Below are 57,671 nucleotides of genomic sequence, written 5' to 3'. Positions count from 1 at the left end.
GATTATTTTAAACAAACCTAAATAACCTGAACTTCGGATAAGGGAATTTGCCCAATAACGCTATTTAAGCGCCTATCAGCGTCATTTTTACTCCCAATAACCAGTTATTGGTTTGTAAAAATATCTTAATAGACACTTAAATTTCGTCACTGGAACTTTAAGTTAATTTGTTCACCTAACTTCAATAAGTTACAAAACTCTTGTCCAAACCTCAGATTAAATATCTAATAATGTGATTTTCAATAACAATAGCCTAACGGCCTTCTCTCTATCGTTTATTTGTCTTCTTTATAATACAAGCTAATCGGTATTGCTAAACAGCTTGCCAGAAATGCCTCTGCATATTGTTTGCCTTTGCCTTTGTACTTCCAGCCTAGTGTGAGTGCTATTTGCGTTGGTCTAAAGTTGGCACTATTGGTTTGCTCTTTAGTAAAGGGGTACTCAACGCCATTGCCTTTCATCAGTGCATCTTCAGACAGCGGGTTTTGTTCTACGGTGGATAAAGTCTGTGCTCTTTCAGAAAAATCAACAAAAAAACTGACTGATGCTTGGCAATAATCAAAGCGTGTCTTTTTAGCCGTTAACATGCTTTCTTCTTCTGTCATTAAACGTCGTCTTTGACCTGCAGGTGCTTCTTCTTTTAATTTTTTTCTAATGACTTTGTGAAATTTTGAGTAAGGGTTATCCATTAGGGCTAACTTAGTGTGCATCGCTGGCCAGTCCTGAAGAGCTAACTGTTTTTTATATTCAGTGGCAACTTCAGGGCTCATCTCTGCTGTTATTGATGTAGCGTTTACCGCGGCACAATACATAGTTATTATGCTCAGCCCTGTGAATGCTATAGTGCGAACAAGCGGAAAGGTTACTTTGTAACGTGCCGTTTTGGCATTGTGTCCAATTATAGCCTTCTCTTTAGTTAACAATCGACTGAGGACATGTTGGCAGGTCAATTTTTTATACGTTTGCATACTATTTTCTTCTTATTATTATTATTTAGTTTGCCACCAATAGCGCACTATTGGATTGATAAAAGCTTCTTTGCACTATCAGAATCGAAAGGAAGATAGAGAGATTCTGCTACTTTTCTAAATTTTATGTCAATGTATCAAGTAGATTTACCTAAATAGCTAACAATTACAAGGCTATCAAGCTAGCATTGTGAGGTATTTTTATCTAAAAGTACAAAATCTTAATTTATTTTGATTGAATATCCTACTTGTTCTGGACGATGAGTCACCCTTTTTTTCATTTTTCTGCCCATATCGTGATTTATAATCAGGTGTAGCAGAAATTAAGTGTTGTAAATATTAGTTAAATTAATCGAAACGGTTTTATATAGTATCTCTTATTATAATGATTGATTCTAAATATTTTCATTCTACCGTTTTATGGGAATAGGCCTGGTCGCTGCTCAACAGATCTATACTGAGATTTATTTGAACTATGTTCCTTGTTATATAAATGTTATTCTTTTGTAAAAAAAACAAAGGACTGACGAATGCAACTTCTACCTATCATCATAATGCTAATTACATCGCTATTTTATATGGACGCACTACATGCGCAAGAAAATAGCGCAGATACCGAGAATATTTCTAAATACCTGTCTACTATTATTGCGCCAGAGCCAATCAAACGCGTTAACCCTAAATATCCCATGAGCGCTGCAAGACAGAGCAGAGAGGGCTGGGCAATTTTAAGTTTTGTTATCAATAAGGAGGGTGGGGTTGAGGATATACTGGTAAAAAGTTCATCTGGTAGTAAAGATTTAACCCGAGCAGCGGAAATAGCAGCTAAAAAGTGGCGTTACAAACCAGCGATGGAAGATGGTAAAGCAATCCCTCAATGCGTTAATACTGTACGAATGGATTTTAGAATGGGAAAGCATACCACGGGCGCCACTAAGAAATTTATTAGCAAATATAACAAGGCTAGAGCGGCCTTAACAGCAAAAGACTTTGTTACTTTAGATGATATTCTCGACCAAATGAATAAAAATAAATACATGCACTTATCTGAGAATAACTATCTACATTGGCTGTCTGCTGACTATGCAAAAGAGCAGGGCGACAAGCGTAAACAGCTGTATCATTTAAATCGTGTAGCAGTTGGATTAAGTAGTTTGAGTAATGACAAGCAAAAACTCTCTGTGCTTTATCAGGCTTTTAATCTGCAAGTAGAGCTGAATGAATTTAAAGCGGCGCACAGCACCTATGAAAGATTGATAAAATTACCTTCAGCAGAACCTTATCTTACCCAACTTGCTGATGTAATGGCTAACGTTGAAAGCGTTATTTCGGGTGATAAAGACCTTGTTATTACCGCGGATATTAAAAATGATTTTTGGTCGACTGACTTAGTAAGGAACGAATTTTCGTTGATAGATATTGAAGGGTCTTTACACACACTCGATGTTCGCTGCGCGAATAAACGTCACGTTTATACTATAGAAAAAGATAATACATGGAAGCTACCGGCTAGCTGGGAAAATTGTAGTATTTATGTTTATGGTGAGCAAAAATCAACATTTAAACTTATAGAGCATCCGTTCACTACTTAATTCCGTTAGGATAATCGCTTAGCGTAATTGTGATAGTACTGTTCTCTTTGCTAAACTGATAATACAGAAGTTATAAGGATAATAGCTATGACAATTAAATCAGTATTTAAATATGCGCTATCTGCGCTGTGTTTTTTCTCGTTGGTAGCTTGTGCGGGACCTAGTCAAGTGGTTCTAGGTCAAGCGCAAACTGAGTGGGACTTTGATCACCAACTACAATTTAAAAAAACTCAATTCGATGACAAACACTATCAATTAGAGGTTATTCCTAATAATAAGGTTAGTTTTGAACGTTTGTCTGCCTTCTTACTACGCCGAGGATATTTAATTTGTGGCCAGTATGGCTATAAATTAGCCCTAATTAACGGTGTAGAAAGTTTTGATTATCCGCGTGCATCACCCAATTTAATTATGCCAAATTTAACCGCTAAACTTGAGTGCCCATTAAAAAAATAATTCGTGAAAGAACCTTTTAGTGGAAGGTTAATCTATGCGAGTTGTATTAATACCATTTTAAGGTGGGCAATTAATTAGTGTCATTGCAATAAGATAAAAAAAGGGTTACTTAATTAAGTAACCCTTTTTTGGTTTTGCTTTAAGCTATTTAGCGATTAAAGTAGAAGTACTACCCACTAACTAGGGTTTATACCACTGTAATCGGTACTGCTTGAGCAGTATACTTAGTAGTCATCTCATGTGTAGGAGGAGCAAATCGAGTTAAATCGATACCTTCTACTGCAGACTTGTACTCTTCGATTGTTGGGAAACGACCCAGCATAGTTGAAAGTACAACTAACGGTGTAGAGCCAAGAAGTGATTCACCTTTCTTCTCTGCCGTATCTGCAACAACACGACCTTGGAATAAGCGTGTAGATGTTGCAATAACCGTGTCGCCTGGTTCAGCTTTTTCTTGGTTACCCATACATAAGTTACAGCCTGGGCGTTCTAAGTACATGATGTTTTCATACTTAGTACGTGCAGCGTTTTTAGGCACAGCATCATCAAATTCAAAACCTGAATATTTTTGTAAAATATCCCAATCACCTTCTGCTTTAAGCTCATCAACAATGTTATACGTTGGTGGCGCAACAACTAATGGTGCTTTAAATTCTATTTTATTACCTTGTGCTTCCATATTACGGAACATTTGCGCGATGATTTGCATATCACCTTTATGAACCATACAAGAGCCAACAAAGCCTAAATCTACAGATTTGCCATCGTAGTATGAAACAGGACGAATAACATCATGCGTGTAACGTTTAGAAGCGTCTGCGTTGTTAACATCGGGATCAGCAATCATTGGCTGGTCGATAACATCTAAATCAATCACGACTTCTGCGTAGTATGTAGCGTTATCATCTGGTGCTAATGCAGGCGTTTCACCTGATTTAATGCCTTCGATGCGTTTGTCAGCTAAGGCGATTAAACCGTTAAGTGTTTTTGCTTGGTTTTCCATACCCTTGTTGATCATTATTTGGATACGGCTCTTAGCAAGCTCAAGTGATTTAATTAACGTTTCATCTTCAGAAATACAGATTGAGGCTTTTGCCTTCATTTCTGCAGACCAATCGGTAAATGTAAATGCTTGGTCAGCTAATAAAGTACCAATATGTACTTCAATGATACGACCTTGGAATACGTTTTCACCACCAAATTGCTTAAGCATTTGCGCTTGAGTCGCGTGTACTACGTCACGGAAATCCATGTGGCCTTGCATATGACCTTTAAAAGTAACTTTTACAGACTCAGGGATTGGCATAGCCGATTCACCTGTGGCTAGTGCGATTGCTACTGTACCTGAGTCAGCACCAAAGGCTACACCTTTAGACATACGAGTATGCGAGTCACCACCAATGATGATAGCGCGGTCATCAACCGTAATATCATTCAATACTTTATGAATAACGTCAGTCATTGCATGATATTCGCCTTTAGGATCACGTGCAGTGATAAGACCGAATTTATTCATGAATGCCATAAGCTTAGGAATGTTCGCTTTAGCTTTGCTATCCCAAACTGACGCTGTGTGACAACCAGACTGGTAAGCACCATCAACGAGTGGAGAAATGGTAGAAGCTGCCATTGCTTCAAGCTCTTGACATGTCATAGGACCTGTTGTGTCCTGAGAGCCAACAATGTTTACTTTAACGCGAACATCAGAACCAGCATGTAATGGCGTGTTAGATGTTACACCAACAGCGTTGTTATTAAAGATTTTTTCAACGGCCGTTAAACCTTGACCTTCATGTGAAATTTCTTTTGACGTTGCATAGACAGGTGGTGTTGCTATGCCAAGTGTTTGAGCAGCGAACGTTTGTAATTTCTTACCAAATGTTACCGCGTAAGAGCCACCAGCCTTCATGAACTCTACTTTCTGTGGTGTAAAGGCGGAAGATATATCTGCAAGCTCTTTGTCACCGTTGTATAATTTCTTCGCTTTGGTATCAATAGTTAACACAGTACCAGTCGCTACTGAGTAAGCTTCTTCTAAAACAGCATCACCATTTTCGTCAACAACTGCGTTGCCACTTGCATCTACTTTCTTAACCCAGTTTTTAAGGTCAAGACCAATACCGCCAGTTACATCAACCGTTGTTAAAAAAATTGGAGAAATACCATTAGTACCTGCTACTACCGGTGCAATGTTAATAAAGGGTACGTAAGGGCTTGCTTTTTTACCTGCCAATAGTGCAACGTTGTTAACACCTGACATACGAGATGAACCAACACCCATAGTGCCTTTTTCAGCAATTAACATCACTTTCGCATTAGGATGCTTAACTTGTAATGCGAGTATTTCTGCTTGTGCTTCTGGTGTGCTCATGCATTGGCCATGCAATTCACGATCGGCACGAGAATGCGCTTGATGACCTGGAGAAAGTAAATCAGTTGATATATCACCTTCACCGGCAATATAAGTCACTACTTCAACTTTTTCTTCAACATCTGGTAATTTTGTGAAAAATTCAGCTTGTGCGTAGCTTTCTAAAATTTCTTTAGCAAGCGTGTTGCCTGCTTTAAACGCAACTTCAAGACGAGTTGTATCAGCGTCGTATAGAAATACTTGAGTTTTTAATACTTCTGCCGCTGCTTTTGCTACTGCTGCGTCATCAGATAATGCTAGATCAAGAAGCACCTCAATTGAAGGGCCGCCTTTCATATGTGATAACAATTCAAATGCAAACGTTGGTGTAATTTCAGCTACTACTGATTCAGCTAGAATGATTTCTTTTAAAAATGCAGCTTTAACACCCGCAGCACTGGTTGTGCCAGGTAAAGTATTATAAATGAAAAAGTTAAGAGAATCTTCGCGATGCTCATTTCCAGAGTCTTTAATCTGAGCAATAATTTCAGATAATAACTCAGCGCCATCAATTGGCAAAGGAGCCAATCCTAGATCATTTTTACGACTTTCAATTTCTTTAATGTACTCTAAATATAGACTCATTTAAAACTCTCTCTAGCTATAAAAGGCTAATAATTTTTTCATCATTAGCAAGGAAAAATTTTGCCTCTAGTTTACCTGATTTTTGGGATACTACGAATCATTAGATTAAATAAGCATTATTCACACTACTTATAGTTGATAGAAGATATGGTTATAGTGGTTATATACCCATGTTACCCCAAATTCAGGATTCCGTTGGTATTAGAAACGCCTTGAATTAAGGCGTGGGTTGAAGGAATAGTTATACCAATTGTACTAATTAATTTCCCCTCTTCAAATAGTCTTAATCTACAATTTCAGCGTTGCACTCAACTCCCATACTCCCTATTGCTCAATCACGCGCCTTGAACTTGAAAATTGATCCTTATTGATTTTGATCACTAAATTAATACAAATGGTATTAGTCTATTATTCTAAATAAATAACCTAGCATAAATCGTTTATAAACCAGCACTGTTGGACTACCTGATAAAAATCATGCTCAACGTTACCTCTATTTTATCTATCACGGTGCTATTGTTTTGCTCGTAACCCTTTCTTCACACTAAATGATAAATATCAATTTTATTGATACCTATGTCTAATAATTATCGTCTATATTTGGTGATATAGTCATGAATAGTAATATTCCTTGCCGCTCTTCAACGTAAAAGTAAGTAGCAGTAAGGTATATACCCATGTTACTTCAAGATGCAGGATTCAGCTGGAATTAGAAACGTTTTTAGGCAAGGCATTGATTGAAGATAATGGTTGTTCCCTTATCGATATCTATAACGTAGCTTAAAACGTTTCTAAACCAGCCCTACGGGGATGTCTGAGCAAATCATGTTTTTCGTTGCCTCTATTTTTAAGGGAATAACCCTTAATAAAAAGAGGCGCCTCGATCATGAATCGCACAGGCATCCTGAAACGAGCATCTTGAAGTATCATGGGTATAGATAATTTTTAATCCCAGATACTTAACCGCTTTGTCCTAGTCTTGATATACAGAATCGAGTCTAATTATAAGAAGTATTAAGTCTCTCTTATCTTAAAAGGTGAATATCGTGCTTCAAGAATATCGCAACCACGTAGCAGAACGTGCAGCTGTAGGTATAGTACCTAAAGCTTTAGACGCGGAACAAACAGCAGCATTAGTTGAATTAGTTAAAAATCCACCAACCGGTGAAGAAGCCTTTTTAATTGATTTATTAACCAATCGTGTGCCGGCGGGTGTTGATGATGCGGCATACATTAAAGCTGGTTTTTTAGCCGCAGTGACTAAAGGTGAGGCGACGTCTTCAATTTTAAGTGCTGAGAAAGCGACTGAATTATTAGGTACCATGTTAGGCGGATATAACATTCAGCCTATGATTGACCTGTTAGAATGTGACAAGTTATCGCTTGTTGCAGCGAAAGGCTTATCAAAAACGTTATTAATGTTTGATGCCTTTCATGATGTACAAGAAAAAGCTGAAGCAGGTAATGTTGCCGCTAAACAAGTTATGCAATCTTGGGCAGATGCTGAGTGGTTTACTGCTCGCGATAAAGTTGCAGAAAAAATTACCGTTAAAGTATTTAAAGTTACCGGTGAAACTAACACGGATGATTTATCACCAGCACCCGATGCTTGGTCTCGTCCTGATATTCCATTACATGCCAAAGCAATGCTTAAAATTGCTCGTGAAGGTATTAACCCAGATAAAGATGGTGTTATTGGTCCCATCGCTCAACTTGAAAAAATGCAAAAAGACGCTATTCCATTAGCCTATGTTGGTGATGTTGTTGGCACGGGTTCATCACGTAAGTCGGCAACTAACTCAGTATTATGGTTCATGGGTGATGATATCCCTTGTATCCCGAATAAACGTGGCGGCGGTGTTTGTTTAGGCGGTAAAATCGCGCCTATTTTCTATAACACTATGGAAGATTCAGGTGCATTACCCATTGAATTAGATGTTCAGTCAATGAACATGGGTGATATTATTGATATTTACCCATACGAAGGTGTTGTTAAAAATGCTGCTGGTGATGTAATTTCAACATTTAAACTGAGCCCGGTATTATTTGATGAAGTACGTGCTGGTGGTCGTATTCCATTAATCATTGGCCGTGGTTTAACTGCTCGCGCGCGTGATGCATTAGGTTTAGCAACGACAGCTTTGTTTGCTACACCTATTGATCCCGCAGCTTCTACTAAAGGTTTTACCTTAGCCCAGAAGATGGTTGGTAAAGCTTGCGATGTTGCTGGTGTTCGCCCCGGTCAATATTGTGAACCTAAAATGACTACTGTAGGCTCGCAAGATACAACCGGTCCCATGACGCGTGATGAATTGAAAGATTTAGCCTGTTTAGGTTTCTCGGCTGATTTAACCATGCAATCTTTTTGTCACACCTCAGCTTATCCAAAACCTGTTGATGTTATTACCCATCACACCTTGCCTGATTTTATGATGAATCGTGGCGGTATTTCACTTCGCCCTGGCGATGGTGTTATTCACTCATGGTTAAACCGTATGTTATTGCCAGATACTGTTGGTACGGGTGGTGATTCTCATACACGTTTCCCATTAGGTATTTCCTTTCCTGCGGGTTCTGGTTTAGTTGCCTTTGCTGCAGCAACGGGTGTTATGCCACTTGATATGCCTGAGTCCGTATTGGTGCGCTTTAAAGGTGAAATGCAACCGGGTATTACCTTACGTGACTTAGTTCATGCTATCCCTTATTACGGTATTAAAAAGGGTTTATTAACGGTTGCTAAAGCCGGTAAAGTGAATGAATTCTCTGGTCGTGTACTAGAAATTGAAGGTCTTAAAGGTTTATCAGTAGAACAAGCATTTGAATTATCTGATGCATCAGCTGAACGTTCTGCTGCAGGTTGTTCAATCAAACTTGAAGAAGAGTCAGTTAGCGAATACCTAACGTCTAACATTGTTATGCTTAAGTGGATGATTAGCGAGGGTTACGGTGATGTGCGTACTATCACCCGACGCATCAAAGGTATGGAAGCATGGTTAGCTAACCCTTCATTAATGGAAGCTGATGTCGATGCTGAATACGCTCACATTATTGACATTGATTTAGCCGATATTAAAGAGCCAATCGTGTGTTGTCCTAACGACCCTGATGATGCGAAATTATTATCAGAAGTCGCTGGGGTTAAAATTGATGAAGTATTCATCGGTTCATGTATGACTAACATTGGTCACTTTCGTGCAGCAGGTAAACTAATCGACACTTTCCTTGAAAAGAGTGGCGGTACATTGCCAACACGTATGTGGGTTACACCACCAACTAAAATGGACAGCGCACAACTTAAAGATGAAGGTTATTTTAATATCTACGGTAAAGCTGGCGCTCGTGTAGAAACTCCTGGGTGCTCACTGTGTATGGGTAACCAAGCACGAGTAGGTGATAATACGACGGTATTGTCTACTTCAACACGTAACTTCCCTAACCGTTTAGGTAATGGCGCAAATGTTTATTTAACCTCAGCAGAGCTTGCTGGTGTTGGTGCTATCTTAGGAAAATTACCTACGCCGGCAGAGTATATGGAGTATGCGTCTCAAATTGATGCAACGGCTGCGGATACCTACCGTTACTTGAACTTTGATAAAATGGAAGAGTACACCAGTAAAGCTGATACGGTTATCCTACAAGTAGAAGCTTGATTTTGAATCTTGTTGTCTCTAAATGGAGCGATAACAACGTTGCAAGTATTCAGCTACTTGTGAGCATAAGTAACTAGACTAGGCGTTTCTTCTTTGTTCTTGAACTTAATAGTGTAGAGCGAACAAATAAACTTATCTTAAAATGCCACCTTGTTTCATACAAGGTGGCATTTTTTATCTCTAGCACGTTCCTGTGTAAATATTAGTTATGTACTAGACTAATGTTTAACTAGTTGTACTTGTTCGATAAGGGTCAAAATGACAGAAGCAGTAAAGGTTAAATTTGTGGCCCGGCAAGCGATTTTAGACCGTAATGAAAATGTATTTGCTTATGAGTTACTTTATAGAAATTCAAATGACAATTTTTTCCCTATTAATGTTAGCGATGACGAAGCAACAGCTAGGATATTTTTCGATAGTTTATTGTTTTTCGGCATAGAAAACTTAGCTGATAACAAAAAATTATTTATTAACTTATCTACCAGTTCTATTCTATCGAGCTTACCCAAATTAATTGAACCCCACAATGTTGTATTGGAAATAGTAGAAAGAACGAATAGGCTTGACGAGGTGCTCCACCACGTTGAAAATTTGATGAAAAATCAGTATGTATTTGCTTTAGATGATTATGGTGGTGATCCTAAGTGGGATAACCTGTTAAAAAAAGTTAAGTACATTAAACTTGAAGTGGAAGAAAACCTTCAACATACGCTAAAGAGAATTTCATCTTTAAAAGCAGCGTTTCCAAATAAAATAATCATAGTCGAAAGAATTGAAGATTATGAATCGTTTGCATTAATAAAAAAGGCTGGGGCTGATTTATTCCAAGGATATTATTTTACTAAACCCAAGTTACTTAACTTTAAAAATGTGAACCCTTCTCAGTTGACGACTTTAGATTTACTCAAAATCACGTTAAAAACACCCTTGGACTTTGATGCATTAATCAATAAAGTTGAAAAAGATGCTGCGTTAGTTGTTCGTCTGTTGAGGCTTTCTAATTTAAGGTGTAAGTCAGCTAATAAGAAAATAAGTTCCATTTCACAAGCTGTTATTTATCTTGGTGAAGATACTATTAAGCAATTTGTGACTGTTTTAGCCTTAGGAGATTTAGGAGAGAACAAACCATCTGAACTTTTAAAGCTTGGATTGATTCGAGCAAGATTTATAGAGTTGTTATTAAATAGTGACAAAAAGCTCAGATGTAAAGGATATTTATTAGGAATAGTGTCCATATGTAATGCGTTAATTGATGTTGACTTAGCATTAATATACAAAGAGTTATCTCTAAGTATAGAGCTACAGGAGGCATTAAATAACCAAACGGGAAAATTAGGTTTTTGTTTTGATTTATGTTTGAAGATAGAGAATAGTGATTTTATTGGTATAGAAGAGAGTCAAAAAAAACTGGGCTTAGATGAAACCTTTATTATGAACTGTTATGCACAAGCACTTACTTTTGCAGATAAATCTTTAATTTAAGTGTCTGAATCGTTTTACCTAATCTCAATAGCTCGCTATTGCTCAATCAAGTACCTACCCTTGAATTATTTTCCCTACCTACAACAAGGTCACAAACTCAACGGGACTGGTATAAGCACTTTATGGAGAGTGTGTCGACAGTGAAAGTAACCTATTTTCGGTTCCTCTACATCGTAATCTTCTTTACAAAAATACGGCAGTAACACTCAAATCCAATAACTTTCTAATATGTTGAATTTATGAGATATTCAATTACATAAAAAATCGGCTGTAGAGTGATATATTTGATAAATATCTATATTATCAGCCACAAAGTTAGTTATTAGATCACAATGGGACGTTTATGATAAAAAAAACTATTTACTTATTTTTACTCATCATTTTATTTACCGGTCAATATAGTTTGGCCGCTTCTTTATCTATGGGTGAAAGAGTAAAACTCAATTCAATTCACTTAAATGAAGAACGTGAAATTCAAATTCTATTGCCAGAAAACTATCAAAGCAATATGGGCGCTACTTATCCCGTTATTTACCTTTTAGATGGCGATTATACCTTGCATGGGGTATCAGGCATGTTGGATTTTTTAGCAAACAAAGCACAATTAATTCCAGATGTTATTCTTGTCGGTATTGCCGATAAAGGCACGGATGTATATCGCCAATATATGACACCTGCAGGATTAACGGCCCCTTTTAAGAAAGAGCATGGTGGTAAAGCTGAGCTATTTTTAACTTTTTTAGAGAAAGAACTTAAACCTTATATCAACAGTCATTACCGGGCCGCTAATAACTCAATACTTGTTGGGCATTCTATGGGGGGATTATTTGTATTAAATGCACTGCTTGAATCGCCTAATGCTTTTGAACACTTTGTCTCCATTAGCCCGTCAGTTTGGTTAAATGATCATGAGATTATGGTCAAAGCAAAAGACTTTATTGGTAAAAGCAAACATGATCTAACCTCATTATATTTATCCTTAGGCGATGAAGAGAGGCAAGGGGTATATGGCGTTTTACAATTATTGGATGAGAGCCAGCCTAAAAATATTAATTGGCAGTTTTCACATTACCCTAATGAGAACCACAACTCTGTTGGCTTAGTAGCACTTCGAGCTGATTTAAAGAAAATATTCAAGGCATGGTTTATTTCGGATAAAAAATTAGAGCGTTCAATGACTGCTGAGCAACTGCTTGCACATTACCAAAGCCTTTCATCGTCGTTAGCTATTAACCAACCCATACCTACATCAAGTGTTAAGTCTGCAATTCGATATTTTTATCGACAGGAGAAGGTCGCTGATATTCCGGTGTTTATGGCTAAAGTGAAAAAAGAACTGCCTGCATCAGAGCAAGCTTTTATAATGATGTTGGCGAGTTATACCGGGCATTACGATTCGCCAGAAGCGGCATTGAAGATATTACAAGGTGCTGAAAGCCGTTTTGAACATTCAATTGAGTATATAAAAAGTATGGCTGTTACCTATATGCAGTTAAATAATACTGAAATGGCAATAAGTTATTATGCCAAAGCATTAACCTTGGTAAAAGAGTATAAGGCTAACCAATGGCAAATCAATATTATCGACGCTAAGTTATTGGAGCTAAAAGCTCAACCGTAAGGTTATTTTATTCGGTCACCAAACCTTTGCCTGTACCTGAGCAAAGGTTTGGTTAGCCACATAGTATTATCAGTTTTCAGTCTATATTTAAAAACTACAGTCATAAATTGCTCGATTAGTGAGCTATGTTCATTATCAAATAATTCTGCTAAAATACGCCTCCCTAAAAACGCGAGCAATATCGCGTTTTGATTATTAATCTACAGCACTGGATTTACGGTCCAGCTAGTTCAATGGAGAGCTCATGAGTTCATCAGAAAAAAAGTTATCACCATCGTTTACATCACCAATTACATCGAAAAAATCGGCAACTAACACTGTTACTATTTGTGCGTTATATAAGTTCGTTCGTTTAGATGCATTTGAAGCATTACGTGAGCCATTATCAAATAAAATGGTCAGTGTTGATGTTAAAGGTACTTTATTGTTAGCGGCTGAGGGCATCAACGGTACTATTGCCGGCCCACAAGCAGGTATTGATAAGGTAATGGCCTTCCTTGGTGAGCAGCCAGGTTTAGATAACATTTCTCATAAAGAATCTTACAGTAACGAAAACCCATTTCATCGCACTAAAGTGAAATTGAAAAAAGAAATTGTCACTATGGGCATTGAAGGTATTGATCCTAACCAAGTGGTTGGTACTTATGTGAAGCCAAAAGATTGGAATGCTTTAATTTCTGATCCTGAAGTGCTGCTGGTTGATACACGTAACGATTACGAAATTGAAATTGGTACCTTTAAAAATGCCATTAATCCGAATACAGAAACGTTTCGTGAATTTCCAGCCTACGTAGAAAAGAACCTAGATAAAAATAAGCATAAGAAAGTTGCCATGTATTGTACCGGCGGTATTCGTTGTGAAAAATCTACTGCATACCTTAAAGAACAAGGTTTTGAAGAGGTTTATCATCTTGAAGGCGGTATTTTAAAATACCTTGAAGAAGTACCCAGTACAGAAACACTGTGGGAAGGTGAGTGTTTTGTTTTTGATGGTCGTGTTGCGGTTAATCATGAGTTAGAGCAAGGGCAATACGATCAATGTTTTGCTTGTCGTTTCCCGCTAACAGAAGCTGAAAAAGAAAGTGAGCATTACGTTAAAGGCGTAAGCTGTCATCGTTGTCATGACAAAGTTACCGACGAACAACGTAATCGCTATGCCGAACGTCAACGCCAAATTACGTTAGCTGAAGAGCGTGGTGAGAGCCACATAGGTGGTGATATTCAAAATATCATTGAAGAACGTCGTCAAGAAAAAAATGATAAAAAAGCGAAGCAATCTGCTAAATAATCAACGGTTCTAAACAAGAAACGGCTTTCATACTAATTCTAATAAAGCAAAAAATGCCAGTTTGAAGTTCAAGCTGGCATTTTTATTGGTATCAATTATGTTACTTATCGGTACGCTATTGTTCTTAAGCTCTTCTTTTATATTCGTCATAAAAAACATCATAAATTTCTTTTGACACTTCATTACCAAAACAGCGTGTATGTATAAATTCCCCTTCTGATTCATAGACACTTGAGTTGTAAATAATATACTTTATTTGATTTTTGCCATTTACTTTGGCTGGATAATTTAAAAGTGTTTCAAACTTTTCCAGTTTTGTCATCATCGCACTCAGGCAATCTTTATCTATCTGAAACTCGGATACATGGTGACCAATATACTCATCTTTGCTATATCCTAGAATGTCCAATTCAAATTGATTGGCATATTTAATAACTCCATCAGGGGATACTGCATGAATGCCAATAGAAGACTTTTCGATGAAATCAACAGGATTTTCTGTGAACATTATAACTCCAAGTATGAAAATAGTTGGCTTCGTAAGGGGGAACGTTTTAAGTATAGCTGCCTTTGTCTATTGCAGTATTAAGTTTTTTATATGACAAAGTTCACTATGTCACAACATGATCGCTAATATTGTTGATTAAGTCTCAGCTGATATTGTTTTTATAAAAAACGGGTGCTTTAGTTTACAAGGTTAGCCATATCAACAATCCCAGCCATATTGCTTATAACGTGCAGATTGTATATTCTTGCTGCACTCACAATATAGCTGTTTTACATAAGAATGATGATGAAAAAACTATTAACCTTTGCCGCAATATCTCTTGTCGCATCAGTAGCCGCTAATGCGCAAACCGCTAGCGAAATGTTTACCGTTGAAAAGCTAAACCAATTGAACCAACTGCATGATGTCACCTTGTCTCCAGAAGGTGATGTACTTGTGTATGGTTTGAAAAAAGGCAGTAGCTCAGCAGACAATCACTTATATAAACAAAATATTAAAACGGGTGAAATCACTCAACTGACGAGTCATGACAAATCTGAAAGTAATGTTGTTTGGGCTGATGATGGTCAATCTGTGTATTTCTTATCTTCACGTAGTGGTACTAGTCAGATTTGGCAACAAGCTTTACGTGAAAAAACAGCGAAGCAAATATCTGATTTTCCTTTAGCAATTAACGGCTTTAAATTATCTAAAAATGGTCAAGTATTCGCGTTATCTTTTACGGTTAAACCCGATTGTGCAACGTTAGCTTGTACTGTTGAAGCAAAGAAAGTCGATAAAGAGAAGAAATACAATATCCGTACCTATGACCAATTAATGGTGCGTCACTGGGATACCTGGGCTACAGAATATAAAGAACATTTATTTGTTGGTCATGTAAATAAAGACGGTCAGCTTAAGCATGCTCAAGATATTATGCCAAACTGGCAAAGTGATTTTGCCGGTATTGGCCAAGTAAGTATTCATCCTGAAGCCACATCTTTAGCCTTTTCAGCGAAAGACTCATCAAGTAAAGATGCAGCTAAAAATCATGCGTGGACAACTAACTTTGATATATTTGAAGTGGCTTTACCTAAAGTTACAGCCGATGAAGTCATTGCTTATACACTAACTAATATTACTGAAAAGAATACCGCATGGGATGCGAGTCCTGTTTATTCATCTAACGGTCGTTTTCTTGCGTATAGAGCAATGAAAACTCCTGGCTATGAAGCGGATAAGTTTACCTTACAGTTACGTGATAACAGAACAGGAAAAACCCGTGCAGTGGCTAGTGATTGGGACCGTTCAATCAGTAGCTTGGCTTTTTCACCGGACAACAAGTCTGTCTATGTTGTAGCCCAAGATGTTGGCCAAAAAAGTATTTTCTCTATTACTCATGAGTTTGATGAAGTACGTAGAATTTATAATATCGGTAGTAATGGTGATATCTCAAGTCATGGAAATAAAGTTTACTTTACTCGCCATACGTTAAATTCACCGCAAGATATTTTTTCGATTGATAACCATGGTGATGACTTAGTCCAATTAACTCATATCAACAAAGATAAGCTTGGCAAAGTAAAATTTGCTGATTACCAACAGTTTAACTTTAAAGGTTGGAATGATGAAACAGTACACGGTTATTGGTTAAAACCAGCTAACTTTGAAGAGGGCAATAAATACCCAATCGCCTTTTTAGTGCATGGTGGGCCACAAGGTAGTTTTGGCAACATGTTCCATTACCGCTGGAATGCTCAATTATGGGCAGCACAGGGCTATGGTGTTGTCATGGTCGACTTCCACGGCTCTACCGGTTACGGACAAGAATTCACCCATTCAATCAGTCGTGATTGGGGTGGCAAGCCATTAGAAGATTTACAAAAAGGTTTAGAATTTATCGTAAAAGACCAACCTTGGTTAGATGGTGATAATGCGTGTGCTTTAGGTGCTTCTTACGGTGGTTACATGATGAACTGGATTGCCGGAAACTGGCCTACTGGTTTTAAATGTTTGATCAATCACGCTGGTTTATACGACATGCCAAGCTTTTATCAATCTACTGAAGAACTATGGTTCCCTGAATATGATATGGGTGGTCCTTCATGGGGTAAAGAAAGTGCTGACTCTAAAGATAATGCTAAAGGCAAGGTAAGCCCTGATTACTCTAAGTTTAACCCGTCAGCTTATGTAAATAACTGGCAGACACCTATGTTAGTTATTCAAGGTGAATTAGATTACCGTGTACCGTACGCGCAAAGTTTAGGTGCATTTACCACCTTACAACGCAAAGGCATTGATAGCCGTTTAGTGATGTTCCCAGATGAAGATCACCATATTCGTAAACCTGACAATTTAGTGGTTTGGTACGACGAAGTATTTAAATGGTTAGAAAAATACACTCAAAAATAATCACTGAAAAGTGAAACAAATAAGGCACATTAACTTAGGTTAAGGTGCCTTTTTTTATAATTGACTAGTTAACCTGAACTCTGGATAAGCAGCACTTGCTCAACATTCCCTTTTATCCCATTCTCAGCGTTAAAACGTCGATAAATAGCCAGCTATTCATAAACGTTTTGCCTTGAGAATAGAATAGAATAGAATGAAACATTGATAGTGGATATAGCAACCTTGACCTTGTTATACCTTTGTTATCGTTTTACTTTCATCAAATAGTGGGAAATAAGCGGCGCCCCGTAGTGTGCCAACCAGTAATAAATTAAGATCGCTAAAGTGTTGTATAGTTAGATTTTTTTCTTTCAGTGTGAAAAATCGTAATGGCTTTTGCTGTATTGAATGAGGAGGGTTAAGGAAAATAAGATCTTTTTCTCGATCTATTGATTTACTTAAACCTAATAGCATATCTACCTGGCCACTTTTGATCATGGCTAAACAACGTACGAATGGACACTGAATAAAAACGGGTTTGAGACCAATGGAGTCAACTAACAGATGAATTATATCGATGTTTTCACCGACTAATTTGTTTTCTACTAAATCAATATAGGGCGGTTCAAGAAATACCGCGACATTCAACTTGCCGGTTTCGGCCAAGGCAGAGTTAAATAAAAGAGTAATAGTATAAAAAGAGCAGCAAATGTATTTCATAATCACTTTACGGTTACATCAGTGAAATAAAAGGGTGACCTATTTAACAGTGTAGCGCATCTCATTAAGGCACACGTTTTACTTTTGGTAGATAGTTAATTATTCAATGGGAGATATAGAAATTACTTTGATGAAATTAAGTTTTTGAACATTGTTTGATCAGTTCTATGTTGCAGTTATATGTCAAAGTAAGGTGATAGCCTAAGAGATAAAGCTATCACAATTATCAGTGCGGTTAATCTTGCTCTGCGGCTTCTTTAAGGTAAGCAAGGCGGTCTTGCTCTTGTTCAAAAGCGGCTTGGATTTCGGCTAATATCGTTTCAACATCAGCACTTTGTGTATCTTCGGCAAATTGACCGGTTAATTTAGTGGTATTGCTTAACTCACCCGTTTCATACAATGCCCACATTTCCTCACCAAATTTTGTTAAGGCTAAATTTGGAGCGAATTGTGCGTAATAGGTAGTGATATTGTTGACATCACGCAGTAACATCGCTTTGGCATTGTTATTTGCCGAGGCATCAACCGCTTGGGGTAAATCAATAACAACTGGACCATAAGCATCAACTAAAACATTAAATTCAGATAGGTCACCGTGTACTATGCCTGCACAAAGCATACGCATGATATAAATCATCATTAAGGCATGATCTTCTAGTGCTTGATCGGCGGGCATTACAACATCATTAAGACGTGGCGCGACATCACCTTGTTCATCGGTAATGAGCTCCATTAGTAATACACCATCGAAGCAACCATAAGGCTGTGGCACACGTACATCGTTTTCAGCAAGGGTATACAAGGCATCAACTTCGGCATTCTGCCAAGCCGTCTCTTGTTGACTCTTACCGTACTTAGAGCCTTTCTCCATTGCTCTAGCACGTCGACTACTACGGCCTTTTCGACCTTCGGTGTATTGTGATGCTTTTTTAAAGCTACGTTTAGTCGCTTCTTTGTACACTTTCGCGCAGCGAATTTCATCACCACAACGAACACGATACACAGTAGCTTCTTTTCCGCTCATCAATTGGTTGAGCACTTCATCAATTAAGCCTTCTTCTACGAGAGGCAATATACGCTTTGGAATTTTCATGGGGCTGTTATACATTAGATAGGGTAAGGAAGATAGTAAAACTTGCTTCGAACACCCTAGATAAAAGGGAATTTGCTTTGGTGTAGTGGGGATAAACTCAAGTTATTATTAGTAATATATCTATGGTTAACTCACTTTAAATAATATAAATTTTTCAAACAAAAATTGTCACAAAGAACTAATGGTTATTCTGGAAAGCATGCTCCGGAACAACCTCGGTCGATGTGCTATCTAACCTCTTTATCAAACGCTTCTAATTTTTCTTCTAACGCGATTAGCTTTTGATAAATTTTGTCATTTTGCTGTAAAATTTCTATATTTTGCTTTCTTAGTTCTCGATTTTTGATATTAGTATCAGCAAAACCAAAAATTTTATTGGCAAAGATAGCACCAACGCCACCTAATATTCCGACACCAAGAATAAACATAACAAAAACGGCTATACGGCCAGCTAGCGTAATTGGATAAACATCACCAAAGCCAATTGTGGTTGAAGACATTAGCATGAGCCAAAAAGCGTCAGCATAATTTTTCACTGGAGAGCCTACTACGGCTGATTCTGCGACAAAGGTGATATAACCTAAGCTGATATTGAGGAGGGCAAATAAAGCAAAAGATACTATGGCCAATATGCCATAGTTATAGTTTTTCACGCCAAATTCATCAACTTTGAATAAGTTACTTTTCTCCATGGCGCTTTGTAGAATAATCATAGGTAGTCTCGTACTGAATTTTTTAGTTATCTTTGTGATGTTTACTATACCAGTTGGCAAGCGGTTGAGCACTGATACCGTGAGCAAAAATACTCATTAACACAGTTACCATCACGGTGGCGTAAACGGTTTCTAAACCTTTATCTGATCCCATGTCATGAGCAACAATAAGTACATATAGAATTGAAGCGATGCCACGAGGACCAAACCAAGCAATAAATGTTATGGTGGAAAAATCCAACTTGCCTGTGGTAAGTTTCGCGCCAATAAGACAAATTATTACCGGTATCATACGTAACACTGTTAAGCTCAAAAATGCGTAGATACAGACCTCAACAGTAACATATTGAATAATATTAGGGACAAAAGCTAAACCAAAGAGGAAGAAGCTGATAAGTACTAATAGTTCACCTTCACTTTCGGCAAAATTTTCAATATGCTCACGGGTTTTTTCGCACGTATTACCGGCGAGTAGGCCTGCAAAAAATGCGGAAATAAAGCCGTTACCATGAAAAGTCTCGGCTAAATAATAGGCTAAGAGTGCTAAAGCAATGGGCACAAGATTTTGATAACTAGCAACCATCCAGTTTTTACTGACACTGAACTGCGATATTTTTGTGCCTAAATAACCACTCATAATGCCGACTAAAGCACCAAAGCTAACTTGGATAAATACACTCGATAACCAGTGAGAGTCTCCACCACTTGCTTTGGTCAATCCACTTAAAATCATGGCAACCACAGCAATAACGAGTGGAAAAACAATGCCATCGTTTAGGCCACTTTCTATGTTGATAGTGGAACGAATATCTTTGGGGACTTTTATATCAGAGACGACAGCTTTACCTAATGCCGCATCAGTCGGTGTAAGTAATAGCGCAAGTAACAGCATATAAATTGCAGGTTCATTCGGAAATATCATTTGTGCCGTGAAGGTACCGACAATAATAGTCAACGGTAAACCAATTAATAATAAACGGGTGGGTAATTGCCATGAATGACGCAGTGACTTTAAAGAAAGTAAAGCAGCATCACTAAACAGTACTAAGATCAGCGCAACTTCAACAATAATGGTGACAAAATCAGCATTAATATCTACTTGTCTAACATCTAAACCTAAGGGTGAAATTAATAAGCCTAAACTAGCAAAGACCATGGGGCCAGAGATATTCAATCGACTTAGCCCCTGAGATATATAGCCATATAGCAGCACTACTACCGCAATAACTAAAATAATCATATGTTCATGCATATTGGAGTTTCATTTTTATAAAGGCAGGTAAGTTGCCTAGGCTATTTTGGTAAAGCAATTATTATCGAAACAGTCTGGCTATGAATCTAATAACAATAAATCATCTAGATATAAAAGTGTAATATTTTCACAAGAGAAAACACAATATTTTTAAATATCAAAACTCATTTTTTAATTTATTAATAGCTAAACATTACAATACCTTAACTTAAAGGTTGTTCAGTCGGGATAAGGCAGCATTATACAGATCTCCTGTGGCTGTTTATTGGTTAGGAAAGCATATGTCTTAGTCTGCGAATAGGTCAATAGCCGTCTTAATAGGCAAGCGTTAGCTTGCCCTTTTAGCTGGCTGTTTCTGAAATGTTTTTTTGCCGCGTTTCGGCTTAAAAGCCACTTTAGGTAATCCTGAAAATGATTGTTGGCTGGCACCGTGTACCATCTCTGTGACGATATTAGTTAACGGCTGCATAAAGTTTAGGTAGCTAGCATTTTTCTCACTGATTGCGGTGAGGGTAGCTTCCCATTGCGCTGTCATATCTGGCAGGGTGGCCATTTCTGGCAAGGCGTTGATTAACGCGACACCTACCTCGGTTGCGATTATTGCTTTGCCTTGGCGCTGTAAAAAATCACGTTTAAAGAGTAAATCTATGATGCCAGCGCGAGTCGCATCGGTACCTAAACCATCGGTTTCTTTCAGTACTTTTTTGATGGCTGCATCACTGACGTAACGAGAAATTCCTGTCATGGCTCCAAGCAAGGTTGCATCGGTAAATGACTGTGGCGGTGAGGTGTGTTTTTCTAGTAGCTCACCTTGTTGGCAATGTACTATTTGTCCTTTTGTTAAAGCAGGTAATGTTTGCTCTTGATCATATCCTTGCTTTAAATTATCTGAGGTTTGTGCTTTTTTGCTTTTAGGGAAAAGTACTTGCCAGCCTAGCTGTTTCTCCATTTTTGCTTGAGTGAGAAAATGGCCGCCTGCTATAAGTAAATGTACTTTGGTTTGCTGATAAATATAGACAGGATAAAATTGTACTAAATACTGACGTACAATCAGCAAATAAATATTTTTTTCAAAGGTATTTAAGCTGATATTCTCGGGTGATTTCTCGGTAGGGATAATGGCATGATGTGCAGTAATCTTTTTATCGTTCCAAGCTTTACTCACCAAAGTTGTGTTTGCACCTTGTGCTGCTTTATTACAAGGTAGCGATGATTGCGCGAGTGTATTAACAATGCCTTTTGCTTGTTTTAGTTGTTCTTTAGGTAAATAGCGACAATCTGAGCGTGGGTAAGTAATCAGCTTATGCCTTTCATATAAAGCCTGACAAACATCAAGCACGAGTTTGGCATTCATGGAAAATTGCTTAGCAGCACTAATTTGGAGTTGTGACAAATTAAAGGGTAGAGGGGCTGCTTGCTGTTTTTCATTACTGTCAATATTAGTGATAGTGGCAGGTTGGTTATCTATACGGTTAACGACATTCTCCGCTAATGCCTTGAGCAAAACTCGACCTTCTTCATCACAATAAGGCTGACAGCTTTCACTTGGCTGCCACTTTGCCGTAAAAGCGATAGCTTCATTTGAGCTTAGTGCGATATGGGCCTGCACTTGAAAAAAAGGTTTACTGACAAATTTAGCAATTTCCTGCTCGCGCCTAACGACTAAACCCAATAAAGGTGTTTGTACACGACCGACTGATAACACCGAATGATAACCCGTTTTTTGCCCTTGTAGGGTATAAGCGCGGGTAAGGTTAATACCATAAAGCCAATCAGCGCGAGATCGGGCTAAGGCTGAAATTGATAGCGGCATAAAATCACTATTAGGTTTTAGTGAGTTAAGTGCTCGTTTAACGGCAGGTAAGTTTAAATCACTGATTAGTAAACGTTGAATCTTGGCTTTTTTGGTTTTCGATAATTTAAAGTAATCAATCACTTCATCAACCAGTAATTGTCCTTCTCGGTCAGGATCGCCAGCGTGAATAATTTCATCAGCTTGTTTTACTAACTTACGTAATACGGTGAGTTGTGCGCGCGTGCGGGCAATGGGTTTTAATTGCCATTGCTGCGGAATGATAGGCAAACTTTCCATGCGCCATTTTTTTAATTCACTATCATAATCTTCAGGGTTTGCTTGCGCCAAAATATGCCCGATACACCAACTGACCACATCACCGTTAGCAAGCTCGATATGTGTTTTATGGTTTTTTTGTGGTTTAGGTAGTGCGGCAGCAATAGCGCGACCTAAACTCGGTTTCTCGGCAATATAGAGTTTCAATTGTATTGGAACTAAGTGATAAGTTGTGATGTCTTTGATTATAGTGTGTGCACTGTCTTTATGTACAGCTTTTGTTTTGATGTTTATATAATGTTAAAAATCATGCAAATAAAAACCGCTCAAATGAGCGGTTTTTATTATTAAATATCAATTAATGAAATTTAATTTTTAGCTAACTATTAAAATTCGTAACGAGCAGTAAGTGATACATAACGTGCACTAACGCGACCAGTTGTCATACCCCAGTTATCATCGAGAACAGTATCGTTGCCGACAGTCTTAGTTCTGTCTTGAACAACTGTTGTTTGAGTAGACGAATCAAATAAATTATATATCGTTGCTTTAAACATTAAATCATTTTCAAATACGTCTAATCTATATGTTGCTGACAAGTCAAATACATATGTCCAATCCGTTGTACCGTAAGTACCTCTTGGTGCATTGTTGCCATTTTCATCATAAAATGATGCACCGTGTCCACGCTCATTACGACTAGGACAAGAAGCCCATGCAGCTGTAGCACATGCGCCAACTTCTTCAGGGTGAATACCCATAGCACTGATTGGTTTACCACTACCAATATTAGCATTTAAGCCAACAGTAAAGTCTTCTGTCACTTCATAAGAACCAAAAACTTTCATTGTATGACGACGATCACTAGGTAAGTTACCTGAAGCATTATCTTGTAAACCAGCATAATCGTAAGAAACAGTCCAACCTGGATCGGCTTGGTTATCATCATCATTAACTAAACCAGCAGTATTACCCCATAAGTGTGACCAAGTATAACTAGCACTAACAAATAATTTCTCTGTAGCCATACCATCTAAGGTAAATTCCATAGCACCATACTGACGAGAGGCGTCTGGCATTGCTAAGTCTTCAGCAGAAATTTGAATATGTTCTGTTGTGCCATCACCATCGTAATCACCCTTTACATCTAAGCCATTACCAGGATTAAACAGTATCCAAGCTCCACCGCTATTTGGATTCGCATATCCATTTTCTACATACCAATTGTTGATTGGTGCATAGAAATCAGCATCTTCAATAGAGTTGCCTAAGTCTTTATAAATAGCTTTTACGCCAAAGCTCATGTCACCATCAAATACTTCAGTTTGGTAACCTATGGTAATTTCATCGGTATACATAGGGTCTAAATCAGCAGTAACAATCTCAGCAGGAGTACTCTCACCTGATTGAGGTAAATTATAACCAGTTTGAGCGCCACGGCTAGGTGAACCGTCTGCTAAAATAATTGGCTGACCATCAGCATCAACTTGATCTAGTTCATAATACCAATGTTCATCACGACGTGATCCACCTTGTGTGATGTTCATATTTGGTGAAACAGGTTGAAAATAACGACCGTAAGTCATAAATACTTTAGAGCTACCATCACCAGCTAAATCGTATATAGCTTGTAGGCGAGGAGCAATTTGACCAGATACAGAAACGTATTCTTTACCATCAGACATTTCGTTAGAAAAGTCATTGTATCGAAGGCCCATATTTAGCACTAAATTATCAGTTGCCTGCCATGAGTCCTGAATATAGAAAGATGTTGAAATTACATGTGACTTAGCAAAATCACTACGAATTCGTTGATCAACATATCCCGTACCTGAAGGTAAGTTTGAAAAGTCACCTGCACCTATTGATGTATCTACATACCACCAACCTTGTGCACCGGCTTGACCGCCAGCGCCATTTTGAGTGGACTCATAATCGACATAAGTATCGTAGTGGTCAAAACCAAATTTAAGTGAATGATCTTCTAATTCCCATACAATATCAGCACGAAGTTGATCACGAGTCACTTCATCTGTTGAAGTAATTGTGCTGTTTGTATGGTTACTTAGTTGTTGATATCCACCAAATAAATATGAACCTACCCAAGGTAATTCATCACTGACAAAATGGCTTTCTTCTTCCCGTACACGACCTGCAACTACTTCAATAGAGAGGTTATCAGTAAGAATACCAGAGTATTTAATACCAAATACATCACCACCTGAACCAGTTTTTTGGTTTTGCGCTGAAGCAAGATCTACCATATTATTTTCATAATCATAGTCATATGATTTATAGCTACCTTCAGACTCAAAATTGATAGCCGTTAATTCAATTGAATGATCATCAGTAATATACCAATCAAGTTTTGCAAACCAGCGATCAGATGTTGTTTCACCCTCATTAAAAAAATTGGTACCATAGTTTTCATAGTCATTCTTTTGAGGCTCTAATAATACATAAGCAAATAGAGTATCTTCAATAAGAGCGCCACTGCCCCAAACAGAATATCGGGTAAATGTAGATTCATCATTTGCACTAACCGAGCGAACGCTGCCATCAGCTTGATATAAATCATTATGATGAGAGCGCATAGCTTCTGGATCTACACGAACTTGAGCACCAAAATTAAATTCATTTTCACCCGATTTAGAAACAGCATTAACAATGCCACCAAGTGCATTACCAAATTCAGGGTTAACACCACCAGTCATAACTTCTGTTTGTGAAATCGCTTCCCATGGAAGAGAGATAGAGCCTAAGCCCGTTTTAACAGAGGTTACATTTAAACCATTTAGGTAGTAACCATTTTCAGCAGAAGAGCTTCCGCCAATTGAAGGTGAACCGTTAAAATTATCACCGTTAGCTGCTGTCGCACCTGGTGCTAACATTGCAATACTATCAAAACCAGATTCAATCGGCATATTCTCAATATCTTTCGCGGTAATAACCACACCACCAGTTGAAGAGGCTAGATCTACACGAGAGATATTACTACCTGTTACTTGAATACGTTCTACATCAGAGCCTTTAGCAAATAATTGACCATTGTAAGAAATGGCTGAACCAATGTTTATCTGAATAGTCTCTTGTTCTATCTCATAACCATCTTTGCTGATAGTAACGGTATATTCACCGACGGGTAGCTTAGGTAATGAAAAGCTACCGTCAGCTGAAGTAGTAGTAGTACGAGTAACACCTTTACCTTTATGCTTAATGGTAACTGTTGCATTAGGTGCGGCTTGGTTATTAGCCGTTGAAATTGTACCTTTTAAAACACCGTTAAATGCGTCTGCTGCCATAACACTTGGTGCCGAAAGCATTAATGCGGTACCAACAGCAATAGCTGCGAGAGATTTGCGTGCCTTAAATCGTGATGTAATCATTTTGTTATACCTGTATGTTTTTATTTTATAGTTTTTGTAGTGTTTTTTTTGGCTTATCCCTGAACCTGAAATAACTCCCCTAGTACTTTTTACTTGTCAGTCGTAGGTGCTTTTTAAGCGAACAGCACGAAAGTACGATTACACTTATATATGTTATATTGTATATTATCCACAATTATATTTTATATTAGTAATATAAATAAGATGAAAGCTAAGGAAGAAAATCATTTGGTATTAACAGGAATTCAGTTGTAGTAGTCTCTGCAGGGAAATGATTAATAAACGTTCAGAGCTGTAAGGTATTTAGAATATAATACTATTAGCTTATAATTTTTTAGAATATAGTGCGGTTGAGGTTGTATTTTCGAAATTAAGTACAGAGCTAAAGGGGGGGATTTATGTGTTTTTTACTGATGTTTTATTTAATCGAGTAGAAATACAATCATTGCTCAGTAATTATTAGCAATCGTTAGTAATAAGCTGCTTAATAATGAGGGGGATTAACCGTGTTCTTATTGATTAGAGCAAGTTGCTTATAGTAAAGGTGCTACTTATTTGTTAGGTTTTTGCTGGGTTTTTTGAACGTTAGCACCAAAATTGTGCCGAGTAGTATAGCCGTAGAAGCGAGTATTATACGCATTGTGATGGCTTCATTAAGAATTATTGCACCTGCTAAAGTGACTAATAATGGCACACTTAGTTGCACAATAGCAGCTTGAGTAGCTTTGAGTTCAGGTAAAACACTATACCAAATAATGTAGCCAATACCTGAGGTGATAATACCTGACAGCAGTGCATAAATAACGCCGTCGGTTGCTAAATTGATGGTGTTGTTTGTTGATAGGTAAACTATAAACCACAGCAGTATTGCCATGGGGGCCGCTTTTATAAAATTCCCGGCAGTAGTCGCTGCTGGGTCACTTGCCCCTCTTCCTTGTAAAGTATAAATACTCCAAGCTACTCCTGAGATACACATCAAGAATGCGCCCATAAAGGAAGGTGAACTTATGCCTGGTAGCATTAATATTACCAGTCCAATCAGTGCAAGAACGAACCCCGCCATCTGTATAATATTAAGTCGTTCACCTTCGCGGTAACCGACAATGGTCATGGTGATTTGTACTGCCCCAAAGAGCAATAGCGCTCCAGTGCCAGCAGCAATTAATCCGTACCCATAGGTAAAACTAACCGCATAAATAAACAAGGCAAAAGCGGCAAGCCATGTTCCAGCTTTGTATGCCTTATTATTATTTTTAAAGGTTAAATATAACCACAAGAAAAGTGCACCAGAAACGACCCTAATCATAATGAAACTTGCTTCATCTATGGACGTTTTTTCCAAAGCAAAGCGGGTTATCAGTGAATTAGCAGCGAAGGCTACTAGCGATAGTAAGGTAATTAGGATTATGCATAGCCGAGTCATATATTTGCCTATCTTTGCTGGAAGAAGCTAAAGCCAGAGGTAAATGACTCGGTTTTGTATTAAAAGGTAATGCCTATACCCGCTCTACTTCAAGATGCCCGTAGGGAGCTAAGCTAGAAAACCAGTCCTGCGTTGCACTACTCGATAAGGGAATAACCATTATCAGCGTATCGCGCCTTGATCTTATTTGCTAGCTTCGCTCTGAAACTGCATCTTCAAGTGGAACGGGTATATAATAAGCTGAAAGCATACCAATTTGGCACGCTTTCACTTTAGTGGCTAAGACTAGACCATATCATCAAACGGATTTTTACTCGGTAGTGCGATACTATTCTTGAATTCAGCGAATGTTAAGCTATCGCTAGTTAATTCAATGTCAGCCTCATTAATCAAACCTTCACCAAACTTATAAATTAAATCGAATTGGCCGTTATTAGCATTATCACGATAAACTTGCTGCGCTTGCTCTACAGCAACCAGTTTTTGTTGATATGCTTCCATTGCCTCTGCGCCATAACGTTTTGCCATCATGCTTAAACTTACTTTTGGAGAAAAAATTGTTGCTGTTGCATTATTGCCACCAAAGCCTTTTGAGTTGATAAAAGCGATGTCCATATCAGGGCAGTGCCAATGCTCAGTGGCAATGTTAAGGTGCTCGTTATGAACATCTTCAGCGACTTCATCAATAGTGGTAATACCCGGCATAATGTTATCGCTGAAAACACCTAAAGCCATCGCCATTTGATCGCCACTGGCTGGGCCAAGTGTATGACCAACATAAGCTTTAGGTGCCGCTACAGGCCAATTTTCGATGTTAAAGCATTCTGCTATTTTATGGTAAATTAATGACTCAGTGACGCGATTTTGTGGAGTACTTGAACCATGCGCCAAAATAAAGCTACGCTCTTGTAATGCTTCTTTACCAAGCACTTGTTCTGCTAAAGCCACTGATTTTGCCATGGTAATATAGTTGCCAGGGCCTGGCGCCGTAATTGATTTTTTATAACCGTCGGCATTAATGAATACGTCGGCAACTGAGCCAAGTATTTTTGCACCCATTTCTAACGCAAGGGCATCATCCATTAAGACAACAAATTGTGCGCCTTCACCTATAGTGAAACCACAATTTTTACCAAACGGACGACTAGTACGGCGATGATCTGCAGTATCGGTTCCATCAAGTCTCTTTAGCCCTTCTTCATTGGCTAGTGCACTCATGTTGCCAAAGCCTTCAATCATCTCTGGTGTGATAGCCGCTTCACTACTACCTACAATGGCTACACGGGTACGACCCGCCTCCATGTCATGCACTGCTGCGCGTAAGTTATATAAGAATGTTGCACAAGCACCAGAGCTAGTAAAAGTTGTACCAACATTACCGGTTACATAAGCATTGATAAAATCAGTAGACATAGTGTTCAAGCCAAGGGCTAACTGCTTAGTGCTGACACGAGAGCCCGTTAAACGGCTTTTAATTAAGCCACCAAAGCCTTCGTCATGCATTTGACCTGCGATTGACGCTGAATAAGTACCTACTTCATCAGGACTAATTTTGTCTAAGATGGCATCCCACTCTAATCCAGTAGAACGAATAGCATCAGTCGCAGCAAAAATTGTTGCTTGTAAACCACGCGGTTGGTAACGGCTGTTATACAGTTTGGCGGGTTCGAATCCTGTTGGAAACTGCCCCGCAGCTTTAATTGGATTGTCACGATAGGAGTCATGGGTAATCGTTAATTCGTCAGGAATTTCAACGGATACACGACCTTCACCCAAATCAGTGACTACCCATGAACTGGGGACAGGCTTAGGTAGCTCTTTAGTACGTAATTCAAAGGTAATATGTTTATCTGTTGGGGTAATGTTCATTTTTTGATGCCAGTGAGTTGCATCAGGATCAAAATGATTCTTTTCAATTTTACGAATTAATGTACCCGCAAGAATTTGCTTACCAAGTTTCGCTTCTATCTCAGTAGGTAAAATAGTATTACCTTCTACATCAACTAAAGACCCCTCTTGATTGCTGACGAGTTTCATTAAACTGGCTAGACCAACAAAAGTCTCTTGGCGTGCTTGTGCATTTAATTTGTCGATGACTATACGGCGAAAACCTTGATGAAATGAGGTACGACCTGAAGCATTAATACCGCCCATGCCAATAATTAAAGGTAAACGTGTCATGTAATAGCCAACTTAAAGAATTTGAATAAAAGCAACATAGTGATATTGCGTTAGATGGTAACTATTCTAATGTTTCTTAAAAATAATAATAAGCCAAAATAGCCTTATAATATGTAATAATGGCCATAAATGACTGGTTGAGGAGGTGTGATGCCTAATAAGCTAATAAAAAAAGATAATTTAGTAGATAAGCTAACGGTGAATTTACTGATTTACCCTCACGTTTTGGCAACGGGTATTACCTTACCGGTAGAGATGTTACTCGCCGGTGAAGCTTTTGCTCGACGTTATGATAAATCGGTATTAAAACTCACTACGCAGTTCTTGAGTGAATCTTCTGTCAGTATAAAATCCCGAGCAGGCATTACTATGGTTGCTGATATTACCCTTGATGGTGAATCATCTGTTACCTCTACACTACCCGATATTATTATTGTACCGAGTTTATGGCGTAATCCACGGCCGGTACTTAAAAGTCATCAAAAGCTTGTGGCTTGGTTAAAACAGTGTTGGCAGCAAGGTAGTACGTTAATTGGTGTGGGTACCGGCGTATGCTTTTTGGCTGAATCGGGTTTATTAGATAATCATTCAGCGACGACACATTGGCATTACGTTGACCAATTTAAGCGAGATTACCCACAAGTCGACTTAAAGCCAGATTTTTTTATTACCCAATCAGAACGGATATATTGTGCGGCTAGTTTGAATGCATTAGCCGATATTATTGTCCATCTTATTGCCCAGCACTATGGAAAAGCAGCAGCACAAAATGTAGAGCGAAATTTTTCCCATGAAATCCGTAAACCTTATGAAGAACAACGTTATTTAGAAGGCTCAGGTGATAGACATGCAGACGAATTAATTGCAGAAATTCAATTCTGGTTACGCACTAATTTAAATACAGAATTAACCCTGACTGAAATTGCCGAGCAATTTGGAATGAGTCAACGTTCGTTTACCCGTCGATTTAAAGTCGCGACAGGTGTTAGAGCAACTCAATATTGGCAACAATTGAGAATAGAAACAGCCAAAGAATTATTGTCATCTAGTAACCTAACTATTCAAGAAATAGCCGATCAGGTGGGCTATCAAGATCAAGGACACTTGACGCGTCTCTTTAAACAATATTTGAGTTTAACGCCAAAAGCTTACCGAGCTATGGTAAGGAAGAAGTTATTTAGTTAACGATGTTGCATTCGGTTCTTTCAGTAAAACACGCAGCAATTACTTGTCACAAGCTATCAGCTGCGGCAAAATAACGGTACTAACATTATTATTTGAGAAAAACATGAGCGAAAAACTATCAACCGCACTTTCTATAGCCGAAAAACAAATTAGCCAAATGTTAATCATGCAAGATGCGATGAACAGTCGTGTTAGTGATACATGGCGTAACAATGGCTATGAGTGGTATCGCGCAATTTGGGTTGAATGTGCTGAGATGTTAGATCATCACGGTTGGAAGTGGTGGAAACACCAAGAGATTGACATCGCTCAAGTACAATTAGAACTGGTTGACATTTTTCACTTTGGTTTGAGTTTACGTTTAATGTCTGGTGATAGCGCAGAATTAATTGCCAAAGAACTTGCTAAAGAATTACACCAAGGTACCGCAGAAAGTGACTTTAAAGTAGCGCTAGAAAATTTAGCGTCAGCAGCTGTTACAGGTAAAGCCTTCGATGCTAAAGCGTTAGCTGATTGTATGTCATTAATGAATATGGACCTAGATGAACTATTCAGGCAGTACGTAGGTAAAAATACACTAAACTTTTTCCGTCAAGACCACGGTTATAAAGATGGTAGCTATAGTAAAGTATGGCACGGCGAAGAAGATAATGAAGTGTTAGCAAAACTAGTAACTACGTTAGATCCCGGTGCGGAAGACTTTCAACAGCAATTATATCAAGCGTTAGAAGAAAAATACCCTGCTTAAATAGTTATACCTTATATAGGTGCAGTTTTTCACGCTGCATCTATTTCTTAAATAAACATCTGCGTTAATATCAATTACACTCAAGTAATAGTAAATAATTCCCCTCTTTGTAAATATTCTCGTCATATCAATTTTTGGCACACATTCTGCTTAATTCAACTCAAGTAGTGCGTTTATTCTTTGAAATAGAGAAAAGCGTCAAGAATTTGAACTATACCATTTGCGCTGATTAAGTGCTTAGCATTCAATGAGGCTGGTTGGTATTACAGGAGAAGTATATGGAACTGATATTATTTGCCTTAATTACCTTAGTGGTAATCGTTGCTGTGCTAGCAAGTCGCTTAAATGACAATAGCTTTCCTTTTCCTTTTGATAGTAAAAAGGCAATCTTTACTCCCGCAGAAAAAAACTTTCAAAACCTGGTTGAGCAAGCCTTGGGCGCAAAATATCGTGTATTAAATCGCGTCAGGCTTAGTGATGTGGTGACTATACGTAATGGTGTATCAAGTCGTGCTAGTCAAACTGCTGCAAAAAGTGCTGAAACTAAGTATTTAGATTTTGTTATTTGCGATCGCAGTAGTATGAAGTTACTGGGCGCTATTGATTTAGTCGACACGCAGGGGCGAGGCTATAAAATTAAAAAAGACTGGTTTGTTAGTGGTAGTTTGGAAGCCGCTTCAATTCCGCATCTTCGTATTAAAGTAAAAGCTAATTACACTCTAGAAGAAATTAGGTCTTGTATTCATACCCGTCTATTAGGTAAGTCAGCGGCTAACTTTGCGCCTCAACCAAAAATAAAAGGTCGGATCATCCCTGCACCTATGGTAAGAGCAAGAAATAAATCAGTTGGCGCACTAACGACAGCAGCGGCTAGAGCACAAATTGCACAGCAAACACCAATAATGCCACAAATGTCAGCAGGACAATTAGGTGGAATGCCAGCAACATCGTTATCTCATTAAGGTATTGAAGACTTTAATTAGGGAATAACACGATTATTTAAAGAAAAGTCTAGCGAAAGTGAATTCGCTTTGAAATTGCTTCAAGGTGAAATAGCGAAAAATAAAGAAATCCGACATTATTTAATGACGGATTTTTTACTTTAATCATCAGTAACAAGTCCTCTAGCAGTAAAATTAACCTCACCTTGAATAAAAAAGCATCAAACAAACGATAAAGATGAAAAAAGTGCAAAATATTTGAATTTAGCTATTGCAAGGCGTAAAACATTGCACTAGAATTCGCACCACTTAATGTAGTGCCGACTTAGCTCAGTTGGTAGAGCAACTGACTTGTAATCAGTAGGTCGCCAGTTCGATTCCGGCAGTCGGCACCATTAATACTTATTAAAGCATTGCTTTTATAAGGTACCTTGAAAAAGGTATAGGCTTAAAGTGGAGGGGTTCCCGAGTGGCCAAAGGGATCAGACTGTAAATCTGACGGCTCAGCCTTCGGTGGTTCGAATCCACCTCCCTCCACCATATTTCGACTTATGCTTATTGTAAAGTAAGCATAAATCAAAAAAAGAGATATCTGATAGAAAACGCGGGCGTCGTATAGTGGTAATACCTTAGCCTTCCAAGCTAAAGCTGCGAGTTCGATTCTCGCCGCCCGCTCCAATCTTTGTATATGAATGCTGATATGGCTCAGTTGGTAGAGCGCACCCTTGGTAAGGGTGAGGTCGGCAGTTCGAATCTGCCTATCAGCACCATTCCTAGATTAATCTATCCTTATCTCAAACTCAATCGCACACTAAAACAGTAAATTATTACTATACCCAGAGGTATTGAAAAATGGCTAAAGCAAAATTTGAACGTTTAAAACCGCATGTTAATGTTGGTACAATCGGTCACGTAGATCACGGTAAAACAACGTTAACAGCCGCTATCTCTGCGGTATTAACTAAAGTACACGGTGGTGAAGTTAAAGATTTCGCACAAATCGATAATGCTCCTGAAGAGCGTGAACGTGGTATTACAATCAATACTTCTCACATCGAATACGATACTGAAGTTCGTCACTACGCACACGTAGATTGTCCTGGTCACGCCGATTACATCAAAAACATGATCACTGGTGCTGCACAAATGGATGGCGCTATCTTAGTAGTTGCTGCTACAGATGGTCCTATGCCACAAACACGTGAGCATATCTTATTATCTCGTCAAGTTGGTGTTCCATACATCATCGTATTCATGAACAAATGTGATGTTGTTGATGATGAAGAGTTATTAGAATTAGTAGAAATGGAAATCCGTGAACTTCTTTCTGAATATGACTTCCCAGGTGATGATTTACCTGTAATTCAAGGTTCAGCTTTAGGCGCTCTTCAAGGCGACGAAAAGTGGGAAGCAAAAATCATTGAACTTGCTGATCAACTTGATAACTACATTCCAGAGCCAGAGCGTGCAATCGACGGAGCATTCATCATGCCTATCGAAGATGTATTCTCAATTGCTGGTCGTGGTACTGTTGTAACGGGTCGTGTTGAACGTGGTATCATCAAAATTGGTGAAGAAGTAGAAGTTGTTGGTATCCGTGATACACAAAAATCAACATGTACTGGTGTTGAAATGTTCCGTAAGCTTCTTGACGAAGGTCGTGCTGGCGAGAACTGTGGTGTTCTTCTACGTGGTCTTAAGCGTGAAGATGTTGAACGTGGTCAAGTACTATGTAAGCCTGGTTCAATTTCTCCTCATACTAAGTTCGAATCAGAAGTATACGTACTAAGTAAAGATGAAGGTGGTCGTCATACTCCATTCTTCAAAGGATACCGTCCACAGTTTTACTTCCGTACAACAGATATCACAGGTGCTGTAGAGCTTCCTGAAGGTGTTGAAATGGTAATGCCTGGCGACAACCTTAAGTTTGTTGTTGAGCTAATCAACCCAGTAGCGATGGACGAAGGTTTACGCTTCGCTATCCGTGAAGGTGGTCGTACTGTTGGTGCTGGTGTTGTTTCTAAAATTATTGCTTAACTTGCCACTAACTTCGATTTAGCGTCGTTGTAGGTACTCATTGACTAACGTCAACTCCGTGCCTACGCTTTGTTAAATCATCAGTTACTAAGCAAATGCATATTAGAAATTAAGTATCAATATCTAAGAAAGGTCGCTAACGCGGCCTTTTTTGTGCGTGAAATTTAGCAGTGATAAGACAATGTTAACGTTATCATTTATACGCTTTGGTAAGTATGAGTGGGTATCGACAAGGGTTGTGTTTTTTCAGCTGTGCTTAATTAGGTCGCTATTGCGCTTTAAATAATCATGTTCTGACTATTAGCAGGATCTATTACCGAGAAACGGCTTATATTAGCCAATACATCAAATACTTCTTGAGTAAAACACTGGGCTGAGTATAATAGCGCCTCACTTCTCGAGTATCTCTTATTTCCCAAAAAACTAAGATTCACCCGGTAAGTGTAACTATTGCTTTATAAGCGATCTGTAGGGGTGTAGTTCCAATTGGTAGAACAGCGGTCTCCAAAACCGATGGTTGGGAGTTCGAGTCTCTCCACCCCTGCCATTTTGAGTAAACATAGGTAAAGTTACGTATGTTGTATCGGCTTGTTATAACAAGTCGTGTTATTAGAAAGTATTTAAATACGGAATAGAATTATGAATGCAAGTACAGAAGAGCAACCAAGCAGTTCTTTCGATACAGTAAAGTGGGGAGTTATATTCTTACTTTTAGCTGGTGCTGTTGCGGGTAATTACGTTTACGGTGAACAATCAGTATTAATTAGAGCCGTTGCAGTTGTAGTAATGGTTGGTGTTGCTGGTTTAATTGCATTACAAACTGAAAAAGGTCGTAATGCCGCTATATTTGCAAAAGAAGCGCGTACTGAAGTACGTAAAGTTGTTTGGCCAACACGTCAAGAAGCCGTACAAACGACAGGTATTGTGTTAGTAGTGACTTTGTTGATGTCATTACTACTTTGGGGATTAGACTCCGTTCTTTTCTGGTTAGTTGGTTTAGTTACAGGTATGCAGGTTTAGTTATGTCTGAAGAAAATATGTCAGAAGAAAATATCTCTCCTGAAGGCGAAGAAAAGAAAGTAAATTTAAACCCGAAATTGCGTTGGTATGTAGTACAAGCATTTTCAGGTTATGAAGGTCGCGTTCAAAAAACATTACTTGAGCATATTGAAATCCACGGATTACAAGAAAAGTTTGGTGATATTTTAGTTCCTACTGAAGAAGTAGTAGAAATGCGCGCTGGTCAAAAGCGTAAAAGTTCTCGTAAATTCTTTCCAGGTTATGTACTAGTACAAATGGAAATGGATGTTGATGCTTGGCATTTAGTGAAAAGCGTACCGCGTGTACTTGGTTTTATTGGTGGTACGAGTGATCGTCCAGCACCAATTACCCAAAAAGAAGCAGACCGTATTTTACAGCGCCTTGAAGAAACAGATAAGCCTAAGCCTAAGACATTGTTTGAGCCAGGTGAAGTTATCCGTGTTATTGACGGACCATTTGTTGACTTTAGTGGTGTGGTTGAAGAGCTTGATTACGAGAAAAACCGTATCAAGGTATCAGTACTTATCTTCGGTCGTTCAACGCCTGTTGATTTAGAATTTGGTCAAGTTGAAAAAGGTAGCTAGTTAGCTGCTATTATTTCCTTGATTAAAAACGCTTGCCTTGTGCAGGCGTTTTTTGTTTATATCGTAGTATAATTACTTCAAGCTAATACCTACTAATAATTCTAGATTTATAAATAGGTATTACTTAATTCGCAATAACTAAGTTGAATCAATACGAATAACTTTGCACGAAGATAAGTTACCTCGCTTGCCCCAGTTTTAAGCATAATAAATAAAGAGCTAATACCTTTTATTAAATCTGTCATTGGGGAATAATATTTCGGTCCACGCTACTTTCACCTCTGTTCTCAATGACCAGTCATTGCTGTTATGGCTAATAAATACCAGGTAAAATTTTGTAAAAATTATTCACACCAGCGTTTATTTTTTGCCTGTGATCCTTAAGTCCACGTGATGCTGCACCTCACTCGAATCACTGTGGATGATTACCAACCAGTATAGCGACCTCTGATAATGAGGATATACGTGATTATCACCTTTCCATTAACCATTAGTTCATTGGATGCCAACTGATAATTGAGCGACAGTTTGATAGTACGCTTAGTTTTAGCGTGTTATTTATCAGGGGGAAGTTCCCTTTACCAATAAATCCTAGTTAACTAATAAGTACCTACTTCGTATTATCAATGTTGCTCTGTAATAATTCATTCAACTTATCGATTTTGGCTTCTAATACGAGCATATCTTCTTTCGTTGCGATGGTTTGTTTAGGTTTACCTTCTTCCTCATGCATTACTTGCATGGCATCGACAATAATCCCAATAAATAAGTTAAGCACCGCGAAGCTGGTAATAATGATAAAGGGTACAAAAAATACCCAAGAGAGCGGGAATAATTCCATGGTTGGACGAACTATGCCCATAGACCAACTTTCTAACGTCATCACCTGAAATAAGGTATAAGCGGAAGCACCTATGCTACCAAACCACTCCTGCATATTTACATCACTATGACTGCCAAATATTTTAGTTGTAAGTACCGCAGAGACATAAAATATAATACTTAAAACGCCGACGACTGATGCCATGCCAGGTAGTGAATGACCTAGTGCGCCAATCACACGGCGCATTTGCGGTACCACAGAAAGTAATCGCAATACCCGTAATATTCTAAAAGCACGTAGTACTGATAAAGCACCACTTGTAGGCGCCCAAGAAATAGCAACAATGATAAAATCGAACCAATTCCAACCGGAACGGAAAAAATCACCTTTATAGGCGATTAGTTTCAATAGTAACTCTAGGGTAAAAATAACTAATATTAACGTATCGATAATATGTAGAATGCCAACATTGGCTTTACCAAATGGGCTGGTTTCCAGTCCAAGGGTAAAGGCATTGAAAAGGATAAGGGCGATAAGTGCATGTTGAAATTTTTTACTTTCAACAACGCTGCGTATTTTTCTACGAGCCAGGGTTGTAGATGACATATAAATACTCGGTGGATGACTAATATGGTTAAAATGTTGACGTAAACACGAAATTCAGAAAAGTAATTTTATACTATATAGCAGGGCGATTTTGTTAGTAAATGTTATGAGCCGTGTTCAGATAATAGGGACGAACTTGGGGTAAATACCAAAGGTTCACTTTTTATTAACATTTATCCAGAGAACTACAGTAGTTTGGATAATAAATGATTATACTATGCGCCAGAAAAATCATCATGAAGTAATACACAAAAGGATAGTATTCAATGCGCCCATTTAAACTTTCAAAATTATGCCAATTCATTGGCTTATCTGTTTTTTCATTATCGTTATCAGCAGCAGAGCAACCAAGTGCAGAGTCTTTAGTAGACAATGCATATATTGGTGGTCATGCTATGTACTTAAAAACGGATGAAGATCGTCTGTTTAATAGTAATGCTAACTCTGCTATTGATCATGCTTCGGGCCTAGGTGTTGAAGGTGGGTACCGCCTAACAGAGTTATTCGAAACTAGGCTTTCATATACACACTTTAAACCTGTTGCACAAAATAATAACTATGACTTACCCGCAGGTAAGAGTATTGCGCTAGATTTATTATACTTCCCATTCAAAGAAAGCTTTTATGTTGTTGGTGGTGCCGATTTCTTAGATGTTGAAAAATCAAACCTATCTGCAGCGTTAGGGGCTGGCTATCGTCATTACTTAAGTCAGAATATGGCACTTTATTTTGAAGGAAAAGGACATTATCAATTTGATGATAACTATACCGATTTCTCTACGAAGTTAGGTTTTATTTATTACTTTGGTAGTCAGCCAGCTAAAATTAAACGTGCTGAACCAGCTAAAGTAGCACCTGTAGCAGTTGTTGCTCCGGTAGCTATGGTAGTAGAAAAAGATAGTGATATTGACGGTATCGTTGATAGCAAAGATCATTGTGGCAATACACCTACGACTGACAAAGTAGATAACATGGGTTGTACTGTTTTCACTGAACAGCAAGAAACAATTCAATTACGTGTAAATTTTGATAATAGCAAGGCAGTGGTAAAAGCAGAATATAAAGATGAAATAGCTAAAGCTGCTGACTTTATGAAAACTTATCCACATGTAAGTTTAACTATTAACGGCCATAGCTCAGCACAAGGTGGGGCTAAGTTTAATCAAAGTTTGTCAGCTAAGCGTGCTCAAGCTGTTGTTGATGTATTAATCAATGAATTTTCAATTGATGCGAGTCGATTAAAAGCAATAGGTTATGGGGAGAGTAGATTATTAAATAAAAATAACACTGCCGCTGCCCATGAGCAAAATCGTCGCATTGAAGCGACAGTAAGTACAGTAAAAAAAGTAGCAGAACAACGCTAATTGGCAGAGTAAATAGTGGTATCACGCGGTTCCAGATTATTGCTATTTTCTCCGTTACAATAAAAGCGCTTGAAATGAGGTGGCTGGTTAATATATAATCCGCTGCCGCTTATTTTTAGCGCGCACGAAAAACGCTTTATTATGTTGTGAAAATAACTGTTTTTAAAGCGAATTTTGTAAACAGGGAAGCGAAAACTTTGCGATAAATTGGTAAATTCCACTTTAGTGTTAAGTAGATTGCGTTAACTACCCAAACAAAAGGTATTTTAAAATGGCTAAGAAAGTCCAAGCTTTAATCAAGCTACAAGTAGCTGCTGGTGCAGCTAACCCGTCACCACCAGTTGGTCCTGCATTAGGTCAACATGGTGTTAACATCATGGAATTCTGTAAAGCGTTCAACGCGAAAACAGATTCTTTAGAAAAAGGCGCTCCGGTTCCAGTAGTAATTACTGTATATAGTGACCGTTCGTTTACTTTCGAAACAAAAACTCCACCTGCTTCTTTCTTATTGAAAAAAGCAGCTGGCATAAAAAGCGGCTCTGGTCGTCCTAACACTGATAAAGTTGGCACTGTTACTACAGCTCAACTTGAAGAAATTGTTAAGACAAAAGAACCTGATTTAACTGCTAGTTCACTTGAAGCTGCAGTGCGTACCATTGCGGGTTCTGCTCGTTCAATGGGTTTAGTGGTAGAGGACTAATCAATGGCTAAATTATCAAAACGCGCTCGTCTTATCCGTGAAAAAGTAGACGTAACAAAAGAATATGATATCAACGAAGCAGTTTCTTTATTAAAAGAATTTGCTACAGCTAACTTCCGTGAAAGCGTAGATGTTGCTGTAAATCTTGGTATTGACGCTCGTAAATCAGATCAAAACGTTCGTGGTGCTACAGTATTACCAAATGGTACTGGTCGTGACGTACGTGTTGCTGTATTTACACAAGGCGAAAACGCAGAAAAAGCTAAAGCAGCTGGTGCAGACATTGTTGGTATGGAAGATTTAGCTGCGCTTGTAAAAGCTGGCGAAATGAACTTCGACGTTGTTATTGCTTCTCCTGATGCTATGCGTGTTGTTGGTCAACTAGGTCAAATCTTAGGCCCTCGTGGTTTAATGCCTAACCCTAAAGTTGGTACAGTAACTCCTGACGTAGCTGGCGCTGTTAAAAACGCTAAGTCTGGTCAGATCCGTTACCGCAACGACAAGAACGGTATCATCCATACTACTATTGGTAAGGCTGATTTCGAACCTGCACAATTGCAAGAAAACTTAGAGTCTTTGCTAGAAGCGCTTAAAAAAGCTAAACCTGCAAATGCTAAAGGTCAATACTTGAAGAAAGTTTCTCTTTCTACAACTATGGGTGCCGGTGTTACCGTCAACCAAGCAACTCTTTCTCAAGCTTAATATTACCTGTAATTTATTACCTGTAACTATTGTTGAGTAAAGTTTTGTGTATTGAATCTTTACAAGGGCGAAATTATAACCTATAATTTCGCCCCTTAAATTTTGGTAGGAGTTGTGTGGTTTTTTGGCCTGTTTTTCGAGTAAAATCGAATAAAGCCAAATAAATACACGACCCCCGTCCAAGACCGTAGGTGTAGTTATTTCTTCTGATTTAACTACTTAATTTATCCTACGTAGATGGTGATTACCCAGATATTTTCTTACATTCTGGTCCTCGCCGTTATGGCCTAGTCAATAAGTAATTGTTGATTAGGGATTGTAAATACCGGTACTTTTTACCGGTCTGAACCAGGAGTTAAAGCCAATGGCTATCAATCTTGATGACAAAAAAGCAATTGTTGCTGAAGTTCAAGAAGCTGCTAATGGCGCTCACTCAGTTGTAATCGCGGATGCCCGTGGTGTTACAGTTGAAGCAATTACTGTATTGCGTAAGCAAGCACGTGAAAGTGGCGTATGGATGAAAGTTGTCCGTAACACATTAGCACGTCGTGCAGTAGAAGGTACTGAATTTGAATGTGTCGCTGACGTATTCAAAGGACCTTCATTAATTGCTTTTTCAAGTGATCACCCAGGTGCTGCTGCACGTTTATTCACAGCTTTCGCTAAAACTAACGAAAACTTTGAATTAAAAGCAGCTGCATTTGAAGGTAACGCAGTAGACGTAAATATGTTAGCTAAGCTACCTACTTACGACGAAGCGATTTCACGTTTGATGAGCGTTATGAAAGAAGCATCTGCAGGCAAGTTAGCCCGCACGTTTGCTGCTATACGCGATCAGAAAGAACAGGAAGCTGCATAGGTTATATAAGCTTTTTGCTTATAACCAAGCTTTTTGTATTTAGAGTTATTTCAAACAGTGTTTTTTATTACTTACATAAGAAAGTAAAAAGACCTGTTTATTAAAAATTAGGAAATTATAGTATGTCTATTTCTAAAGACGATATCTTAAACGCAGTTGCTGAAATGTCAGTAATGGACGTTGTTGCTTTAATCGAAGCAATGGAAGAAAAATTTGGTGTTTCTGCTTCTGCAGCTGTTGCAGCTGCTGGACCTGCTGAATCTGCTGAAGAACAAAGCGAATTCAACGTTGTTATGACTAGCTTCGGTGAGAAGAAAGTTGCAGTAATCAAAGCAGTTCGTGGCGCTACAGGTTTAGGCCTTAAAGAAGCTAAAGACTTAGTTGAAGCTCTTGGCGTTGTTAAAGAAGGCGTAGATAAAGCTGAAGCTGAAGCGCTTAAGACACTTCTTGAAGAAGCTGGTGCTTCTGTTGAGATCAAATAATCTGTTTTTAAACAGATTATTTGCCTGAAAAGGCATGGCTGGTGATTTAAACGTCACCGGCCTTTTTGCGCTTTTGTTGTTAAAGAATAAATGATACTTTTATCCTTTAACAAAGCATTATTAAGCGTTTAGGTGATTTTCTCGTTATTAGAGAAGCATCTAGTAATATTTAGACGTAAATATTACAGCATAACCTGTCTAACTGAGCTTTGCTCAGTAGGCAGATTTGGCCATAACCAGCAAGCTGAGGAACCCCATGGCTTACTCATACTTTGAGAAAAAGCGAATTAGAAAGGACTTTGGTAAAAGTGCACAAGTAATGGAATATCCATTCTTGTTGTCCATTCAACTCGATTCTTTCCGCAAGTTTATTGATATTGACGCAACAGGTGAAACCGGTCTAGAGGCTGCTTTTCGTTCTATTTTCCCGATTAAAGCTTATTCAGGTAGCTCAGAATTACAATATGTTAGCTATCGTTTAGGTGAACCATTATTTGACGTTAAAGAATGTCAAATTCGTGGTGTAACTTATTCAGCACCATTACGCGTAAAATTACGCTTAGTGGTTTATGATAAAGAAGCCGCTGCAGGTACTGTTAAAGATATCAAAGAGCAAGAAGTGTACATGGGCGAAATCCCGTTGATGACAGATAACGGTACTTTCGTAATAAATGGTACTGAGCGTGTTATCGTTTCACAATTACATCGTTCTCCAGGTGTATTCTTTGATCACGATAAAGGTAAAACTCACTCATCGGGTAAAGTATTATATAACGCACGCGTTATTCCTTACCGCGGTTCATGGTTAGACTTTGAATTTGATCCAAAAGATAACTTATTTGTACGTATAGATAGACGCCGTAAATTACCCGCGTCAATCATTTTACGCGCACTAGAATATTCTACTGAAGAAATTTTAGCGATGTTCTATGACACAACTGAATACACCATTAAAGGTGATAAGTTGATCATGGATCTTATTCCTGAACGTCTTCGTGGTGAAACAGCTATTTTTGATATTTCTATCAAAAAGGGTGAAGTGTTAGTTGAATCTGGTCGTCGTATTACAGCACGTCACATTCGCTCTTTATCAAAAGCAAAAATTGAAAAACTCGAGGTCCCAGCAGAATATATTGTTGGTCGTGTTTTATCAAAAGCTTATATCGACAAATCTACTGGTGAAGTCATTGCTGAAGCAAATGCTGAAATCACTTTAGAATTATTAGCCGAGCTTAGCCAAGCGGGCCATAAAGTAATCTCTACTTTATACATGAACGAATTCGATGTTGGTTCATACATGTCTGACACTCTTCGTGTTGATGGTTCAACTAACAAGTTAGAAGCGTTAGTTGAAGTATATCGCATGATGCGTCCAGGCGAGCCACCAACGAAAGATGCTGCAGAAACGTTGTTTAACAACTTATTCTTCGCATCAGAGCGTTATGACTTATCAAAAGTAGGTCGTATGAAGTTCAACCGTCGTGTTGGCAACGCAGATGATGTTGGTACTGGTATCTTGTCTAAAGAAGACATTATCTCAGTAATGAAAACCCTAATCGGCATTCGTGACGGTAAAGGTGAAGTTGATGATATCGATCACTTAGGTAACCGTCGTATTCGCTCTGTTGGCGAAATGGCTGAAAACCAATTCCGTGTTGGTCTTGTTCGTGTTGAACGTGCAGTACGTGAGCGTTTAAGTCTTGGTGACTTAGATGCAATCATGCCACAGGATTTAATCAACGCTAAGCCAATTTCTGCGGCAGTGAAAGAGTTCTTTGGCTCATCACAATTGTCACAGTTTATGGATCAAAACAACCCGTTATCAGAAGTCACGCATAAGCGTCGTATTTCTGCCTTAGGGCCGGGTGGTTTAACCCGTGAACGTGCTGGTTTTGAAGTACGTGATGTACATCCAACGCATTACGGTCGTGTTTGTCCAATCGAAACGCCAGAGGGACCAAACATTGGTTTGATCAACTCGCTTTCGTGTTACGCACGTACCAATGATTACGGTTTCTTAGAAACACCTTACCGCAAAGTAATTGACGGTTTGGTTACTGACGACATTGATTATTTATCAGCGATTGAAGAGGGTAACTTTGTTATCGCTCAGGCAAATGCTGAACGTGATGATAACAACAAGTTAGTACAAGAATTAGTTAACTGTCGTCATAAAAATGAATTTACCTTAAAAGCTTCTGCTGAAGTTCAATATATGGATGTTTCTCCACAGCAAATTATTTCTGTTGCGGCGTCACTTATTCCATTCCTTGAACACGATGATGCTAACAGAGCCTTGATGGGTTCGAACATGCAACGTCAAGCTGTACCTACTCTAAGAGTTGATAAACCTCTTGTTGGTACAGGTATGGAAAAAGTAGTAGCTGTTGACTCAGGTGTTACTGCAGTTGCCAAACGTGGCGGTGTAGTAAGCTATGTTGATGCATCACGCATTGTTGTAAAAGTTAACGAAAATGAAATGCATGCTGGTGAAGCCGGTATTGATATTTATAACTTAACTAAATACACGCGTTCTAACCAAAATACTTGTATCAACCAACGTCCAGTGTGTCGTATGGGTGAGCCAGTTGTACGTGGTGATGTATTAGCTGATGGTCCTTCAACAGATATGGGTGAATTGGCTTTAGGTCAAAACATGCGTATCGCATTTATGCCGTGGAATGGTTACAACTTCGAAGATTCAATGTTGTTATCTGAGCGTGTTGCTATAGAGGATAGATTTACTACTATTCACATTCAAGAGTTAACGTGTATTGCACGTGATACTAAGCTTGGTAGTGAAGAAATTACGGCAGATATTCCAAACGTAGGCGAATCAGCATTATCTAAATTAGATGAAGCGGGTGTTGTTTATATTGGTGCTGAAGTAAATGGTGGTGATATCTTAGTAGGTAAAGTAACCCCTAAAGGTGAAACACAACTTACGCCAGAAGAAAAACTACTACGAGCAATTTTCGGTGAGAAAGCTGCGGACGTTAAAGATAGTTCATTACGTGTACCTAACTCTGTTAAAGGTACTATCATCGATGTTCAAATATTTACACGCGACGGTGTTGAAAAAGATGCTCGTGCTGTTGAAATTGAACAAATGCAACTTAAAGAAGTTAAGAAAGATCTTGGCGATGAATTAAGCATTTTAGAAGATGGTATTTACGCACGTACTAAGAAATTGTTGTTATCTACAGGTCTTAATGAGTCAGACTTAATGTCTATGTCTCGTGACAAGTGGTTAACACAAAACTTATCTGATGAAGGTCAACAAGCTGAACTTGAGCAAATTGCTGAGCAATTTGACAATATCAAGCAAGACTTTGATAAGAAGTTTGAAGTTAAGCGTCGTAAGATCACTCAAGGTGATGACTTACAACCAGGCGTATTAAAGATTGTTAAGGTTTACTTAGCCGTTAAACGTCACATACAGCCAGGTGATAAAATGGCTGGTCGTCATGGTAACAAGGGTGTTATTTCAAACGTAGTACCTGTTGAAGATATGCCATACGATGAGCACGGTGTACCAGTTGATATCGTATTGAACCCGTTAGGTGTTCCGTCACGTATGAACATTGGTCAGATCTTAGAAACTCACTTAGGTATGGCGTGTCGCGGTATCGGTGAAAAGATCAACCGTATGTTAGAAGCACAACAAGAAATTCACAAACTACGTAACTTCATTCAAGAAGTCTACAATGTAGGTGAGTCTCGTCAAGTAGTTGATGTTGCTAGTTTCTCTGATGATGAAGTTTTACGCTTAGCAGGTAACTTACGTGCAGGTCTACCAATTGCTACACCAGCATTTGATGGCGCAGCTGAAAAAGAAATCAAAGAGTTATTCGTGCTTGCTGATATGCCACAAAGTGGACAGTTCGTATTAACTGATGGCCGTACCGGTCGTGAGTTTGAGCGTCCTGTTACTGTTGGTTATATGTATATGTTAAAACTGAACCATTTAGTTGATGACAAAATGCATGCTCGTTCAACGGGTTCTTACTCACTAGTAACTCAGCAACCACTTGGTGGTAAAGCTCAGTTCGGTGGTCAGCGTTTCGGTGAGATGGAAGTATGGGCACTTGAAGCTTATGGTGCTGCTTATACCTTGCAAGAAATGCTTACAGTTAAGTCTGATGATGTTAACGGTCGTACTAAGATGTATAAAAACTTAGTAGATGGTGATCATCGCATGGAACCAGGCATTCCTGAGTCATTCAACGTATTGTTGAAAGAAATCCGCTCGTTAGGTATTAACATCGAGTTGGACAAAGACTAGGTATTAAGCCACAAGTCAGCTGAGCTTATCCTGATGGATAAGCCGGTAAGCGGAGAAGGCAAATGATTTTGCCTTCTTCTCAAAGTTTAACTCCGACAGGAGAAGTGTGTGAAAGATTTACTTAAGTTTCTTAAGCAACAGAATCAAACCGAAGATTTCGATGGTATTCGCATCGGCTTAGCATCACCAGATTTGATGCGTTCTTGGTCATTTGGTGAAGTTAAAAAGCCAGAAACCATTAACTACCGTACTTTTAAACCAGAACGTGACGGCTTATTCTGTGCACGTATTTTTGGGCCAGTAAAGGACTATGAATGCCTTTGTGGTAAGTACAAACGCTTAAAGCATCGTGGTGTTATCTGTGAAAAATGTGGCGTAGAAGTTACATTGACTAAAGTTCGTCGTGACCGTATGGGTCATATCGAATTAGCAAGTCCAGTAGCTCACATCTGGTTCTTAAAATCATTACCTTCACGTATTGGTTTATTACTAGATATGACATTACGTGATATCGAACGTGTGCTTTATTTCGAGTCATATGTTGTAACCGAGCCAGGTTTAACAACATTAGAAAAAAGCCAAATTCTAACAGAAGAAGAATATCTTGACGCGTTAGAAGAACACGGTGATGAATTCGACGCCCTAATGGGTGCTGAAGCTGTTTTAGCTTTACTACAACAAATCGATTTAGACGGTGAAGTAGCGCAAATGCGTGAAGAATTACCTGAGATTGGTAGTGAAACTAAGCGTAAGAAAATCACTAAGCGTTTAAAATTAATGGAAGCATTCGCTGCTTCAGGCAACAAGCCTGAGTGGATGATTATGAATGTTCTACCAATTTTACCGCCAGATTTACGTCCATTAGTACCACTAGATGGTGGTCGTTTCGCGACTTCTGATCTTAACGATCTTTACCGTCGTGTTATAAACCGTAACAACCGTCTAAAACGTCTTCTAGACCTAGTTGCTCCAGATATTATCGTACGTAACGAAAAACGTATGTTACAAGAATCTGTTGATGCACTTTTAGATAATGGTCGTCGTGGTCGTGCTATAACGGGTTCTAACAAACGTCCTCTTAAATCTCTTGCCGATATGATTAAAGGTAAGCAAGGTCGTTTCCGTCAGAATTTACTAGGTAAGCGTGTTGATTACTCTGGTCGTTCTGTAATCACGGTTGGTCCAACGCTTAAACTACATCAATGTGGTTTACCTAAAAAAATGGCACTTGAGTTATTCAAGCCATTTATTTATGGTTTATTAGAGCGTCGTGGTTTAGCTACTACGATTAAAGCGGCTAAGAAATTAGTTGAACGTGAAGGCGCTGAAGTTTGGGATGTACTTGATGAAGTAATCCGCGAACATCCAGTAATGCTTAACCGTGCACCAACACTTCATAGATTGGGTATCCAAGCTTTTGAACCTGTGTTGATTGAAGGTAAAGCAATTCATCTTCATCCACTAGTTTGTGCGGCATACAATGCCGATTTCGATGGTGACCAAATGGCGGTACACGTACCGTTGACAATCGAAGCACAAATGGAAGCACGTACGTTGATGATGTCAACGAACAACGTCTTAGCACCAGCTAACGGTGAGCCAATTATCGTTCCATCACAGGATGTTGTATTAGGTCTTTATTACCTAACACGCGATCGTGTAAATGGTTTAGGCGAAGGTATGATTTTTACCGACGAGAAAGAAGTAGAAAAGGCTTACCGTACAGGTGTAGCTGAACTTCACGCTCGCGTTAAAGTTCGTATTACTGAGCACGTTAAAAACGCTGCCGGTGAATGGGAACCAGTTACTGCATTACGTGATACTACGGTTGGTCGTGCCATTATGTGGCAAGTATGTCCTAAGGGCTTACCTTATGACCTAATTGATCGACCACTTGGTAAAAAACCAATTTCTAAATTGATTAACCATGCTTATCGTAACTTAGGTTTAAAAGAAACGGTAATGTTTGCTGACCAAATCATGTACACAGGTTTCCATTATGCGATGATCGCAGGTTGTTCTGTTGGTATCGATGATATGGTTATTCCTGATGCTAAGTACACTATCATTGAAGATTCTGAAGCTGAAGTTGCTGAAATTCAAGCTCAGTTTGAGCAAGGTCTTGTAACTGCTGGTGAAAAATACAACAAAGTAATTGATATCTGGTCATCTGCTAACGAAAAAGTTTCGAAGGCAATGATGGACAATTTATCTAAAGAAACTGTTATCAATGCTAAAGGTGAGCCAGAAGAACAAGATTCTTTCAACTCTATCTTTATGATGGCTGACTCGGGTGCTCGTGGTAGTGCTGCGCAGATTCGTCAGCTAGCTGGTATGCGTGGTTTGATGGCTAAACCAGATGGTTCAATCATCGAAACACCAATCACAGCTAACTTCCGTGAAGGTTTGAACGTATTACAATACTTCATCTCAACTCACGGTGCGCGTAAAGGTCTTGCCGATACCGCGCTTAAAACAGCTAACTCGGGTTACCTAACTCGTCGATTAGTTGATGTTGCACAAGATTTAGTGGTAACAAACCACGATTGTGGTACACATGACGGTTTATTAATGACACCATTGATTGAAGGTGGTGATGTTGTTGAACCTTTACGTGAACGAGTTCTTGGTCGTGTTGTTTGTGATGATGTACTTATCCCAGGCACAGAAGAAGTACTTCTTCCACGTAATACATTAATTGATGAAGCACTTTGTGATCTTATTGAAGCAAATTCAGTAGATCAAATTAAAGTACGCTCAATCATTACCTGTAAAACTGACTTTGGTATTTGTGCTAACTGTTATGGTCGTGATTTGGCTCGTGGTCATATGATCAACCAAGGTGAAGCTATTGGTGTAGTTGCTGCACAATCAATTGGTGAACCTGGTACACAGCTTACCATGCGTACGTTCCATATCGGTGGTGCTGCATCTCGTGCTACTGCTGAAAACAGCGTACAAGTTAAAAATACTGGTCATTTGAAATTACAAAACGCTAAGTTTGTTACAAACTCAGATAAGCATCTTGTAATTACATCACGTTCATCAGAGTTAACTATCATTGATGAGATGGGTCGTGAGAAAGAACGTTATAAAGTACCTTACGGTTCTGTACTTTCTAAAAATGACGGTCAAGCAGTTACCTCTGGCGATACTATCGCTAATTGGGACCCGCATACTCACCCTATTATCACAGAAGTTGCTGGTAAGGTTCAATTCGTTGACCTTGCAGATGGCATAACTATGGTTCGCCAAACTGATGAGTTAACAGGTTTATCAAGTATCGTTATTACTGATGCGGCTCAACGTAACACGACAGGTAAAGAAATGCGTCCAGCATTGAAACTTGTTGATGCGAAAGGCAATGAAGTAATGATTGCTGGTACAGAAATACCAGCACTTTATTACTTACCAGGTAATGCGATTGTTAATCTTGAAGATGGCGCGGATGTTGGCGTTGGTGATGCACTAGCTCGTATACCACAAGCAAGTTCAAAAACTCGCGATATTACCGGTGGTCTTCCACGTGTAGCTGATTTATTTGAAGCGCGTAAACCTAAACTTCCTGCGATTCTTGCAGAGAAAACAGGTGTTGTTGCTTTCGGTAAAGAAACCAAAGGTAAAGTACGCTTATTGATTACTCAGCCTAGCGGTGAAGTTTACGAAGAGATGATCCCGAAAACGCGTCTATTGAATATCTATGAAGGTGAGCCAGTAATCAAAGGTGAAGTTATTGCCGATGGTCCTGAATCTCCACATGATATCTTGCGTTTACGTGGTGTTGCTCCAGTTGCTAACTACATTGTTAACGAAGTACAAGAAGTTTACCGTCTACAGGGTGTTAAGATTAACGATAAGCACATTGAAGTTATCGTACGTCAAATGATCCGTAAGTGTGAAATTCTTGATGCAGGTGATTCTACTTTCCTTAAAGGCGAGCAAGTTGAAGTGGCGCGAGTTAATATCTCAAACCGTGAACTTGAAGCTGAAGGCAAACGTCCAGCTGAATATGAAATGCAGATGATGGGTATTACTAAAGCATCATTGGCAACTGAATCATTCATTTCAGCAGCATCTTTCCAAGAAACTACCCGTGTGCTTACAGAAGCCGCTGTAGCAGGTAAGAAAGATGGTCTTCGTGGCTTGAAAGAGAACGTTATCGTTGGTCGCTTAATACCAGCAGGTACCGGTTACTCTTACCATCAAGAACGTGCTAAAGCGAAAGCTAAAGCGAAAGAAAAAGTAGACACAACTGTATCAGCAGATGATGCAGAAAAGGCCCTTATGGATGCCTTAAATGGTGATTTACTGTCAGGTAATAACTAATATCTTGTTATAAAGGCTAGCTCTGCTAACCCTATAGTAAAATGTTATTATAAAAACCGTGCCTTGAAAGGGGTGCGGTTTTTCGTTTTTAGCGGAAGATCATAATACCGATCGCAGTTAAACCTTGACAGCTCAATCATTGACCTATAGAATTTCGCGACCTTATATTCTGTACTCAATGTGCTTAATGTAAAAAGAGTGAAGAATTTCACCCTTTTATAAGGTAAATATTTTACGAGCGGGTAAACTTTTCCCATTGATTTAAAGTTTACGCAATTATTTATCAAGGCTACTTTCCTTGGTAACAACTAATCAGGAGCTATAATGGCAACTATTAACCAACTAGTACGTAAACCACGTGTTAGACAGGTAACAAAAAGTAACGTTCCGGCGCTACAAGCTTGTCCACAACGTCGTGGTGTTTGTACTCGTGTGTACACTACTACACCAAAAAAACCTAACTCAGCTTTACGTAAAGTAGCTCGTGTTCGTTTAACTAACGGCTTCGAAGTAACTTCATACATCGGTGGTGAAGGTCACAACTTACAAGAGCATAGCGTGATTTTAATCCGTGGTGGTCGTGTTAAAGATTTACCAGGTGTGCGTTATCACACTGTTCGTGGCGCGCTAGATTGTTCTGGTGTAAGCGATAGAAGACAAGGCCGTTCTAAATACGGTGCTAAACGACCTAAATCTTAAGTTTCCTTCCTTTACCTACTAGCTAGGTAAAAGAAAAAAACGTTAAGTAAGGCCAAATTAAGAAATTTTTAAAATTTATATATTTTGGATTTATCCTGAATACTACGGAGAATTAAGATGCCAAGAAGACGCGTCGTTGGGCAACGTAAAATATTGCCAGATCCTAAGTTCCATAACGAACTTTTAGCAAAATTCATCAACATCCTTATGGTTGATGGTAAGAAATCTACTGCCGAAAAAATTGTTTACGGTGCATTAGATATTTTAGCTGACAAATCTGAAAAGCCTCAGTTAGAGCTTTTCGAAGAAGCTTTAGATAACATCCGCCCATCTGTCGAAGTTAAATCTCGTCGTGTTGGTGGTTCTACTTATCAAGTTCCAGTTGAAGTACGTCCAGTGCGTCGTAATGCTCTAGCCATGCGTTGGTTAGTTGAAGCAGCTCGTAAACGTGGTGAAAAATCAATGGCTCAGCGCCTAGCTAACGAAATGTTAGATGCGTCTGATAGCAAAGGTTCAGCGGTTAAGAAACGTGAAGACGTTCACCGTATGGCTGACGCTAACAAAGCATTCGCTCACTACCGCTGGTAAACTAGCAGTATTGACTGATTGTATTACCTACCTTTGGATGTTTATTAAAGGTAGGTACATGGCTAGCAAGAGTTACTCTTGCTAGCCATACTCTTTTTACGGACTTGTACTTTTAGTTAGTTCGTATAATTAATAAAAGTTTTATTAATTAAGTGTTTGGGTCTTTTAGCTGACTCAAAAATGAATGCTTACTTAATAACATTTAACAGGCATTGCTTGTTGAAATAGCCTGTAATAGTAAGAGGATAACATCTTGGCCCGTATCACCCCTATAGAGCGCTACCGTAATATTGGTATCTGTGCGCATGTTGATGCAGGTAAAACGACAACCACAGAACGTGTATTATTCTATACAGGTCTATCTCATAAGATTGGTGAAGTGCATGACGGCGCGGCCACTATGGACTGGATGGAACAAGAGCAAGAACGTGGTATCACCATAACTTCAGCAGCAACTACCTGTTTCTGGAAAGGCATGGAAGGTCAATTTGACTCTCACCGTATCAATATTATTGATACCCCAGGTCACGTTGATTTTACCATAGAAGTTGAACGTTCTTTACGTGTACTTGATGGTGCGGTACTTGTGTTATGTGGTTCTTCTGGTGTTCAGCCCCAAACCGAAACGGTTTGGCGTCAAATGGAAAAATATGCCGTACCACGTATTGTTTTTGTTAACAAAATGGATCGAACAGGTGCCGATTTTCTATATGTCGTCGAGCAACTTAAAACCCGTCTAGGTGCAAATGCAGTCCCTATACATTTAGCTATCGGTGCAGAAGACGAATTCGAAGGTGTTGTTGACCTTATTAAAATGAAAGCTATTAACTGGAACGAAAGTGACCAGGGAATGACATTTAGCTACGAAGAAATTCCTGCCGATATGCAAGATATGGCAGAAGAATGGCGAGAAAATTTAATTTCTGAAGCGGCAGAAGCCAATGAAGAGTTAATGGATAAATACCTTGAAGAAGGAGATTTAACCGAAGCAGAGATTAAAATAGGTTTACGTGCGCGTACACTCGCAAATGAAATTATCTTGTGTAGCTGTGGCAGTGCCTTTAAAAATAAAGGCGTTCAAGCTGTACTTGATGCCGTTGTTGAATACTTACCATCGCCTACAGAAGTTGCAGCGATTACCGGTATTAATGATGATGCAGATGAAACTGAAGGAACTCGCTCTGCTGATGATGATGCACCATTTTCAGCGCTAGCTTTTAAAATAGCAACTGATCCATTTGTTGGTACACTCACTTTCTTCAGAGTATATTCGGGTGTAGTGCAAACAGGTGATAGCGTTTACAATCCTGTAAAGGGTAAGAAAGAGCGCTTTGGTCGCATTGTACAAATGCACGCCAACGACAGGCAAGAGATTAAAGAAGTTCGCGCCGGTGATATAGCTGCTGCAATTGGTTTGAAAGATGTCACAACAGGTGATACTTTATGTGATGTTAAGCATGTTATTACGTTAGAGCGTATGGAGTTTCCTGAACCGGTAATCTCAGTTGCAGTTGAGCCGAGAACATTAGCAGCACAAGAGAAAATGGGTGTTGCGTTAGGTAAACTTGCCGCAGAAGACCCATCATTTAGAGTGGCAACTGACGATGAAACTGGACAGACCATCATCTCAGGTATGGGTGAGCTACACTTGGATATTCTTGTCGAACGTATGAAGCGTGAGTTTGGTGTTGAGTGTAACGTTGGTAACCCACAAGTATCTTACCGAGAAACCATTCGTAGTACGGTTGAAGTGGAAGGTAAATTTGTACGTCAATCTGGTGGTAAAGGTCAATTTGGACATGTTTGGTTGAAGATGGAACCAAACGAAGAAGGTGCTGGTTTTGAGTTTGTTAACGAAATTGTTGGCGGCGCAGTACCAAAAGAATTTATCCCTGCAGTAGAAAAAGGCTGTAGAGAGCAAATGGATAGCGGTGTTTTAGCCGGATATCCATTATTAGACATTAAAGTCACGCTTTATGATGGTTCTTTTCATGATGTTGACTCTAACGAGATAGCATTTAAAGTCGCTGCTTCTATGGGCTTTAGAAAAGGTGCACTTGAAGCAAACCCTGTTATTTTAGAGCCGATGATGAAAGTAGAAGTTACTACTCCTGAAACCAGTATGGGTGATGTTGTAGGTGACTTAAACCGTAGACGCGGTATGATTGACGGCATGGATGAAGGTCCTGCCGGTTTGAAAATTGTAAATGCATTGGTACCATTAGCCGAAATGTTCGGTTATGCTACCGACTTGCGTAGTGCTACTCAAGGACGTGCATCTTACTCTATGGAGTTTCAGCAGTATAATGAAGCGCCGAAAATGGTAGCACAAAAAATTATGGAAACTCGTTAGAGCATCCATTAAAGAATATTTAATTTACATCTGGCAAGGTCATTTTGACTGCGCCTTTTAATTTATATAGTTTACTAAACTTTAAGGTAATTGAAAAATGGCTAAAGCAAAATTTGAACGTTTAAAACCGCATGTTAACGTTGGTACAATCGGTCACGTAGATCACGGTAAAACAACTTTAACTGCTGCTATCTCTGCGGTATTAACTAAAGTACACGGTGGTGAAGTTAAAGATTTCGCACAAATCGATAATGCTCCTGAAGAGCGTGAACGTGGTATTACAATCAATACTTCTCACATCGAATACGATACTGAAGTTCGTCACTACGCACACGTAGATTGTCCTGGTCACGCCGATTACATCAAAAACATGATCACTGGTGCTGCACAAATGGATGGCGCTATCTTAGTAGTTGCTGCTACAGATGGTCCTATGCCACAAACACGTGAGCATATCTTATTATCTCGTCAAGTTGGTGTTCCATACATCATCGTATTCATGAACAAATGTGATGTTGTTGATGATGAAGAGTTATTAGAATTAGTAGAAATGGAAATCCGTGAACTTCTTTCTGAATATGACTTCCCAGGTGATGATTTACCTGTAATTCAAGGTTCAGCTTTAGGCGCTCTTCAAGGCGACGAAAAGTGGGAAGCAAAAATCATTGAACTTGCTGATCAACTTGATAACTACATTCCAGAGCCAGAGCGTGCAATCGACGGAGCATTCATCATGCCTATCGAAGATGTATTCTCAATTGCTGGTCGTGGTACTGTTGTAACGGGTCGTGTTGAACGTGGTATCATCAAAATTGGTGAAGAAGTAGAAGTTGTTGGTATCCGTGATACACAAAAATCAACATGTACTGGTGTTGAAATGTTCCGTAAGCTTCTTGACGAAGGTCGTGCTGGCGAGAACTGTGGTGTTCTTCTACGTGGTCTTAAGCGTGAAGATGTTGAACGTGGTCAAGTACTATGTAAGCCTGGTTCAATTTCTCCTCATACTAAGTTCGAATCAGAAGTATACGTACTAAGTAAAGATGAAGGTGGTCGTCATACTCCATTCTTCAAAGGATACCGTCCACAGTTTTACTTCCGTACAACAGATATCACAGGTGCTGTAGAGCTTCCTGAAGGTGTTGAAATGGTAATGCCTGGCGACAACCTTAAGTTTGTTGTTGAGCTAATCAACCCAGTAGCGATGGACGAAGGTTTACGCTTCGCTATCCGTGAAGGTGGTCGTACTGTTGGTGCTGGTGTTGTTTCTAAAATTATTGCTTAATTTGCCACTAACTTCGATTTAGCGTCGTTGTAGGTACTCATTGACTAACGTCAACTCCGTGCCTACGCCTTGTTAAATCATCAGTTACTAAGCAAATGCATATTAGAAATTAAGTATCAATATCTAAGAAAGGTCGCTAACGCGGCCTTTTTTGTGCCTGAAATTTGATAAACAGCTAAGTCATTTATTGAGTGATATATTAAGTAAATTGATTGATTACCTCGCAATAGCCTATAAAATATCAGTCGTCATTTCCGAAATTTCTGATCGGAAATCCATTGTCTCGACCATCATCACCAAAAGGATCACTAATGAACTGGCAACCAACACTTTCATGGCAGAATGCGCAAAAGCGCTCGGAAGTATTACACCAAGTTAGAGAATTCTTTAGGCAGCGTAAAGTTGTTGAAGTTGAAACCCCAGCCTTATCTCAAGGTACAGTGACAGACGTCTATTTAAATGCTATCTCATGCAAGTATGATTTTTTAGCAAATAGTCCAGCGGGTCACTCTACCGAATTATTTTTACAAACCTCACCAGAATTTCATATGAAGCGATTACTTGCTTCAGGTTATGGCTGTATTTTTCAAATTTCTAAAGCATTTCGTCATGAAGAGTCAGGTAAGAATCATAATCCTGAGTTTACGATGCTTGAATGGTATCGTATCGGCTTTGACCAGTTCGACTTGATGTCTGAGGTGGCTGAACTACTTCAAGTCGTTTTAGGTGGTAATAAGGCGTTATTTACTAGCTATCAAGATATCTTCATTACCACCGTTGCTGTTGACCCATTAGAGGCAAGTTTTGATGAGCTTGTTGAGATTTTAAACAAGTATGCTAAATCTGCTGATTGGCTAATTGAAATGAATGATGTCGACTTGCTACTGCAATTTATCTTTACTGAAATAATTGAACCAACCATTGGCATCAACCAGCCGCAATTTATCTATGACTTTCCGATAGCTCAAGCATCATTGGCAAAAAGATCAATTGACGATTCTCGGGTGGCACAACGGTTTGAATGTTACTTCAAAGGTATTGAGTTAGTTAACGGTTTTAATGAATTAACTGATGCCAATGAGCAGCAAATTAGATTTGAAGAAGATAATGCTAAACGAGCAGCTCAAGGTTTGCCGGTTAAACCAATAGATAAAAATTTTATTGCCGCCTTAACCCATGGATTACCACAGTGTTCAGGTGTTGCTTTAGGAATTGATAGACTGGTGATGCTAGCGCTTGATATTAAAAATATAAGTGAAGTACAGAGTTTTTCAATAGAACGAGCTTAATGGTAAATAAACAAAATTGAGATATGTCATATTGAGTTTTCCTCAAAGTGCTTTGTTAAGATAACTTGGTGCGCATAGAAGAAGTAAGAGTTTTACATTGTGAGTGTTTTTCGAGGTCAACAGTAGCCCCTTTAGTTGACCTAAGCAGGTCGACAGCCAACTAAATAATGATTGGCTAAGCGGAAGTTAGCTTCGAAATATTTGCGATATATTTTCTAATGAATAATTCATATCGTATTACTGAGAAGTCTCAGTAATAACCTAAAAACATCTGTATAAAGCCCTAATGCATTGATTTTATGTGTAATAATGTATTATTCCATGTTGGATATTACTGAGACTTCGCGGTAATATCCAAGTTACGATAAAAATAAAATATTTGTCGTTTCTAAAGCCTTGAAATTATGGGATATTAATAAGAATTAATTAAAGGTTATGGGATGGACATTACTGAGAAGTCTCCATAATAAGCTGTTAGCAATCAAGGAGGATTCCATTAATGTTCGGTGTTGATTCAGGTATTATCGGTGGCATTATTGCGGTTGCTTTATGTGCATACATTTCAAATAGAAATAGTCATAAATCTTATGATGGAAATCTAAGATATGGCTTGTTTGTTTTCTCTTTTGGTTGGATAACTTTATTTGCTACTTTCGGCCTTATTTATATTGTAGCGTTCACAGATCATGGAGGGCAATACATTGCCCTAAGCATCCTTATTTTAATGTTCGGGGGGATTTCTTTTTTCTCTCTAGCCGAAGGATTTGGTGTTAAAGGTAAATTTAATGACGAATTACTTGAGTTAAAAACGCCGTGGTCTGGTTCTAAAAAAGAAAGCTGGAGCAATCTGGAGTCGGTTGAATTTAATAGCGCATGTAGTTGGTATGCTTTTACTTTCAAAAGCGGCACTAAAATAAGGTTATCATATATGCTATCGGGACATGGCTTAGTTGTGGAACACGCTAAGTCTCTAGGCTTTGATTGCTAACAAGCCATTAAAGCAGGACT

38 protein-coding genes and 5 tRNA genes are annotated in these 57,671 nt (G+C 38.8%); 31 read left to right on the top strand and 12 right to left on the bottom strand.

The annotated features are described in order from the left end of the window. Nucleotides 1-275: 275 nt before the first annotated feature. Nucleotides 276-968: a hypothetical protein gene (locus CXF71_RS17665; RefSeq protein WP_101234265.1), complete on the bottom strand. Its 693-nt coding sequence runs from the start codon at nt 966-968 to the stop codon at nt 276-278. A gap of 530 nt (nt 969-1,498) precedes the next feature. Between CXF71_RS17665 and CXF71_RS17660 the strand changes: the two genes are divergently transcribed. Both CXF71_RS17660 and CXF71_RS17655 read left to right on the top strand, forming a co-directional pair. Further along, nucleotides 1,499-2,560: an energy transducer TonB gene (locus CXF71_RS17660; RefSeq protein ID WP_101234264.1), complete on the top strand. Its 1,062-nt coding sequence runs from the start codon at nt 1,499-1,501 to the stop codon at nt 2,558-2,560. An 87-nt stretch (nt 2,561-2,647) separates the two neighbouring features. Then, nucleotides 2,648-3,016 (top strand): hypothetical protein, encoded by a 369-nt coding sequence (locus CXF71_RS17655; RefSeq protein WP_101234263.1) that lies wholly within the window; start codon nt 2,648-2,650, stop codon nt 3,014-3,016. A gap of 187 nt (nt 3,017-3,203) precedes the next feature. Here CXF71_RS17655 and CXF71_RS17650 read toward each other — a convergent pair whose 3' ends face one another. After that, on the bottom strand, nt 3,204-6,011 hold the full coding sequence (locus CXF71_RS17650) for a bifunctional aconitate hydratase 2/2-methylisocitrate dehydratase (protein ID WP_101234262.1): 2,808 nt from the start codon (nt 6,009-6,011) through the stop codon (nt 3,204-3,206). A 1,046-nt stretch (nt 6,012-7,057) separates the two neighbouring features. Between CXF71_RS17650 and acnB the strand changes: the two genes are divergently transcribed. The 4 genes from acnB (at nt 7,058) to trhO (ending at nt 14,052) form a co-directional block, all read left to right on the top strand. Then, on the top strand, nt 7,058-9,661 hold the full coding sequence (acnB, locus tag CXF71_RS17645) for a bifunctional aconitate hydratase 2/2-methylisocitrate dehydratase (RefSeq protein ID WP_101234261.1): 2,604 nt from the start codon (nt 7,058-7,060) through the stop codon (nt 9,659-9,661). 258 nt (nt 9,662-9,919) lie between these two features. After that, entirely contained in the window at nt 9,920-11,143 is a 1,224-nt protein-coding gene (locus CXF71_RS17640; protein ID WP_101234260.1) for an EAL and HDOD domain-containing protein, read from the top strand. A 343-nt stretch (nt 11,144-11,486) separates the two neighbouring features. Then, complete coding sequence (locus CXF71_RS17635) at nt 11,487-12,764, top strand: alpha/beta hydrolase (protein ID WP_101234259.1); 1,278 nt, start codon at nt 11,487-11,489, stop codon at nt 12,762-12,764. 244 nt (nt 12,765-13,008) lie between these two features. Beyond that, nucleotides 13,009-14,052 (top strand): oxygen-dependent tRNA uridine(34) hydroxylase TrhO, encoded by a 1,044-nt coding sequence (gene trhO, locus CXF71_RS17630; RefSeq protein WP_101234258.1) that lies wholly within the window; start codon nt 13,009-13,011, stop codon nt 14,050-14,052. A 124-nt stretch (nt 14,053-14,176) separates the two neighbouring features. On the opposite strand, the gene CXF71_RS17625 is transcribed toward trhO, so the two are convergent. Next, on the bottom strand, nt 14,177-14,560 hold the full coding sequence (locus CXF71_RS17625) for a PAS domain S-box protein (protein ID WP_101234257.1): 384 nt from the start codon (nt 14,558-14,560) through the stop codon (nt 14,177-14,179). A 285-nt stretch (nt 14,561-14,845) separates the two neighbouring features. Between CXF71_RS17625 and CXF71_RS17620 the strand changes: the two genes are divergently transcribed. Next, on the top strand, nt 14,846-16,951 hold the full coding sequence (locus CXF71_RS17620) for a S9 family peptidase (protein WP_101234256.1): 2,106 nt from the start codon (nt 14,846-14,848) through the stop codon (nt 16,949-16,951). A 231-nt stretch (nt 16,952-17,182) separates the two neighbouring features. Here the strand turns inward: CXF71_RS17620 and CXF71_RS17615 are convergent, their stop codons facing one another. The 8 genes from CXF71_RS17615 to CXF71_RS17580 form a co-directional block, all read right to left on the bottom strand. Beyond that, nucleotides 17,183-17,650: a substrate-binding periplasmic protein gene (locus CXF71_RS17615; protein ID WP_101234255.1), complete on the bottom strand. Its 468-nt coding sequence runs from the start codon at nt 17,648-17,650 to the stop codon at nt 17,183-17,185. A 235-nt stretch (nt 17,651-17,885) separates the two neighbouring features. Continuing rightward, nucleotides 17,886-18,743 (bottom strand): PA4780 family RIO1-like protein kinase, encoded by an 858-nt coding sequence (locus tag CXF71_RS17610; RefSeq protein WP_101234254.1) that lies wholly within the window; start codon nt 18,741-18,743, stop codon nt 17,886-17,888. Nucleotides 18,744-18,970: 227 nt separating this feature from the next. Beyond that, nucleotides 18,971-19,456, bottom strand: a complete 486-nt coding sequence (locus CXF71_RS17605) for a potassium channel family protein (RefSeq protein ID WP_232771536.1) — start codon at nt 19,454-19,456, stop codon at nt 18,971-18,973. A 22-nt stretch (nt 19,457-19,478) separates the two neighbouring features. Continuing rightward, nucleotides 19,479-20,708 carry a cation:proton antiporter gene (locus CXF71_RS17600; protein ID WP_101234253.1) on the bottom strand — a complete coding sequence of 410 codons (1,230 nt, stop codon included), beginning with the start codon at nt 20,706-20,708 and terminating at the stop codon, nt 19,479-19,481. Between the two features lie 328 nt (nt 20,709-21,036). Next, nucleotides 21,037-22,986, bottom strand: coding sequence for a DNA topoisomerase III (locus CXF71_RS17595; RefSeq protein ID WP_101234252.1), 1,950 nt, complete (start codon nt 22,984-22,986; stop codon nt 21,037-21,039). A gap of 179 nt (nt 22,987-23,165) precedes the next feature. Next, nucleotides 23,166-26,165 (bottom strand): TonB-dependent receptor, encoded by a 3,000-nt coding sequence (locus CXF71_RS17590; RefSeq protein WP_101234251.1) that lies wholly within the window; start codon nt 26,163-26,165, stop codon nt 23,166-23,168. A 547-nt stretch (nt 26,166-26,712) separates the two neighbouring features. Beyond that, entirely contained in the window at nt 26,713-27,588 is an 876-nt protein-coding gene (locus CXF71_RS17585) for a DMT family transporter (RefSeq protein ID WP_101234250.1), read from the bottom strand. A gap of 285 nt (nt 27,589-27,873) precedes the next feature. Further along, a complete protein-coding gene (locus tag CXF71_RS17580; RefSeq protein WP_101234249.1) occupies nt 27,874-29,769 on the bottom strand; it encodes a beta-ketoacyl synthase in 1,896 nt (631 codons plus the stop codon). Between the two features lie 150 nt (nt 29,770-29,919). On the opposite strand from CXF71_RS17580, the gene CXF71_RS17575 reads away from it, so the two are divergent. From CXF71_RS17575 to nusG, 11 genes are all read left to right on the top strand, one after another. Continuing rightward, nucleotides 29,920-30,954: a GlxA family transcriptional regulator gene (locus CXF71_RS17575; RefSeq protein WP_101234248.1), complete on the top strand. Its 1,035-nt coding sequence runs from the start codon at nt 29,920-29,922 to the stop codon at nt 30,952-30,954. 103 nt (nt 30,955-31,057) lie between these two features. Next, a complete protein-coding gene (locus tag CXF71_RS17570) occupies nt 31,058-31,702 on the top strand; it encodes a dUTP diphosphatase (protein ID WP_101234269.1) in 645 nt (214 codons plus the stop codon). Between the two features lie 278 nt (nt 31,703-31,980). Further along, the gene (locus CXF71_RS17565) at nt 31,981-32,664 is read left to right on the top strand and encodes a DUF2726 domain-containing protein (RefSeq protein WP_101234247.1); all 684 of its coding nucleotides are present in this window, start codon (nt 31,981-31,983) and stop codon (nt 32,662-32,664) included. A 298-nt stretch (nt 32,665-32,962) separates the two neighbouring features. After that, nucleotides 32,963-33,038 (top strand) — tRNA-Thr (locus tag CXF71_RS17560). 60 nt (nt 33,039-33,098) lie between these two features. Continuing rightward, a tRNA-Tyr gene (locus CXF71_RS17555) sits at nt 33,099-33,183 on the top strand. 64 nt (nt 33,184-33,247) lie between these two features. Next, nucleotides 33,248-33,321, top strand: a tRNA-Gly gene (locus CXF71_RS17550). Between the two features lie 16 nt (nt 33,322-33,337). Continuing rightward, a tRNA-Thr gene (locus CXF71_RS17545) sits at nt 33,338-33,413 on the top strand. 82 nt (nt 33,414-33,495) lie between these two features. Continuing rightward, nucleotides 33,496-34,680 carry an elongation factor Tu gene (gene tuf, locus CXF71_RS17540; RefSeq protein ID WP_070375043.1) on the top strand — a complete coding sequence of 395 codons (1,185 nt, stop codon included), beginning with the start codon at nt 33,496-33,498 and terminating at the stop codon, nt 34,678-34,680. A gap of 470 nt (nt 34,681-35,150) precedes the next feature. Continuing rightward, nucleotides 35,151-35,227: transfer RNA gene (locus tag CXF71_RS17535), tRNA-Trp, on the top strand. A 92-nt stretch (nt 35,228-35,319) separates the two neighbouring features. Next, nucleotides 35,320-35,700 carry a preprotein translocase subunit SecE gene (secE, locus tag CXF71_RS17530; RefSeq protein WP_101234246.1) on the top strand — a complete coding sequence of 127 codons (381 nt, stop codon included), beginning with the start codon at nt 35,320-35,322 and terminating at the stop codon, nt 35,698-35,700. 17 nt (nt 35,701-35,717) lie between these two features. Further along, nucleotides 35,718-36,305 carry a transcription termination/antitermination protein NusG gene (gene nusG / locus CXF71_RS17525; RefSeq protein ID WP_101234268.1) on the top strand — a complete coding sequence of 196 codons (588 nt, stop codon included), beginning with the start codon at nt 35,718-35,720 and terminating at the stop codon, nt 36,303-36,305. A 610-nt stretch (nt 36,306-36,915) separates the two neighbouring features. Here nusG and CXF71_RS17520 read toward each other — a convergent pair. After that, nucleotides 36,916-37,734 carry an ion transporter gene (locus tag CXF71_RS17520; protein ID WP_101234245.1) on the bottom strand — a complete coding sequence of 273 codons (819 nt, stop codon included), beginning with the start codon at nt 37,732-37,734 and terminating at the stop codon, nt 36,916-36,918. Nucleotides 37,735-38,000: 266 nt separating this feature from the next. Between CXF71_RS17520 and CXF71_RS17515 the strand changes: the two genes are divergently transcribed. The 13 genes from CXF71_RS17515 to CXF71_RS17455 all read left to right on the top strand — a co-directional run bounded on the left by CXF71_RS17515 (nt 38,001) and on the right by CXF71_RS17455 (nt 57,651). Then, nucleotides 38,001-39,098 carry an OmpA family protein gene (locus CXF71_RS17515; RefSeq protein WP_101234244.1) on the top strand — a complete coding sequence of 366 codons (1,098 nt, stop codon included), beginning with the start codon at nt 38,001-38,003 and terminating at the stop codon, nt 39,096-39,098. Nucleotides 39,099-39,369: 271 nt separating this feature from the next. Beyond that, a complete protein-coding gene (rplK, locus tag CXF71_RS17510) occupies nt 39,370-39,798 on the top strand; it encodes a 50S ribosomal protein L11 (protein ID WP_101234243.1) in 429 nt (142 codons plus the stop codon). A 3-nt stretch (nt 39,799-39,801) separates the two neighbouring features. Beyond that, nucleotides 39,802-40,500, top strand: coding sequence for a 50S ribosomal protein L1 (gene rplA / locus CXF71_RS17505; protein WP_101234242.1), 699 nt, complete (start codon nt 39,802-39,804; stop codon nt 40,498-40,500). A gap of 364 nt (nt 40,501-40,864) precedes the next feature. Continuing rightward, complete coding sequence (gene rplJ / locus CXF71_RS17500) at nt 40,865-41,359, top strand: 50S ribosomal protein L10 (protein WP_101234241.1); 495 nt, start codon at nt 40,865-40,867, stop codon at nt 41,357-41,359. Nucleotides 41,360-41,481: 122 nt separating this feature from the next. After that, a complete protein-coding gene (rplL, locus tag CXF71_RS17495; protein WP_101234240.1) occupies nt 41,482-41,841 on the top strand; it encodes a 50S ribosomal protein L7/L12 in 360 nt (119 codons plus the stop codon). 256 nt (nt 41,842-42,097) lie between these two features. Beyond that, nucleotides 42,098-46,126, top strand: coding sequence for a DNA-directed RNA polymerase subunit beta (gene rpoB / locus CXF71_RS17490; protein ID WP_101234239.1), 4,029 nt, complete (start codon nt 42,098-42,100; stop codon nt 46,124-46,126). Between the two features lie 108 nt (nt 46,127-46,234). Further along, on the top strand, nt 46,235-50,452 hold the full coding sequence (gene rpoC / locus CXF71_RS17485) for a DNA-directed RNA polymerase subunit beta' (protein WP_101234238.1): 4,218 nt from the start codon (nt 46,235-46,237) through the stop codon (nt 50,450-50,452). 324 nt (nt 50,453-50,776) lie between these two features. Further along, nucleotides 50,777-51,151 (top strand): 30S ribosomal protein S12, encoded by a 375-nt coding sequence (rpsL, locus tag CXF71_RS17480; protein ID WP_011045492.1) that lies wholly within the window; start codon nt 50,777-50,779, stop codon nt 51,149-51,151. A gap of 117 nt (nt 51,152-51,268) precedes the next feature. After that, entirely contained in the window at nt 51,269-51,739 is a 471-nt protein-coding gene (rpsG, locus tag CXF71_RS17475; RefSeq protein WP_101230188.1) for a 30S ribosomal protein S7, read from the top strand. A 253-nt stretch (nt 51,740-51,992) separates the two neighbouring features. Then, nucleotides 51,993-54,092, top strand: a complete 2,100-nt coding sequence (fusA, locus tag CXF71_RS17470; RefSeq protein WP_101234237.1) for an elongation factor G — start codon at nt 51,993-51,995, stop codon at nt 54,090-54,092. A gap of 97 nt (nt 54,093-54,189) precedes the next feature. Continuing rightward, a complete protein-coding gene (tuf, locus tag CXF71_RS17465; RefSeq protein ID WP_070375043.1) occupies nt 54,190-55,374 on the top strand; it encodes an elongation factor Tu in 1,185 nt (394 codons plus the stop codon). 311 nt (nt 55,375-55,685) lie between these two features. Further along, on the top strand, nt 55,686-56,663 hold the full coding sequence (epmA, locus tag CXF71_RS17460; RefSeq protein ID WP_101234236.1) for an elongation factor P--(R)-beta-lysine ligase: 978 nt from the start codon (nt 55,686-55,688) through the stop codon (nt 56,661-56,663). A gap of 499 nt (nt 56,664-57,162) precedes the next feature. Then, nucleotides 57,163-57,651, top strand: a complete 489-nt coding sequence (locus CXF71_RS17455; RefSeq protein WP_101234235.1) for a hypothetical protein — start codon at nt 57,163-57,165, stop codon at nt 57,649-57,651. Nucleotides 57,652-57,671 lie beyond the last annotated feature (20 nt).

It is taken from the genome of Colwellia sp. 12G3 (assembly GCF_002836775.1).
Taxonomy (GTDB): Bacteria; Pseudomonadota; Gammaproteobacteria; order Enterobacterales; family Alteromonadaceae; genus Colwellia.
Note: the sequence above shows the minus strand (reverse complement) of the source record. Positions and strands in the feature narration are given on the sequence as shown.

Excerpts from the sequence above, each read along its gene's own strand:
- CXF71_RS17665 (WP_101234265.1), bottom strand. The coding sequence starts at position 968 with ATGCAAACGTATAAAAAATTGACCTGCCAACATGTCCTCAGTCGATTG.
- CXF71_RS17660 (WP_101234264.1), top strand. The coding sequence starts at position 1,499 with ATGCAACTTCTACCTATCATCATAATGCTAATTACATCGCTATTTTAT.
- CXF71_RS17655 (WP_101234263.1), top strand. The coding sequence starts at position 2,648 with ATGACAATTAAATCAGTATTTAAATATGCGCTATCTGCGCTGTGTTTT.
- CXF71_RS17650 (WP_101234262.1), bottom strand. The coding sequence starts at position 6,011 with ATGAGTCTATATTTAGAGTACATTAAAGAAATTGAAAGTCGTAAAAAT.
- CXF71_RS17640 (WP_101234260.1), top strand. The coding sequence starts at position 9,920 with ATGACAGAAGCAGTAAAGGTTAAATTTGTGGCCCGGCAAGCGATTTTA.
- CXF71_RS17635 (WP_101234259.1), top strand. The coding sequence starts at position 11,487 with ATGATAAAAAAAACTATTTACTTATTTTTACTCATCATTTTATTTACC.
- trhO (WP_101234258.1), top strand. The coding sequence starts at position 13,009 with ATGAGTTCATCAGAAAAAAAGTTATCACCATCGTTTACATCACCAATT.
- CXF71_RS17625 (WP_101234257.1), bottom strand. The coding sequence starts at position 14,560 with ATGTTCACAGAAAATCCTGTTGATTTCATCGAAAAGTCTTCTATTGGC.
- CXF71_RS17620 (WP_101234256.1), top strand. The coding sequence starts at position 14,846 with ATGAAAAAACTATTAACCTTTGCCGCAATATCTCTTGTCGCATCAGTA.
- CXF71_RS17615 (WP_101234255.1), bottom strand. The coding sequence starts at position 17,650 with ATGAAATACATTTGCTGCTCTTTTTATACTATTACTCTTTTATTTAAC.
- CXF71_RS17610 (WP_101234254.1), bottom strand. The coding sequence starts at position 18,743 with ATGAAAATTCCAAAGCGTATATTGCCTCTCGTAGAAGAAGGCTTAATT.
- CXF71_RS17605 (WP_232771536.1), bottom strand. The coding sequence starts at position 19,456 with ATGATTATTCTACAAAGCGCCATGGAGAAAAGTAACTTATTCAAAGTT.
- CXF71_RS17600 (WP_101234253.1), bottom strand. The coding sequence starts at position 20,708 with ATGCATGAACATATGATTATTTTAGTTATTGCGGTAGTAGTGCTGCTA.
- CXF71_RS17590 (WP_101234251.1), bottom strand. The coding sequence starts at position 26,165 with ATGATTACATCACGATTTAAGGCACGCAAATCTCTCGCAGCTATTGCT.
- CXF71_RS17585 (WP_101234250.1), bottom strand. The coding sequence starts at position 27,588 with ATGACTCGGCTATGCATAATCCTAATTACCTTACTATCGCTAGTAGCC.
- CXF71_RS17580 (WP_101234249.1), bottom strand. The coding sequence starts at position 29,769 with ATGACACGTTTACCTTTAATTATTGGCATGGGCGGTATTAATGCTTCA.
- CXF71_RS17575 (WP_101234248.1), top strand. The coding sequence starts at position 29,920 with ATGCCTAATAAGCTAATAAAAAAAGATAATTTAGTAGATAAGCTAACG.
- CXF71_RS17570 (WP_101234269.1), top strand. The coding sequence starts at position 31,058 with ATGAGCGAAAAACTATCAACCGCACTTTCTATAGCCGAAAAACAAATT.
- CXF71_RS17565 (WP_101234247.1), top strand. The coding sequence starts at position 31,981 with ATGGAACTGATATTATTTGCCTTAATTACCTTAGTGGTAATCGTTGCT.
- tuf (WP_070375043.1), top strand. The coding sequence starts at position 33,496 with ATGGCTAAAGCAAAATTTGAACGTTTAAAACCGCATGTTAATGTTGGT.
- secE (WP_101234246.1), top strand. The coding sequence starts at position 35,320 with ATGAATGCAAGTACAGAAGAGCAACCAAGCAGTTCTTTCGATACAGTA.
- nusG (WP_101234268.1), top strand. The coding sequence starts at position 35,718 with ATGTCAGAAGAAAATATCTCTCCTGAAGGCGAAGAAAAGAAAGTAAAT.
- CXF71_RS17520 (WP_101234245.1), bottom strand. The coding sequence starts at position 37,734 with ATGTCATCTACAACCCTGGCTCGTAGAAAAATACGCAGCGTTGTTGAA.
- CXF71_RS17515 (WP_101234244.1), top strand. The coding sequence starts at position 38,001 with ATGCGCCCATTTAAACTTTCAAAATTATGCCAATTCATTGGCTTATCT.
- rplK (WP_101234243.1), top strand. The coding sequence starts at position 39,370 with ATGGCTAAGAAAGTCCAAGCTTTAATCAAGCTACAAGTAGCTGCTGGT.
- rplA (WP_101234242.1), top strand. The coding sequence starts at position 39,802 with ATGGCTAAATTATCAAAACGCGCTCGTCTTATCCGTGAAAAAGTAGAC.
- rplJ (WP_101234241.1), top strand. The coding sequence starts at position 40,865 with ATGGCTATCAATCTTGATGACAAAAAAGCAATTGTTGCTGAAGTTCAA.
- rplL (WP_101234240.1), top strand. The coding sequence starts at position 41,482 with ATGTCTATTTCTAAAGACGATATCTTAAACGCAGTTGCTGAAATGTCA.
- rpoB (WP_101234239.1), top strand. The coding sequence starts at position 42,098 with ATGGCTTACTCATACTTTGAGAAAAAGCGAATTAGAAAGGACTTTGGT.
- rpsL (WP_011045492.1), top strand. The coding sequence starts at position 50,777 with ATGGCAACTATTAACCAACTAGTACGTAAACCACGTGTTAGACAGGTA.
- rpsG (WP_101230188.1), top strand. The coding sequence starts at position 51,269 with ATGCCAAGAAGACGCGTCGTTGGGCAACGTAAAATATTGCCAGATCCT.
- tuf (WP_070375043.1), top strand. The coding sequence starts at position 54,190 with ATGGCTAAAGCAAAATTTGAACGTTTAAAACCGCATGTTAACGTTGGT.
- epmA (WP_101234236.1), top strand. The coding sequence starts at position 55,686 with ATGAACTGGCAACCAACACTTTCATGGCAGAATGCGCAAAAGCGCTCG.
- CXF71_RS17455 (WP_101234235.1), top strand. The coding sequence starts at position 57,163 with ATGTTCGGTGTTGATTCAGGTATTATCGGTGGCATTATTGCGGTTGCT.